Source organism: Streptomyces sp. NPDC059373, from assembly GCF_042751495.1.
Taxonomy (GTDB): domain Bacteria; phylum Actinomycetota; class Actinomycetes; order Streptomycetales; family Streptomycetaceae; genus Actinacidiphila.
The window spans coordinates 1-55,893 of record NZ_JBHYXC010000003.1; the positions used below are offsets into that span (position 1 = coordinate 1).

The following is a 55,893-nucleotide window of genomic DNA, read 5'->3' on the forward strand; positions in this document are numbered from 1 at the left end:
CGCTCAAACGGGCCGAGCACCGCAACTGGACGCCACCCGCACCAGACACCGTCACCATCACTCGGCAGGACAGAACCTAAGTCACCGGCATTGGGTCTAGGGCCTGTCGTACCGATCAGGGCCTAACGGAAGACCGACGCGATCACCACGACCGCCAGCATCAGCACCAGCGCGGCGGTCATCACTCGGGTACGGGTCTTCGGGTCCACGTACCGAGACTAGCCGCACGGCGTCGGCGTCCGGTCAGCGCCCCAGTGGGCAGGTCCGCAGCGCCTCGTAGCGCGGCTGCGCCCCGGGCACCCCGGGGGCCGGGGCGTGGCTGCGTACGAGGGTGATCGCGTCCGCCGTCCACGGGGTGCCGGCGAAGCCGCTGAGCCCGTCGGCGTACGGCCGCAGCGGGACCCTGCCGTGCGGGCGCTGCCGGGCCAGCGTGAGGTGGGCGTGGAAGCCGTGCTCCGCCGTGATCTCCACTCCCGCCTTCCGGGCCGCCGCCCCCGCCGAACCGGCCAGGCGGCGCAGATCACCGCCGGTCAGCCCGGCCCAGAGCGTACGGTCGCCGAACCTCCCGCCGCCGGCCAGTCCGAGGTCGTACGGTTCGTGCCGGCGGGCGGCGCGGTCCAGCCGCTCACCCAGTTCGGGGAGCAGCGCCTCCGGCACCTCACCGAGGAACGCGAGCGTGAGGTGCCAGCCGGCCCGCTCCGTCCAGCGCAGTTCGTCGGCGCCGGGCAGCCCGTGCAGCTCGCGAGCCACCTGCTCCAGCTCACGCAGGGCGTCCTTCGGCGGCACCACCGCCACGAACAGCCTCACCTCTGCGACCGCAGCGTGAGGCTGTGCCCGGGGTGGAGGGCCTGCCGCTGCACCCGCCGCCCGAAGCCGGACAGCAGCGGCGTCACCTCGGCCCGGGACAGCACCACTTCCTGGCGCCCGGCGGGTACCGGCGCCACCGCGCCCTGGTCGAAGGTCGCCACCAGTGAGCCGTTCTCCGCGAAGGCCAGGTTGTTCAGCGTGTGCACGCGCGCGGCCGGGTCATCGAGCGCCGCGTGTGCGGCACTGGGGTCGGCGCCCTTCCGGTGCATCAGCGCCTTCTCCACCAGCTCCGCGAACCGGTCCGCGGACCCTTCCCCGATCATCCCGAGGGCCGGCAGCACCTTGCCGCTCCTGCCGTCGTACCAGTAGGTGGCCAGCGTCATGCCGTCCGCCGCCGCCGTCTCGTCCAGCGCCGTGGTCTGCACCCCGACGACGTCCCCCGCGGCGACCAGAAAGTCGAAGCTGACGTTCAGCCCGGAGTCCCCCGCGCCACCCGAACCGCAGCCCGTGGCGAAGGCCCTGCGCCGCTCCTCCACGCCCCGCCGCACCGCCTCCGTGAGCGCTTTCGCCCCCGGGACGGACGGATAGCTGATCGTCCAGCGGCATGCCGTGCCGCCGCTGGTACGGACGACCCGCAGCCCGCTGATCCACGTCGGAAGGACCGTCCTGACGTCGCCGGATGCCCTGGTCGGCACGCTGCCGCTCACCGTCGCTTCTCCGCTCGCGTCGCAGGCGGCGGCGAGCAGCGCGATGGTGGCGGTGAGCCCGATGGCGATACGGCGCTTCATGAGAGGGACACTAAGCGGACCACAGGACGATCGTTCATTCCTGGGACGTACCCACCGCACATACGTTACGGAACGGCGACTCGGTCCGCCCGGCGTCGCCTCAGTCCCCCCGCACCTCGCTGGCCACCACGTCGAACTCCTCGAGTCCGGTCACGGTCACGTGCGCCTTCGCCGTGCCCTCGTGCCGCGCCGCCGCCTGTCCCGCTCGCGACGCCGCGAGGGCCTTGCGGTCGGTGAAGATCACGCCCACCAGACCCCGGCCCCGCGCCTTGTCGAGCATGAGGGTCGCCCTGGCGAGCCCGGACAGCGTTTCCAGCTTCGGCAGCACCGTGCTCCCGAACGTGTCGGCGAACAGCTCCGCGTCCGACGGGTCGAACTCCACCCGGGTCATCCGCATGGCCGCGCCGGTCCCCGGCTGCTGGGCCGCGTGGAAGACCACCGCCTCGTAGTTGTCCAGCGCCACCGTCGCCGCGAAGGGCTCGAGGATCTCCGCGCGCCGCTGCCGCAGCCGATCGTTGCTGCCCTCCCTGGCTTCCTCGGTCTCCCACCAGGTCGACACCAGCAGCTTCCCGAGATCCCGGTCCACGAACAGCCCGAACCCCCGGTACCCCGGCTGGTCGGCCAGCAGTCGCCGGCCCTCCGTGTTCAGCCCTTCGACGGCCTGGTCGATCTTTCCCGGATCACCGGTCGCGTAGACGATGCGTACGAACATGACGCCTCCCAGACAGCGGGCGCGTACAAAACCTGACACCGACCAGTCTTCTACCGGGCACAAACCGGTGCAATAGGGGCTCTCTCAACCGTCCTGTTCTAGGCCGCCGGAGCGAGCTCGCGTTCAACGTCCTCCTCCCGGGGGACGAAGGCGATCAGGCGTCGGTCTTTTCCCCGGTGCAGGTCGATCTTCAGCCGCAGGCCGCCCACGCGGGCCAGGACCAGGGCGACGCCGACCGAGGCCGCCGCGGCGATCAGGCCGCCACTGAGGAAGCCGACGCGGGCGCCGTAGGTGTCGGTGACCCAGCCCATGACCGGGCCGCCGATAGGGGTGCCGCCGACGAAGACCATCATGAACAGGCTCATGACGCGGCCGCGCATGACGGGGTCGGTGGCGAGCTGGACGCTTGCGTTGGCGGTCGTGTTGAAGGTCAGGCCGAAGATGCCGATCGGGGCCAGCAGCAGCACGAACATCCAGTACGAGGGCGCCAGCGCGGCCACGGCCTCCAGCATCCCGAAGGCGAACGCAGCGGCGACGAGCAGCCGCAGGCGGGTCTTGCCGCGCCGCGCGGCCAGCAGCGCGCCGACGACCGAGCCGACGGCCATGAGGGTGTTGAAGAGTCCGTACATGCCGGCGTCGCCGTGGAAGACGTTGGAGACGAAGGCGGAGAGCCAGATCGGGAAGTTGAAGGCGAAGGTGCCGACGAAGCCGACCAGGACGATCGGCCAGATGAGCTCAGGCCGTCCGGCGACGTAGCGCAGGCCTTCGCGCAGCTGGCCCTTGCCGCGCGGGGCGCGTTCGACGACGTGGAGTTCGGAGGTGCGCATGAGCAGCAGGCCGGCCAGCGGCGCCAGGAAGGACAGGCCGTTGAAGAGGAAGGCCCAGCCGCTGCCGACCGCGGTGATCAGCGCGCCGGCGACGGCGGGGCCGATGAGCCGGGCGGACTGGAAGTTGGCGGAGTTCAGCGAGACGGCGTTGCGGACGTCGGACGGGCCGACCATCTCGACCACGAAGGCCTGACGGGTGGGGTTGTCGACGACGGTGACCATGCCGAGGCCGAAGGCGATGGCGTAGACGTGCCACACCTGGACCTGGCCGCTCAGCGTCAGTACGGCGAGGGCGAGCCCGAGGGCGCCCATGACGGCCTGGGTGAAGAGCAGGAGCTTCCGCTTCGGGTAGCGGTCGGCGATGACGCCTCCGTACAGCCCGAAGAGCAGCATCGGCAGGAATTGGAGAGCGGTGGTGATGCCGACGGCGAACGACGAGTGCGTGAGACTCAGCACCAGCCAGTCCTGGGCGATACGGGACATCCAGGTGCCGGTGTTGGATATGAGGCCGCCCATGGCGAAGAGACGGTAGTTACGGTTCCTCAGCGAGCTGAAGGTCCCTCTACGACTGGGGGTGGCCGGCGCGGTGTTCGGTTCGGGTGCGGCGTCTGATGCGGCTGCCGAACTCAATCGGGGTTCGCCTCCTCATGAGGGACGCTCGTGGGGGAACGTCGGGGATGTTCCTTACAGTTGTGCGAGCTTCTCCAGGACGGGCGCGGCCTCGCGCAGCACCGCGCGCTCCTCATCGCTGAGGCGCTCGGTGAGCTGCGCCAGCCAGGCGTTCCGCTTGCGGCGGCTCTCGCTCAGCATGGCTTCGGCCTGCTCGGTCTGCCTCACGACGACCTGGCGGCGGTCGTCCGGATGGGGGTCACGGCGGACCAGGCCCTTGGCTTCGAGCATGGCCACGATGCGGGTCATCGACGGCGGCTGCACATGCTCCTTGCGGGCCAGCTCCCCAGGGGTGGCGGAGCCGCAGCGGGCGAGGGTGCCCAGCACCGACATCTCGGTCGGGCTGAGCGATTCGTCCACCCGCTGGTGGCGCAGTCGCCGCGACAGCCGCATCACGGCGGAGCGCAGTGAGTTCACCGCGGCGCGGTCGTCCTCGGTCAGTTCGGTCACGGTAGTTAGGATAGCTCATTACCTACCCTAAGTAAACTCCCGGCGCAGCCGCGCGGAGGTGCGGTGGTCCAAACGCATCTGTGCCCGAACTCACCCGTCCGAGTGAGTTCGCCCCGGAAAGAGCCGCACGGTGGGGTATGGGGGTCGGACTCTGGCTCCATGGCTACGAGAGTGCTCAGCATGCGCATCGACGGGGAGCTGCTGGACCGGCTCCGTACGCACGCCGCCAAACGCGGAATGAGCGTCCAGGACTACATAGTCCGGACGCTCATCCGCGATGACTTCGACGAGCGGCTCAAGGCCTCGGTCGACGAGACGGAACGTTTCTACGAGGAGGTCTACGAGGCCAGACCCAGCGCCGGCATCAGGTAGTAGAAGGCGAAGACGGCCGCCACCGCGTACAGCGCCACCGGCACCTCGCGGCCCCGTCCGGAGGCCAGTCGCAGCACGCAGAAGACGATGAAGCCGATGCCGATGCCATTGGTGATCGAGTACGTGAACGGCATCAGCAGCATGGTCAGGAACGCCGGGATGGCGATGGTGAAGTCGCTCCAGTCGATGTCCCGGATGCCGCCCGCCAGGATCAGGAAGCCGACCGCGACCAGCGCCGGCGTCGCCGCCTGGGCCGGGACCATGGTGGCCACCGGCGTGAGGAACAGCGCGACCACGAACGCCAGCCCGGTGACGATCGAGGCCAGGCCGGTGCGCGCGCCCTCGCCCGCCCCGGCCGTGGACTCGGCGAAGCAGGTGTTGGCGGAGCTGGAGGTGAAGCCGCCGGCGGCGGTCGCGATGCCGTCGACCATCAGCACCTTGTTCATGCCGGGCAGGTCACCGTTCTTGTCCAGCAGATGTGCCTCGTCGCTGACGCCGAGGATCGTGCCCATCGCGTCGAAGAAGCAGCTCAGCAGCACCGTGAAGACGAACAGCACCCCGGTCAGGAAGCCGACCTGGTGGAAGCCGCCGAAGAGGCTGACCTTGCCGATCAGCCCGAAGTCCGGCGACGAGACCGGGTTGCCCGGCCACTGCGGCACCGTGAGGCCCCACGCGGTGGGCTTGATGTCCACGAGCGTGTTGATGATCAGCGCCAGCCCGGTCATCGAGACGATGCTGATCAGGATCGCGCCCGACACCTTGCGGATGATCAGGATCAGGGTCAGCAGCGCGCCCAGGATGAAGATCAGCACCGGCCAGCCGTTGAGGTGCCCGTCCGACCCGAGCTGCACCGGGACGGTGGTGTGCGCGGCGTCCGGCATCCGGCTGACGAAGCCGCCGTCGATCAGGCCGATCAGCATGATGAACAGGCCGATCCCGATGGCGATCGCCTTGCGCAGGCCCAGCGGGACGGCGCTCATCACGCGCTCCCGCAGCCCTGTGGCCACCAGGATCATGATCGCGAAGCCGGCCAGTACGACCATGCCCATCGCGTCCGGCCAGCTCATCCTCGGCGCGAGCTGCAGCGCGACCACGCTGTTCACGCCAAGACCCGCGGCGAGCGCGATCGGGACGTTGCCGATCACACCCATCAGCAGCGTGGTGAACGCGGCGGTGATGACCGTGGCGGTCACCAGCTGACCGTTGTCGAGGTGGTGACCGAACTTGTCGGTGCCCGAGCTGAGGATGATCGGGTTCAGCACGATGATGTAGGCCATCGCGAAGAAGGTCGCCAGGCCGCCGCGGACCTCCCGGGCGACGGAGGAACCGCGCTCGGAGATCTTGAAGTAGCCGTCGAGGGCGTTCTTCGGCGGCTTCGAGGGCAGCTTGGCAGCGTCGACCGACGCGGTGGCCGAGGGGGACATACGGGTCCTTGCGGGTGCGGGTTCAGATGTTCGTACGAATGAATCCGGTCAGACCCGGACTGTTTCAGTATGAACATATGGACGGCGTGAACGCTATCTCCGCGCGTAGATGACTGGCTGAAGCGCATACGCTGTGCACATGCGACTGAGCCAGTGGACGACGCCGGAGCGCGAGGCGCCCGAGCCCTTGGAGGCGAACGACGTCGCGACCGTCACGATCGGCACGATCGTGTGGTTCGCCCTCTTCGTCGTCCAGGTGCCCTTCTACGGCTGGTACGCCGACCACGGCCACGCCTGGTGGATCTGGACCTGCCTGGCCGGCGCCGGCCTCGGCCTCATCGGCCTGCGCTACGTACGCGCCCGGCGCGCCGCACTACGCCGCGCGGCGGCCGAGGACGACACCTCGGATCAGCCTCAGGAATGACACCGACCCCGAGATCTCCCGCACAGCAGGGGGGCTCGGGGGGTGCCGGGGCGATTCCGCACGTACCGTCGAATTCATGACGGATCGCGTGGAGCTCGAGCTCACTTCGCAAGCCGGGCTGAACGCGGCGCAGGTCGCGGAACGGGTCGCACGCGGGGAGGTCAATGACGTACCGGTGCGTTCGTCGCGCTCGCTGGCGGAGATCGTACGGTCCAACGTCTTCACGCGGTTCAACGCGATCATCGGTGTGCTGTTCCTGATCATTCTGGCCGTGGGGCCGATCCAGGACGGTCTGTTCGGCTTCGTCATCGTCGCCAACACCGCGATCGGCATCATCCAGGAGTGGCGCGCCAAGCAGACCCTCGACAGCCTCGCCGTCATCGGCGAGGCGAAACCCACCGTCCGCCGGGACGGAGTCGCCGCACCCGTGGCGACCTCCGAGATCGTCCTCGACGACGTCATCGAGCTCGGCCCGGGCGACAAGGTCGTGGTCGACGGGGAGGTCGTGGAGGCCGAAAGCCTGGAGATCGACGAATCCCTGCTCACCGGCGAGGCGGACCCGGTCGTCAAACGCCCCGGGGACAGCGTCATGTCGGGCAGCTTCGTGGTCGCGGGCAGCGGCGCCTTCCGGGCCACCAGGGTCGGCCGGGAGGCGTACGCGGCACAACTCGCCGAGGAGGCGACCCGGTTCACGCTGGTCCACTCCGAACTGCGCAGCGGCATCAGCCAGATCCTGAAGTACGTGACCTGGATGATGGTGCCCACCGCCATCGGGCTCATCGTCAGCCAGCTCGTCGTCGAGCGGCACAACTGGCGCGAGGCCGTCCTGCGCATGGTCGGCGGCATCGTGCCGATGGTCCCGGAAGGGCTGGTCCTGCTCACCTCGGTCGCCTTCGCGATCGGCGTCATCCGGCTCGGCCGCAAGCAGGTGCTGGTGCAGGAGCTGCCCGCCATCGAGGGGCTCGCCCGGGTCGACGTGGTCTGCCTGGACAAGACCGGCACCCTCACCGAGGGCGGCATGGACGTCACCGGCCTGCGGCCGCTCGGCGGCGCCGACGAGGCGTACGTCAAGCGGGTCCTCGGCGCGCTCGGGGCCGCCGACCCGCGCCCCAACGCCAGCCTGCGGGCGATCACCACCGCCTACCCCGACCCCCAGTGGCGCTGCACCGAATCGCTGCCCTTTTCCTCCGCCCGCAAATACAGCGGCGCCACCTTCAACGAGCCCGACGGCGACACCGGTACGTGGCTGCTCGGCGCCCCCGACATCCTGCTGCCCGCCGGCGACCCGGCCCTGCACGAGGTCGACGAGCTCAACGACGAGGGCCTGCGCGTCCTGCTCCTCGCCCGCGTGCGGAACAGCGCCGCCCGCACCGAGCTGTTCGACCCTGCGGTCGCACACGGCGCCACCCCGACCGCGCTGGTCGTCCTGGAGCAGCGGCTGCGCCCCGACGCCGCCGACACGCTGCGCTACTTCGCCGAGCAGGACGTCCACGCCAAGGTCATCTCCGGCGACAACGCGGTCTCCGTCGGCGCCGTCGCCGCCAAGCTCGGCCTCCCCGGTGCCGAAGGGCCGGTGGACGCACGCCAGTTGTCCGCCGACCCGCACGCCATGGCGGCGGAACTGGACAAGGCCGCCGTCTTCGGCCGCGTAAGCCCGCAGCAGAAGCGGGAGATGGTGGGCGCGCTCAAGTCGCGCGGGCACACCGTCGCGATGACGGGCGACGGCGTCAACGACGTCCTCGCCCTGAAGGACGCCGACATCGGCGTCGCGATGGGCTCCGGAAGCGAGGCGACCCGAGCGGTGGCCCAGATCGTCCTGCTCGACAACAGCTTCGCCACCCTGCCGTCGGTCGTCGCCGAGGGCCGCCGCGTCATCGGGAACATCACGCGCGTCGCGACGCTCTTCCTGACCAAGACCGTCTACTCGGTGCTGCTGGCCATCCTCGTCGCTGTCTGGCAGGTGCCCTATCCCTTTTTGCCCCGCCATCTGACGCTGCTCTCCACGCTCACCATCGGCGTGCCCGCCTTCTTCCTGGCCCTGGCCCCCAACAAGGAGCGGGCCCAGCCGCACTTCGTACGACGGGTGATGCGCTACTCCCTGCCGGCCGGGCTGATCGCCGGCGCCGCGACCTTCGTGACGTACCTGCTGGCCCGCCACCACTACCAGGGCCCCGGCGCCCTCGACGCCGAGACGAGCGCGGCGACGCTGACCCTGTTCCTGGTCTCGATGTGGGTGCTGGCCATCGTGGCCCGGCCCTACACCTGGTGGCGGATCCTCCTGGTGCTGGGCATGGGCGCGGCCTTCCTCGTCGTCCTCGCCACGCCCGGGCTGCAGACCTTCTTCGCGCTCAAGCTGGTCGGTACGCAGGGGCCCTGGACGGCCGTCGCGGTGGCGGCGGTCGCGTCCGTCCTCCTGGAAGTCGCGTGGCGCCGGGCCGCCGTGACAGACGGCAACCCGGCGCAGGTGCGCTGACGCGCGGTGGTTACCTGACGTCGACGTAGTCGCCGGACGCGTTCGAGGCGGCGGTGCTGGTGTTGGTGCTGAAGGAGTAGCGGTAGTAGCCGTCGACCGTGGCCTTGGTGGTGGTCTTCAGCGCGCCACCGGTGCCGCTGGTGATCGTCTTGAGGGTGGTGTAGGTGCTGCTGTTCTTCTTACGGAACTGCAGCTTCACCTTCTGCCCCTTGTAGCCGGCGTAGGTGCCGTCGTTCCAGTTGGCACGGGTCAGCTTGCCGGTGACCGTGATGGTCTTGCCCTTCTTGACCGGCTCCGGGGTGGCGTTGACGGAGAGCTTGGAGGCCTTCTTGATCTTGGTGGTGGCGACGTCGTCGTCGTAGCTGGCGTTCGCGTAGAGGTCGTAGGCGCCCAGGAACAGCTTCCAGGTCCCGGCGACGCCGTTGTTCTTCAGGTCGACCGCGGCGTTGATGTTGAAGACGGCCGTGCAACTGTAGACGCCGGTCTCAGTCGTGGACTCCGTGCAGGCAGGGTCGTCATCCGTACCCAGGCCACCGGTGATGGTGTCCGGGTTGGAGCTGTCGGTGCCCTGCCACAGGAAGGCTTCCGTGAGCGCGACGCCGGTCGAGCTGGTGGCGGTGAACGTGACGGTGACGGACTTCTTGGTGGTGGTGCCGAGAACAATGTCCTTGCCGCCGTTGATGACCGCGTCCGAGAACTTGGTGCCGCCCAACGAGTCGTTCGGGCGAACGGTCTTCGGGGCGAAGGAGCTGAGCTTCGTCGACGCACCCGGACGCTCCGACGCCTGGGCGGCTGCCGGAAGCGCGAGCGCGGACAGAACGACGGCGCCGGAAAGAACGGCGGCCGCAACGCGTATGCGCATGTGAATCCCCCACGAGAACGCGAGAGGCCCGCCGAAGTCTCCCTCCGGCCGGGCCTGTTGATGTTCGCATCGTACAGACCCGGCGCGGAGTTCATGGAGATCCTGTGTGCGACAAGCGTGTGACAGACCGGTACTACTGAACGTCGACGTAGCCGCCGGTCGCGTTCGTGGTGGCGGTGGTGCTGGTGCCTGCGAAGGAGAAGCGGTAGAAGCCGTCGGCCGTGGCCGTGGTGGTGGTCTTCAGTGCGCCGGTGCTGCTGCTCTTGATCGTCTTGAGCGTGGTGTAGGTGCTGCTGTCCTTCTTGCGGTACTGCAGCTTGACGGGCTGGGTGCTGTAGCCCGTGTAGGAGTTCGTGGTCCAGTTGGCGCGGGACAGCTTGCCGGTGACCGTGATGGTCTTGCCCTTCTTGACCGGCTCGGGAGTGGCGTTGACCGTCAGCTTGGAGATCTTCTTCACCTGGACCGTGGTGGCGGTGTCGTTGTAGCTCCCGTTGCCGGCGCTGTCGTCCGCGTCGATGTAGAGCTTCCAGGTGCCGGCGGCGCCGTTCTTGTACAGATCGGTCGACGCGTCGATGCTGATGCTGATCTTGCAGGCGGAGACGGTGGCGTCGGTCGCCGAGACCGTGCACGTGGCCGTGTCCGCGGTCGGGACCAGGGCGCCGTCCATGTTGTCCATGTCGGTGCCGTGCCACAGGGCGGCCCAGGAGTCCGCGACGCCGTCCGTGTCGGTCGCGGTCCAGGAGACGGTGACGGTCTTCTTGGTGGTGAGGCCCAGGACGATGTCCTTGCCACCGTTGACGACCACGTTGGAGAAGGTGGTGTCGCCGGCAGCGGTGTCGGCGTGAACGGCCTTGGACGAGAACGTGTTCAGCGGTTCCGCACCCGGACGCTCCGACGCCTGAGCGGCGGCAGGAAGGGCGAGGGCAGAGAGAACCAGGGCGCCGGAAAGAGCGGCGACAGTGGCGCGTATGCGCATGTGCAATCCCCACAGAGAATGAAGGGGCCCCGCCGAATATCCCCCTGGCATGGGCCCATTGATGTTCGCATCGTACAGACCCCGTGATGGAGCCGTGGACGGGGCCTGTACGACGTGTGGAGTGATCACAGAGTGGCCACAGAGTGACCACCGGACCGGCGAAGGAGGATTCGCCCGTCAGTCGAACCAGCGGTCGCGCGCCAGCTCCTCGGTCCGGGTCGGATCCTCCAGCAGCGCGGCGACCTCGAAGCGCCGCTGCCACTGGCCGGCGGCCCAGGCCAGACCGGCCGCCACGCCCTCCAGCGTGGCCGCGTGGAGCACACCGTCGACCCAGCGCCAGTCGAGCTCGATATCGCCTTCGACCAGCAGTTCTTCGTGCTCGATGTACGTGAGGGGGGCGCCCGGCAGCAACTCCCTCACCGAGTCCGGGACATCGCGGGGCTCGCCCTGGGAGGTGACCGGCGCCGCGTAGGCCTCGCTGAGGCGGCTCACCTGGAAGAACTCGGCCAGCTCCGCCGCGCGAAAGGGCGGGACGGGGAGGAGGGGGCGGCCGGTGGCGAGGGGGATGAGGTCGGGGGCGTCGGCCACGAGGGCGTCGGGGGCGTCGACAACGGTCACGTTTCGGCCGTCGACGACGGCCCGCAGCTCGTCGGGGAGGGTGACCTGTTCGGGGTCGAGGGCGGCCAGCTCGGCGTAGAGCCGGTGCAACTGGGACGGAGTGACGGGGCGTTCGGGGTCGGCGAGGCGGGCCAGCAGCTCGGCCGCGCCGCCGGGCTCGTCGAGGAGGGCGGCGACGGAGGTGCGCACGCCCAGGGCGCGCAGCACCTGCTCGTCGGCGGCGCCGGCCTCCACCTCGTCGTACAGCCCGGCGAGCAGCGAGTCTCCGCCGGCCGCGCGGAGGCCGACGGGGTGGCGGCCGTCCAGGACGGGGTGGTCGCGCAGCCACCAGGCGGCGTAGGAGCGTACGGATTCGGTGGTGCCGTCGGGCAGCAGGACGCGCAGCGGCTGGGTGATCGCGTCGCGCAGCGGGGGCCGGGAGAGCATGGCCAGGGCTTCCGGCCAGGCGTCGTCGTCGACCAGGTCGAGGTCGCGGACGGCGATGATCTCGGTGGCGACGGGCGGGACGTCGGTCTCGGGGAGGTGGTCGAGGACGTCCTCGCACCACACGTCGACGGCGTCCAGCAGGCCCACGTCGTCGGGCTCCGCCCAGTCGCTCTCGCGCGGCTCCAGCTCGTCCGGGTCGAGGACGACGTCGGCGGCACGGACGAGGGCGAAGGTGGCCAGGACGCCGACGGCGGTCAGCGGCTGCTCGCCCCAGCGGTCGGCGAGGTCGGAGTCCACGGCGCCGAGTTCACCCTCCCGGATGACCCGTTCGAAGTCGCTGCCGGGCAGGACCAGCTCCCCGGCGGGGGCGAGTTCACCCTCGTCGTCGGGGAGGGCGAGGGCGCCCAGCCAGGGCTCGTCGCCGGGGGCGAGGTTGGCGGCCCGTACGAGACCGAGCACGACCTCGGCCAGTTCCTCGGCGTCCAGGGCGGCGCCCCCGCCGTCGCCGTCGTCCCAGGACTCGTCGGCGTCCAGCGAGCCGGCGACGGCCGCCCGCACCTGCGGGGTGGTCAGTACGGCCCGGGGGGTCGCCGGGGTGGCGCCCAGCTTTTCGAGCAGGGGGTGCGCGGCGTCGGGGTGCGCCACCTTCAGGCCGAGCCGGGCCAGTTCGGCGGCGGCGGGCAGCGCGTCGCGGGCGGCGGGGTCGGAGTCCCCGTACACCGTGTCCATCTCGGGCAGCGGAAGGAGGATCTGGCGGGGCCCGACCACCGTCCGGCCGTCGGCGAGCGGCACGGGGAGCCCGCTGAGCCGGTCGGGGTCGGTGCCGGCGAGGGAGTCGTAGAGCCGCCGCCACCAGGGCGCGGGGCGCTCGGCGCCGCCGAGGCGGTCGATGGCCTCGCCCAGCGGGAGCCGGGCCACGCCGAGGACGCGCAGCTCGGGGCGCCGTTCCAGCCCGGAGGGCAGCAGGGTCGTGAAGACCTCCGCCAGCACCTCCACGGTCGCCGCGCTCGCGCCCTCCAGCACCTCGGCCTCGACCGGCCGCAGCGCCTCCGGGTCGCCCTCGTCCGCCGCCACGGCCCGGGGCAGGAACGCGGTGCGGGGCAGCGCGGCGACCACGTGCCGGCGCAGTTCGGCGTCCAACTCGCCCTTGCCCAGCGGCCCGGGGACCAGGTCCACGATGCCGGGGCCGACCGGCCGCCATTCGCGCAGCAGCTTCACGTACGCCTCGGCGGCCCGCTCGATCAGGAAGTCGGTGAGCGGGCCCGGCGCGGCGCGGCGCCGGGTCGGGTCCAGCGGCAGCGAGGCGATCAGCAGGGCGGGCAGGCCCAGCGGCTCGTCGGTCGGCGTCGGCGCGTGCACGACGGGCGTGGTCCGGGGGCGCTCCGGCGCGCCCTCCGCCCCCACCGGTACCGCCCAGGTCAGCGACCACACCGGCCGCAGCCGTTCCTCCACCGGCCGGCCGGCCAGCAGCGCGGCGTCCAGCCGGCCGGCCTCGGTGACGGTGCGCCAGCGGGTCGTACCGGTCGCGCTGTCGTCGATGACGACCGCCTCGTCGTCCTGGCGGCGGGTCAGCGTCCGTACGCCCTCCGGCGTGTCGACGACCACCTCGTCCAGACCGGTGAGCGTCAGCAGCAGCGCGTCGTCGATCCCGGCGAGCAGATGCTGTACGAGATCCTCGGCCGCGCCGTCGCGCAGCGGCAGCACGACAACGGTGTCGTACCCCTCCGGCGCGGTGCCCTCCGCGGGCAGCGGCAGGCGCAGCAGCGGGACGTGGCCGTCGCGGCGCCGCAGCTCGTCCTCGAGGGCCGGGACATGCACGGCCAGATCGCGGGCCTCGGCCAGCGACCAGCGCACGCCGCCGGTACGGCTCACGACGGCGGGCTCGTCACTGACGGCCAGTACGGCGGAGAAGCCCACGCCGAAGCGGCCGACCGTCTCCTCGGTGTCCTCCCGCTTGGCGCTCGCGCGCAGGGTCGAGAGCGACTCCACGGCCGCCGCGTCGAGCGGTGCGCCGGTGTTGGCGGCGGCGAGCACGCCCTCACGGAACGTCAGCCGCAGCCGGCCCGGTGTCTTCGCCCGTACGGCGGCATCCGCCGCGTTCTGGGCCAGCTCGATGACCAGCCGGTCCCGGTAGCCGCCCAGCGCGAGGTCCTCCTCGGCGTTCGCGTCCTCCCGGAACCTCGCCGGCGACGCACCCCACGCGTCCAGCACGCCCCGACGCAGCCGCGCGGTCCCGAACGGATCAGCCCCGCCCTCCGGCTCCCGCCGCACCACTCCCGTGCCGCTCACGTCGTCTCTCCCTCTGCGAATGTTCTGCCGAACCCTTGTCCGCCGAAGGTACCCCGCGCACGCGGGCCGCCGCCCCGGGGCCTTTTCGCCCACCCACCCTCCCGTTACCGGCTTGTGGGAGAACGTTCCGCTGGGGGTGGGGGCACTCCCCCCAGCCTTCGAAGGAAGCTCTGGGGGAGGGCTGACACAACCCGGCCACCGGCGGAAAGCCGCCGACGCACACCAACCGTCCAACTGCCCAAGCACACCGGGCGAAGCCCGAAAGGCTCTCGGGGGCTGGGGCCGAACCGCGTGCGGACGGCGCCGCAGGCTAGGAGTGGCCGAGTTCCTCCGCCGGGCCGCCGTCCTCGACGGAGCCGTGGCGGTCGGGGTGGAGCGGAAGCGGCTCGACGGCGGTCTCGTCGAGAACCGGCGGCGCCGGCCGCGGAGGCTTCGGCATGATCGCCGCCTCCGAGTGCCCACCGCAGCCGTACGCGAGCGAGACGACGTGCCCGTCGGCCGGCGAGAACTCGTTCGCGCAGACACCGAAGGCCTGCCGCAGCGAGCCCGCCATGGGGACGAGGAAGCCGCAGCTGATGCAGGGGGCCGGCGCGGCCTGGGCCATGGCGGTCTTGGGGCCGAAGTTCTCCTCCCAGCGGTCGGCGGCGGCGTGCAGCCCGTACCGCGAGAGGACCCGGGGCCGGCCCATGCCGATGTCCAGGGCGACCGCGCCGATCGTGCCGACGGCCGGCGGCTCGGTGGGCTCGAGGGCGACGTCGTCCTCGCCGACCGTCTCCGCGAGCTCGGCGACGACGGAGTTCGGCGGCGGGGTGTCCTCGCCGGACCAGCCGGGTTCCAGCCGGAGATCCTCGGCCTCGGTCGGCAGCAGATCGCCGGGGCCCATGTCACCCGGACGGAGTCGTTCGCTCCAGGGAACCCACTCGGGCGCGAGGACCGCCTCGGGGCCGGGCAGCAGGACGGTCTCGTCCAGGGTGACCGCCTTGGCGCGGGACGCGCGGGTGAGCGTCACCGCCCAGCGCCAGCCCCGGTAGGCCGGTTCGCGGCAGTCGAACAGGTGCGTGACGACGCGTTCTCCCTCGGCCACCGCCCCGAGGTGGTTCCCGACCGCGTCGGCCCCGAAGGCCTCCTCGGCCGCCGAGAGAGCGACATCGACGGCCTCGGCGCACAGGCGGTCAGGGGTACGGCTTCGCATCGCAGCACTCACAAGAATCGATTCTCTCCTACGCCGTTTCACGCGTGCGCCGACCGGAGGGCGGGCGGTGGCGGAGCGGACCGGAGGACCGCGTCGACGCCACCTTCCGGACAACCTCGGGCGCACCTGTTGACACCATTCTGCGGGATCGCACGCTATCGGTGCGCACCGCATGCGCAAAGGATGGGGTGTGGATCGGGTAGAGATGCCGTCCCGTGGGGCAGTATGGCCAGCGTGGCACGCACGGTGACGTCCGGACCCGGACCGATTCGCAAAGCGGGGCTTGCCGTCGCGCGCGCCGCGCACCGCACCGGTAGCGCGACGCGCCACCGCATCCGCCGCCATACCCACGCGGGCGGCGCGGGCGAGTCCGGCCTGGCGAAACTCATCGAGCTGCACGCCGTGAACTCCGCGGGTGACATGTTGATCACGATCGCGCTCGCGAGCACGATCTTCTTTTCGGTCCCGACCGGTGAGGCACGCGGCCGGGTCGCCCTGTACCTGCTCGTGACGATGGCCCCCTTCGCGCTGCTCGCTCCCGTGGTCGGCCCGCTGCTCGACCGCATCCCGCACGGCCGGCGGGCCGCGATGGCGGTGTCCATGCTGGTCCGGGCGATCCTCGCCTGGACGATGGCGGGTGTCGTGTCGACGGCCGGCCTGGAGCTGTATCCGGCCGCGCTGGGCGTGCTGGTCGGGTCGAAGGCGTACGGAGTCGTACGGAGTGCGGTCGTACCGCGGCTGCTCCCGGCCCGTACGACCCTGGTGAAGGCCAATTCCCGGGTCACCCTGGCCGGGCTGCTGGCGACGGCGGTCGCGGCGCCGGTGGGCGGCCTGCTGCATCTGATCTCGCCGGGCGCGCCGCTCTACGGGGCGTTCGTGATCTTCGTGGGCGGCACGATGCTGTCCTTCTCGCTGCCGCACAAGGTCGACTCCGCGAAGGGCGAGTCCCGGGCCGAGCTCAGCTCCGGTGAGCATCCGGGCGCCGACGGCCCGGCGAAGGGGCTGCGGAGCGTCGGGCCGGCTGTTCTCAGCGCGCTGGGCGCGAATGCGGCGCTGCGGTTCCTGTCCGGGTTCCTGACGCTGTTCCTGGCGTTTCTGCTGCGCGAGCACCCGCTGGGCGGGCTGAGTGCGGCCTTCTCGCTGGGGGTCGTGGCGGTGGCGGCCGGGGTCGGCAACGCCTTCGGCACGGCGCTCGGCTCGTGGCTGCGGGCCCGCCCACCGGAGAAGATCATCGCCACGGCGCTGTTCTGCGCGCTGACCGCCGCCGCCGCGGCCGCCGCCTGGTACGGGACGCTGACCATCGCTCTGGTCGCCGCTGTGGCAGGCATCTCCCAGGCCCTCAGCAAACTCTCGCTGGACTCCACGATCCAGCGTGACGTTCCCGAGCAGTCCCGCACCTCCGCCTTCGCCCGCTCCGAGACCGCCCTCCAGCTCGCCTGGGTCATCGGCGGCGCCCTCGGCATCGTCCTGCCCCTCAACGGCACCGTCGGCATGTCGGTCGCCGCCACCGTCGTCGCCGTCGGCTTCGTCGTCGCGCTGCGCGGCCTCAGCGGCCCGACCCGTGCCCCCCGTACCCGCGCGGCGTAAGGCGTAGGGCTTCGACACCGGAACACGCGCACCCGGGCGCGGACGGGCGGTGGCCGCCCGGTAGCCTCACCACCATGAGCATTCGCCGCCGTGCCGCCGCCATCGGTGCCGTGTCCCTCGGGCTGGTCGCCCTCTCCGCCTGTGAGAAGCCGACCCCGCTGGCGACCGTCACCGTGGGCGACAAGACAGTGACCACCGAGGCCGCCACCAAGTGCTACGCCGATGGCAAGGACCTCACCACCACCGCCTTCGCCGCTTGCCTGAACGCGGTCAAGCCCACCAAGACGATCACCGTGGGAACGGGTGACCAGGTGCGTATCGGCGTCGACCCGGACGTCGCCAAAAGGGGCTGGCTGGTGGCCGCGGGGCTGTCACAGAAGACGGACGTGCTGACGAACAAGACGTACTGGTCGCTCGGTGAGAAGGACTCGCTGTTCACCGACTCGTCGACCGGCACCAGCACCGACAGCGTCACCCTGAACATCATCGAGACCGCCGGCGCGAACACCAAGACCTACCTCGGCGTCTGGAAGATCAAGCTCGTCAAGAAGGACTAGTGCCCATCCGCGTGCTCATCGTGACCGCCGTGGCGGCGGAGGCCGACGCCGTCGCCACCGGGCTGTTGCGCACGCTCGCGCCGGTCCACGCCCCGGACCTGCCGGGATACGTCCTGAAGCGCGCCGCGTACCTCGGCCCGCCACCGGGCAGCCGCCCCGGGTCGACCAGCCTGGGCGGTGTATCGGCCGCCGACATCCTCGCCGCCGGGGTCGGCCCGGCCGCCGCCGCGGCCGGTACCGCGACGGCACTGGCGATCGCGGCGGCCGAGGACCGGCCGTACGGACTGGTGATCTCGGCCGGGATCGGCGGCGGTTTCCCGTCGGCCGCACCCGTCGGGTCGGTCGTCGTCGCGGACGCGATCGTCGCCGCCGACCTGGGCGCGGAGACCTCGGACGGCTTTCTGCCCGTCGACGAACTCGGCTTCGGACGTACGACCCACCTCCCGCCCGAGAAGCTGTCGCGGACCATCGCCGAGGCCGCCGCGGCCGCGTACGCAGCCGTCCTCACCGTCTCCACCGTGACCGGCACCGCCGAGCGCGCCGCCGAACTGGCGGTACGTCACCCCCGGGCGGCCGCCGAGGCGATGGAGGGCTTCGGAGTCGCCGAGGCGGCCGCCGCCCACGGCATCCCCGTCCTCGAGATCCGCGCGATCTCGAACCCGGTCGGGCCCCGCGACCGCTCGGCGTGGCAGATCGGCCGCGCCCTGACCGAGCTGGCGCACGCGTTCCGTGCCGCCGCCCCCGTACTCGACGCCTGGGAGGCTCAACCGTGACCGAGGCACTGCGGATGGCACACTCCCCGTGCCCGAACGACACCTTCGCCTTTCACGCGTGGTCGCACGGCCTGGTGCCCGGTGCGCCGGAGATCGACGTGACGTTCGCGGACATCGACGTCACCAACGGCATGGCCGAGCGCGGCGAGTTCGACATCCTCAAGGTGTCGTACGCGGTCCTGCCGTACGTCCTCGACGAGTGGGCGCTGCTGCCCTGCGGCGGAGCCCTCGGCCGCGGCTGCGGCCCGCTCGTACTCACCCGCGAGCCCGGGACGGCGGACGACCTCGCCGGGAAGACGGTCGCCGTGCCGAGCGAGCGCTCGACCGCGTACCTGCTCTTCCGCCTCTGGGCGGCGGCCGAAGTCGCCGCCGGGATCGGCAAGATCGAGGTGCTGCCGTTCGACGAGATCATGCCGGCGGTCCGCGACGGCCAGGTCGACGCGGGACTGGTCATCCACGAAGCCCGCTTCACCTACCAGAACTACGGCCTGCACAAGCTCGCCGACATGGGCGAGCACTGGGAGGCCACGACCGGGCTGCCGATCCCGCTCGGCGCGATCATCGCCAAGCGCTCGCTCGGCGAGGCCCGGCTGCACGAACTCGCGGCGGCCGCCCGGCAGTCCGTCCTGATGGCCTGGGACGAGCCCGAGGCTTCGCGCTCCTACGTCCTCGATCACGCCCAGGAGATGGACCCGGCCGTCGCGGACCAGCACATCGGGCTGTACGTCAACGAGTTCACCGCCGCCCTCGGGGACGACGGCTACGCGGCGGTGCGCGGGCTGCTCACCCGTGCAGCGGCCGAGGGACTCGTACCGCCCCTGGGTCCGGGCGCCTTGGAGTTTTGAACAGGCCACTCTGAGCCGCCGGACGGAGTCCGGCGCAGCCGTCCGACGCCTGCGAAGCAGTGCGAGGGCGGCAAAAAAGAGGGGCCCCGTGCAGCGGCCGAGGGACTCGTACCGCCCCTCGGCCCGCACGCGCTCGAGTTCTGACGCCCGGTCAGACGTCCAGGGCTACACGTCCAACTGGTCGGCGACCACCCTCAGCACGGACGCGATCTTGTTGCCGTGGGCCTTGTCCGGGTAGCGGCCGCGCTGCAGCGAGCGCGCGACGTCCTCGAGGAGCGTCGTCAGATCCTGGACGATCGGGAGCAGCTCGTCCGGCTTGCGGCGCTGCGCGGCCGCCACCGAGGGTGCCGGGTCGAGGAGGGTCACCGAGAGCGCCTGGTCGCCGCGCTGGCCGGCGACGACGCCGAACTCCACGCGCTGGCCCGGCTTGAGTGTGGCCACCCCGTCAGGGAGCACGGAGGAGTGCACGAAGACGTCGCCGCCGTCGTCGCGGGAAAGGAAGCCGAAGCCCTTCTCGCTGTTGAACCACTTGACCTTGCCGGTAGGCACGTCCGACCTCGTCCTCAGATGTAGTGAAAGGGGGTGAAACCGAAGGCGGGTCCATCCGTAGACCCGCTGCCCATAGGCTAATGGCCCCGGGGCGTGTGTCCAGACGCTGTGATGCCTCTCATTCGGCCAATGCGCTGCGGTTTCCTGGACGCGACCTACCCTTGTCGGGTGACGCATGAAACCAACAACGCGGGCGATCTGCTGGTCCGCGCCGGCGCGGTCGTCTTCATCATCGGCGCGCTCGGCACACTGGCCACCATCGCCCCGCTCTTCCTCGGCACGGACCCGCTACCGACGGCCGCCTACCTGGTGTCGATGCTGATGGCGGTCGGTTTCGCGCTGGCCCTCGCCGGGCTGCTGCGCTCGGCTCAGGCCGCTTCCCGCAAGTAGCCCTCGAACCACTCCGGGAACTCCGTCAGGTCCGCCAGGACCACATCCGCGCCCGCCGCGCGCAGTTGGGCTGCGCCGACCGGCCCGGTGGCCACCGCGACGGACAGCGCACCCGCCGTACGGGCTCCGCGCACATCGCCGGTGTGATCGCCGACGTACACCGTGGCTCCCTGCTCGATCAGCGCGGCGCCCTTGCCCTCGGCCCACAGGTCGCCCACCACCGCGTCGGCGGCGATGTCCAGGTGCGCCAGGTGGCGTTCGGCGTTGCGCTGGTACTTGGCGGTCACGACCACGGCCCGGCCGCCCACGCCGTGTATCGCCGCGATCGACTCCCGGGCCCCGGGCAGCGCGGGGCTGCCGGCGATCCCGTGCACGGGGTAGATCTCGTTGCGGTACGTGTCCGCCACGGCCGGGATGTCCTCGGCGGGGAACCAGTGCGCCAGCTCGTCCGCCAGCGGCGGCCCGAGCCGGGTGATGGCCAGATCGGCGTCCACGTACACGCCGGTGGCGGCGGAGAGCGCCTCGAAGGCGGCCTTGATGCCGGGGCGTGAGTCGATGAGCGTCATGTCGAGGTCGAAACCGACGGTGAGCGCGGGGTGCGTGGCCATGGCAGCCATTCTCGCAGACCCGCGTTTCAGCGACGGCTCCGCCAGACCAGGAAGGCCGCCGACGCACCCGCCGCGACCCGCACCACCACCGGGAACGCGTCGCCGATCGCCGTATCCATATGACCCTGGGCGATCGGCGAACCCCAGCGGTGATCGAACCGCCCCCACAGCCACACCAGGGCGCCGCCCGCCACCAGCCCCGGCAGGGTCAGCGCGGCGAACTTCGCCTCCCGGCGCGAGAGCCTCGGCGAGTAGTACGCGATGAGCCATCCCGCGCCCAGGGCCGGCCACGAGCCGAGCACCGCCCCCGCCACGTCCTGCTGGGCGGCCTTTATCACCACCCCCGCCGCCCTTGGTCGCGGCCCCGCCGCGACGACGACCTCCTCCGCCTCCTCGACGACCGCGCGCCGCCGCTCCCGCAGCCTCCGCCACCGCGACGGCTGCTCCGGCGCCTCCGCCGGCTCCTCGGCCTCCCCGGCTTCTTCAGCCTCTTCGGCCTCCAGCTCCTCGGCCGACGGGATCTTCACGCCGCCCGTCATCCCGCGGAGCCCCGCCAGCTCCTCCCCCGGCCGCATCGGCCGCCGCAGGGACTCCGGCCCGTTGAGCCGCCACCACTCCTCGTCCTCCAGCGCCTTCGCCGGCCGCGGCACCTCCGCCCGCTCCTTCGCCGCCTTCTTCAGCTCTGGCGCCGGCGCCTCCTCCTGCGGCTCCGCCGCCCCCGCCGCCGCGCCCACCACCTCGTCCGGCGACCCCAGCCTCCCCAGGATCCGCCGCACCGCCGCCGGGCTGTCACTGCCGCTTCCCCGGCGCTGCCGGTCGATGTCACTGCGCAGCTACGCCACGAGCCGCATTCTCTGGGCCGCGGGCAATGTGGTCTGCGCCAGGTCGCCGACCCGGCTCAGATAGTCGTAAATCAGGTGATCACTCTCAACGCCCACCCCCCGAAGCTACCGCCCCCCGCCCCCCGTTGGGACCCCTTCACCCCCCACCCCGCCCCTTCCCGAAACCAGAGGGCCAGCCCCCTGGACCCCCGAACGCCCTCCGGGCGTGTCCTCAAACGCCGGACGGGCTGAATTCACGGCCGACCGGGTTGTGGGTAGGCCGTCCGCCAGAGGCGAGCGAAGCGAGGTGGGGGTCCCCCCGGCCGAAGGCTGGGGGGAGGGCTGGCACAACCCGGCCACGGACCCGCCCGACAACGCACCCGCCCGGGGTCCAGGGGCAGCGCCCCTGGTTTCGGGAAGGGGCGGGGTGGGGGAAACGAACCCGGCCACAGGCCCGCAGCCGCCAACCGACCGCAACCAACCACCCCGCAGGGGCCGCGCACTCCGGTGCGGGGCGCGGCGCGGCTAATGTTGATGGGATGAGCAGCACGCAACAGCCCCGCACACTCGCGGAGGCTCTCCGCGCCCGGGGTGACGACGCCCTGCGGGCGCTCCTGCAGGCACGCCCTGACCTGCTCAATCCGGTGCCGAACGACTTGACGCAGTTGGCGACCCGCGCAGGCACGCGCGCTTCCGTCGTCCGTGCGCTCGAGCGCCTCGACCGGTTCACGCTGCAGACGGCGGAGGCGCTGGCGATCGCGCCGGACGACTGTACGTACGAGACGTTGCGCGGCCTGATGAGGGGCGACGACGACGAGGCGACCGACGCCGCGCTGCCCCGCGCAGTGGACACGCTGCGGGGGCTGGCCCTGCTGTGGGGCGACGAGCGGCTGCGGCTGATCCGGACCGCCAGGGACCTGCTCGCGCCGGCCGCAGGGGCGCCGTCGCCGACCGGGCTCGGGCCGACGGTGTCGGAGGCGACGGCGGGGATGTCGCCGGGGCGGTTGCAGCAGTTGCTGGCGGATGCGGGGCTGCCGCCGACGCATGACCCGGTGAGCGCGGTGGCGTCGCTGACGGAGCTGTTCCAGGACCGCCGGCGCATGGGCGCCGTGCTCGCGGAGGCGCCGGAGCAGGCCTCGGCCGTGCTGGCGAGGCTGACGTGGGGCCCGCCGTACGGCGAGGTCACCGACGTCACGGCGACGCAGGCGCACATCCGGTGGCTGCTGGACCGGGCGCTGCTGCTGCCCTCCGGCCCGAAGAACGTCGTGCTGCCCAGGGAAGTGGCCCTGCACCTGCGCGGTGGCCGCGCGCACCGCGACGCCGAGCCGACGCCGCCCCCCGTGGCCCCCACGCCGCACGATCCACAGGCTGTGGACGGAACGGCGGCCGGCCAGGCCTTCGCCGCCGTACGGACCACCGAGGAGCTGCTGAAGCACCTGGAGCTCAACAGCCCGCCCGTCCTGCGCGCCGGCGGCCTGAGCGTGCGCGACCTCAAGCGGATCGCGACGACCCTCGACGTGCCGGAGAACCTGGCCGCGTTCTGGCTGGAACTGGCCTACGCGGCCGGGCTGCTGGCCACCGACGGGGAGCTGGACGAGACGTACGCGCCCACGCCCGCGTACGACGACTGGCTGAGGCTGCCCACCCAGGAGCGCTGGACCGCGCTGGCCACCGCCTGGCTCACCGCGACCCGGACGTCGGGGCTGGTCGGCGGGAGGGACGCGAAGGGCCGCGCCCTGGCCGCGCTCGGGCCGGAGCTGGACCGCTCGCTGGCCCCCGAGGTGCGGCGCCGGGTCCTGGAACTGCTCGAGGGGCTGCCGGGCGGCGCCTCCGCCACCCCGGACGCGCTGCTGGCGCGCCTGCGCTGGGAGCGGCCGCTGCGCGGCAACGCCGGGCCGGACAGCCTGCGCGCCGACCTCGTCCGGTGGACGGTCACCGAGGCCGAGCTCCTGGGCGTCACCGGCCGTGGCGCCCTGGCCGGGCATGCCCGCGCCCTGCTCGACGCCGGAGCCGGGGCCCGCACCCCCGTGGAAGCCGCCGCCGCGACGCTCGCGCCGCTCCTGCCCGCGCCGCTGGACCACGTACTTCTCCAGGCGGACCTCACCGCGATCGCCCCCGGCCCGCTGCAGCCCCACCTCGCCGAGACCCTCAACGTGCTGGCCGACATCGAGTCGAAGGGCGGCGCGACGGTCTACCGCTTCACGCCCGGGTCCGCACGCCGCGCCCTGGACGCGGGCCGAACCGCCGCCGAGCTGCACGAATTCCTCGCCGCGCACTCCCGGACCCCGGTCCCGCAGCCCCTCACCTACCTGATCGACGACGTGGCCCGGCGGCACGGCCGGCTCCGGGTGGGCGCGGCCTCGGCGTACGTACGCTGCGACGACGACGCGCTGCTCAGCGAGCTGCTGGCCGACCGCCGCGCCGCCGGCCTGGGCTTGCGGCGCCTCGCGCCGACCGTGCTGGCCGCGCAGAGCGACCCGTCGGCACTGCTGGAGCGGCTGCGGGCGATGGGCTTCGCCCCGGCCGCCGAATCGGCCGACGGGGACGTCCTGATCACCCGCGCCGATGCCCGCCGCACGCCGCCCCGGTCCGCGCCCACCCCCGTCAACGACGGGCCGCCGACGCCCGCCGGGACACTGCTCGGGGCGGCCGTGAGGGCGATCCGGGCCGGAGACCGGGCCTCGACGGCGGTCCACCGGCCGACCGTTCCGGCGCCGGCGACGAACGGGCTTCCCCGCAGTGCCGCCGCCGAGACGCTGGCCACGATGCAGGCGGCGGTCCTCACCGGCGAGTCCGTCTGGATCGGCTACGTCAACGCGGACGGCGCCGCCAGCCAGCGCGTCATCGGCCCGGTCCGGGTCGAGGGCGGCTTCGTGACCGCGTACGACCACACCGCCGAAGAGGTCCGCACCTTCGCCCTGCACCGCATCACGGGCGTTGCCGAGCTGGCTGACGATCCCGCCTGAAGCGGTTCGCCAGAGGCCGCCGCTTCACACGGGCCTTCGCCGGTGCCTTGGCGCGAGCCTCCGGCACCTGGTGCACCTTGTGCCCCAGCCACCTGCCCAGCACCACGTACCCCAGCAGCGCGCCGGTCGTGTTGAGGATGACGTCGTCGATGTCGAAGGCCCGGCCCGTCACGATCGCGCCCTGCACCAGCTCGACCATCAGCATCACCACAGCCGTGGTGAGCAGCACGCGCAACACGCCCCGCGCCTTCGGCGCCACCACGGGCAGCAGGACCCCGAAGGGCACCCCCAGCAGCAGATTCCCACCGACCTGGCGGAGCGCACTCATGACGGTGTAGCGCTCGAAGTACTGGCGCAGCGAGGCGCCGGGGTGCACGTTCGAGTGGGCGATGCCCTTGGAGGCGTACGAGGGCTCGAGCGTCGCTCTGGCGAGGAGGGCGGCGAAAACCACCATCAGCGCGAAACCCACTGCCATAGCCAGCCATCGTACGATCGCCGCAACCGGTGAGCGCCTGGCGGGCCCGGGCGTCCGGGGCTTCCGGGGCTTCCGGGATTTCCTCGGTGTCTTCCCGGCGCTGGACGCCGGCTTTTCTCTTCGGACTCGCAACGCTTGACGTGTCACGGGCAGACGACTACCCGCCCCCAACATCCATACGCACCGCACGGGCCTCCGCCGATGGTGGACACTGGAGGCTTGTCCCGAATCGCGCGCACCGAGCGCACACCGGAAACCGGAAGGGCGGCGGCGTGAACAACGGGCCCCTCATCGTCCAGAGCGACAAGACGCTGCTCCTGGAGGTCGACCACCCCCAGGCGGACGCCTGCCGCCGCGCCATCGCGCCCTTCGCCGAGCTGGAGCGTGCCCCCGAGCACATCCACACCTACCGGGTGACCCCGCTCGGCCTGTGGAACGCCCGCGCCGCCGGCCATGACGCCGAGCAGGTCGTCGACGCCCTCGTCGCGCACTCCCGCTACCCCGTCCCGCACGCCCTGCTGGTCGACGTCGCCGAGACGATGTCCCGCTACGGCCGCCTCACCATCGCCAAGCACCCCACCCACGGCCTGGTCCTGACCTCGACCGACCGCCCGGTGCTCGAGGAGATCCTCCGCTCGAAGAAGATCATCCCGCTCGTCGGCACCCGGATCGACGCCGACACCGTCGCCGTCCATCCCTCCGAGCGCGGCCAGATCAAGCAGACCCTCCTCAAGCTCGGCTGGCCCGCCGAGGACCTCGCCGGTTACGTCGACGGGGAGGCCCATCCCATCGAGCTGGCCGAGGACGGCTGGGCCCTGCGCCCCTACCAGCAGCAGGCCGTCGAGGGCTTCTGGCACGGCGGCTCGGGCGTCGTGGTGCTGCCCTGCGGCGCCGGGAAGACCCTGGTCGGGGCGGGCGCGATGGCCACCGCCAAGGCCACGACGCTGATCCTGGTCACCAACACCGTCTCCGCCCGCCAGTGGAAGCACGAGCTGGTCAAGCGCACGTCGCTGACCGAGGACGAGATCGGCGAGTACAGCGGTACGAAGAAGGAGATCCGCCCGGTCACCATCGCCACGTACCAGGTCCTCACCACCAAGCGGAAGGGCGTCTACGCGCACCTGGAGCTCTTCGACTCCCGCGACTGGGGCCTGATCGTCTACGACGAGGTGCATCTGCTGCCCGCCCCCGTCTTCAAGTTCACCGCCGATCTGCAGGCCCGGCGGCGGCTCGGCCTGACCGCGACCCTCGTACGCGAGGACGGCCGCGAGTCGGACGTCTTCTCGCTCATCGGGCCCAAGCGCTTCGACGCCCCCTGGAAGGAGATCGAGGCGCAGGGCTACATCGCGCCCGCCGACTGCGTCGAGGTCCGCGTCAATCTGACCGACGCCGAGCGGCTGGCGTACGCGACGGCCGAGACCGAGGACAAGTACCGCTACTGCGCCACGACGGCGACCAAGCGGAAGGTCACCGAGGCGCTGGTCGCCAAGCACATGGGCGAGCAGACGCTGGTCATCGGCCAGTACATCGACCAACTCGACGAGCTCGGCGAGCATCTGAACGCCCCGGTCATCAAGGGCGAGACCTCCAACGCGCAGCGCGAGAAGCTCTTCGAGGCCTTCCGGCAGGGCGAGATCTCGGTCCTGGTCGTCTCGAAGGTCGCCAACTTCTCCATCGACCTGCCCGAGGCGACCGTCGCCATCCAGGTCTCCGGCACCTTCGGGTCCCGGCAGGAGGAGGCCCAGCGCCTCGGCCGTGTCCTGCGTCCCAAGGCCGACGGTCACGAGGCCCGCTTCTACTCGGTGGTCGCCCGCGACACCATCGACCAGGACTTCGCCGCCCACCGGCAGCGCTTCCTGGCCGAGCAGGGCTACGCCTACCGGATCGTGGACGCCGACGAGCTGCTGGCCTGACGCCGCGGGTGGGTGCCGTCGGCGCCCAGCAGGACGACGCGGAAGACGGTGTCGGCGAAGATGCCTATCGCCCGGAGTGCGGTCCCGAGAAGGTGGGCGAGGTGGTGGCGGGCAGATTCCGGCCCGAGGGCCGAGCTGCCCCTGACGGGGGGAGTCATTGCGCTAGCCATGTCTCCAATGTAGGAATTCACCAGGTCCGAGCGCATCCGTCCATGGGTGTAAAGATCGGTGCCCGCCGCGTCAGCCCACAGTCGGACGCGCGGGGGACCGGCGTCAGCCTCAGGTCCACCCCGGAAAACCATTCGCGTATCCCGGGCCTGCCCGCGTAGGCTCCTCCGTCTTGCCGCCTCCCCTGCCCGGGAGTGCCACCGACCGGACGGAAACCGGCCGGCTTCCCCGCCAGACCGCCATCGCGTACCGCCGGAGGCAAAGCCGTGCCCTCGCACGCCCCCACGTCCACCAGCACCGACGACCCAGCCGGCCCCCTCGCCCGCGAGCGCGCCCATCTCTCGGAGTCGCGTGCCGCGCTGCGCGCGATGCGCGAGGACGCCGAAGCACTCGACATCCGGGACGTGACGGCGGGCTGGGTCGCCGCCGAGGTCCTGCAACACCAGATCGAGCTGCGGATCAAGGCGCTGGCCGACCTCTCCCACACGCCGCTCTTCTTCGGCCGGCTGGACTACGTCCTGCATGACGCCGGCAGCAGTTTCTACATCGGGCGGCGCCATGTCCACGACGCCGAGGGCGACCCGATGGTGGTCGACTGGCGCGCGCCGGTCTCGCAGCCCTTCTACCGCGCGTCCCGCACCGACCCGCAGGATGTCGCGCTGCGCCGCCGGTTCGGCTACACCGGCGGCGAGCTGACCGCGTACGAGGACGAGCACCTCACCGACCCCGCGGAGGCGGACACCACGAGTGCGCTGCTCCAGGCGGAGATCGAACGGCCGCGCGTCGGCCCGATGCGGGACATCGTGGCCACGATCCAGCCGGAGCAGGACGAGATCGTACGTGCCGGGATCGGCGGCACGGTCTGCGTCCAGGGCGCCCCCGGCACCGGGAAGACGGCGGTGGGCCTGCACCGGGTGGCGTATCTGCTCTTCGCGCACCGCGAGCGTCTGGCGCGCACCGGGACGCTGGTCATCGGTCCGAACGCGTCGTTCCTGAACTACATCGAGCAGGTGCTGCCCGCCCTCGGTGAGATCGGCATCAAGCAGGCCACCGTCGACGACCTGGTCGCGCACGTCCCGGTCAGGGGCACCGACACCGCGGCCGCCGGGCGCATCAAGGGCGACGCCCGCATGGCGGAGGTGCTGCGCAGGGCCGTACGGTCCGGGATCCGGATGCCCACCGAGCCGGTGGTCGTGGTGCGCGGCTCACGGCGCTGGCGCATCCCGGCGTACGAAATCGAGGAACTGGTCCGCGAGATGATGGACCGTGACATCCGCTACGGTGCCGCCCGCGAGGCGCTGCCGCAGCGGATCGCGCACGCCGTCCTCGTACGGATGGAGCAGTCCGGTGAGGCGCCGGACGACCGGGTGCAGGACGCGGTGGCCCGGAACGCGGCGGTGAAGGCCGCGGTGAAGGCGGTCTGGCCGCCGGCCGACCCGGCAAAGACGGTGCTCCGGCTGCTGTCCGACGCGGACTTCCTGGCGGAATGCGCCGAAGGGATCCTCACCGAGGACGAGCAGAAGGAGATCCTCTGGGTCAAGCCGGCCCGCGGCCTGGCCTCCGCGCGCTTCTCCGCCGCCGACGCGGTGCTGGTCGACGAGGCGACCGACCTGGTCCAGCGCACGCACTCCCTCGGCCATGTCGTGCTCGACGAGGCCCAGGACCTCTCGCCCATGCAGTACCGCGCCGTCGGCCGCCGCTGCTCCACGGGCTCCGCGACCGTCCTCGGCGACATCGCGCAGGGCACCACCCCCTGGGCCACCGCCACCTGGGAGGAGGCCCTCGCCCACCTCGGCAAGCCCGGCGCCCCGGTCGAGGAGCTGACCCGGGGCTTCCGCGTCCCGCGCTCCGTCATCGCGTACGCCTCCCGGCTGCTGCCCGCCATCGCCCCCGGCCTGACCGAGGCGACCTCCGTACGTGACAGCCCCGGCGACTTCTCCGTACGGGCCGTCCCGGTCGACGGCCTCGACGCGGCCGTCCTCGACGCCTGCCGCGACGCCCTCCGCCACGAGGGCTCCGTCGGCCTCATCGCCGCCGACGCCCGCATCCCCGCGCTGGCCGAAGCCCTCGCCACCGAAGGGCTCGCCTGCCTCGCCCCCGGCGAGGAGACCTCGGCCGAGGCCCGCCTCACCCTGGTCCCCGCCACGCTCGCCAAGGGCCTCGAGTACGACTACGTCGTCCTGGACGAACCCGCCGCCGTCGTCGACGGCGAGCCCGACGAACGCACCGGCCTGCGGCGCCTCTACGTCGCCCTCACCAGGGCCGTCTCCGGCCTCGCGGTCGTCCACGCCGCACGGCTGCCGGAGCAGCTCGCAGGCGACGCGTCCTTGCGGCGCCGCGTCTAGCGGTCGCTGTGGCCGGTTGCCCTCCCCCCACCCCGCCCCTTCCCGAAACCAGAGGGCCAGCCCCCTGGACCCCCGAACGCCCTCCGGGCGTGTCCTCAAACGCCGGACGGGCTGAATTCACGGCCGACCGGGTTGTGGGTAGGCCGTCCGCCAGAGGCGGAACGGGCTGGCACAACCCGGCCACGGACCCCCACCCGACAACACACCCACCCGGGGTCCAGGGGCAGCGCCCCTGGTTTCGGGAAGGGGCGGGGTGGGGGAAAGACCCCAGCCCCCCGGGCGGCAGCCCCGGCACGGCGGACGGAGTCCGGCGCAGCCGTCCCGAAGCCTGTGAGGCCCCCCGGGGCCGAGCAGTGCGAGGGCGGCGTCCAAGAATCGGGCAGGGGCGGGGTGGGGGAGGTCAACCCCCTGCGGACGCCAGCGCTGCCCGCAGATGGCCACCCGCCTCCGCCAGGAGCCGCTCGGCCGTAGGCCCGTCAACTCCGCCCAGGACCACGAGGATCGCCGGCTTGACCTCACCGCCGGTCACAGCGAGCGCCGCCTCGACGGCATCGACAGGGGCGCCCGTCGCGAGAGCGACGATCCGCCGCGACCGAGCCCGAAGCTTCTCGTTGGAGGCCCGGACGTCGACCATCAGGTTCCCGTACGTCTTCCCCAGCCGGATCATCGTGATGGTCGACAGCATGTTGAGGACCAGCTTCTGCGCCGTCCCGGACTTCAACCGGGTCGACCCCGTGAGGAATTCGGGCCCGACGACGACCTCGATGCCGTGCTCGGCGGCAGCCGCCAGCGCGGACCCCGCGTTGCAGGAAACCCCAACCGTCAGAGCGCCAAGGGCGCGGGCGTGCTCGACGGCGCCGACGGCGTAGGGCGTACGGCCGGACGCGGCGATGCCGACGACCGTGTCGTCGGGGGTCAGTTTGAGTTCGTCGAGGTCGGCGGCGGCGAGCGCCTTGCTGTCCTCGGCTCCTTCGACGGAGGCGACCAGGGCGGAGGGGCCGCCGGCGATGAGCCCGAGGACCTGCTCGGGCGGGGTGTTGAAGGTGGGCGGGCATTCGCTGGCGTCGAGGACGCCGAGGCGGCCGGCGGTGCCGGCGCCGGCGTAGACGAGGCGGCCGCCACGGGCCATACGGGCGGCGATGGCGTCGATCGCGGCGGCGATGGCGGGGAGTTGCGCGGCGACCGCGGTCGGGACGCCGGCGTCCTCGGCGTTCATGAGGCGGGCGATCTCCAGCGTGGGCTGCCGGTCGATCTCGGCGAGCTCGGGGCGGAAGGCCTCGGTGGTCAGGGCGGCGAAGGCGTCGTCCGTCATCGTGCGTGGTTCCTCCGGGGGGTGTGGCGGTGCGCCAGCGCTTCGTACGAGGCGGACAGGGCCGGGGCCGCGGTGTCGTACGTGCGCTGCGCGACACCGATGAACAGGCAGTCCACGACCAGGAGTTGGCTGGTCCGGCTGGACATGGCGGCCGGCCGCAGCTCGCTCTCGCGGGAGGTGGAGGTGGTGAGGACGTGGTCGGCGTACTGGGTGACCGCGCCGTCGGGGCGGCCGGTGATGGCGATGGTGGTGGCGCCGCGGTCGAAGGCGGCGCGCAGCGGCTCGATGACGTCGTGGGTGTTGCCGGAGTGGGTGATCGCGACGGCCACGTCCCCCGGCCGGAGCTGCACGGCGTTGGTGACGGCGAGGTGCGGGTCATTGTGCGCGTGGGCTATCCGGCCGATCCGCAGCAGCTTCTGGACCAGGTCCTGGGCGACGAGGCTGGACGCGGCGATGCCGTAGACGTCGGTGCGGCGGGCGGTGGCGAGCGCGCCGACGGCCGCTTCGAGCTGGGCGAGGTCGAGCTGGGCGGCGGTGTCGGCGAGGCACTGCTGCTCGTCGTGGGCCAGCTTGGCCACGACGCTGGGCAGCGGGTCGTCCACGGCTATGTTCGCCGTGACGGCGGCCGGCGCGCCTGCCGCCTGCTGGGCGGCGAGCGCGGCGAGGGCGAGCCGCAGATCGCGGTAGCCGGGGTAGCCCAGCAGCCGGGCGGTGCGCACGACGGTCGCCTCGCTGGTGCCGGTGCGGGTGGCGAGGGCGGTGACGGTCAGCTTCGCGCAGCCGGCCGGGTCACCGGCCACGGCCTCGGCGACGCGGTGCATCGAACGGGTCATGGACGGCGCGAGGGTCCTGAACTTGGCGGCCAGGGCCCCACTGCCACTGAAGGTTTCCTTCATGAGTTCAGTCACAGACTGAAAGCTATTTTCGGAGGCCCGCGGGCGTCAAGGGGACAATGGAGGCATGAACCTGGACGGCGCCCTGGAACGCGCCCTGCACACCGCCCGCGCACTGATCCTGGCCGACCTCGCCGCGGCGGACGTCGCCGACGCCGAGGTCGTCTCCCTCGTCGAGGACGCCGTCGCGCAGCGACGCTGGTGGGTCGAGCAGTGGCCGGACGGCGCGGAATTCGTCGCCACGCTGATCGCACAGGACGTACAGGACGCCCTCCTGGAGCGGTACGGCCGGTGGCCGGTCTGCCCGCTCTGCGAGAGCCCGCACGCGCTGGCCGTCGAACCCGAGCTGGGCCCGGACCCGCACTGGGTGTGCGAGGCGGCCGGGGCGGTCGTCGCACCCGTGGGCGCCCTGAAGGAGGCCCTGTAAAGCCGATGGCCCTGTACATCGATCCGCCGACCTGGCCCGGCCACGGCCGGATGTGGTCGCATCTCGTCAGCGACGTCTCGTACGACGAGTTGCATGCCTTCGCCGCCCGCATCGGCGCGCCCCGCAGGGCCTTCGAGCGCGACCACTACGACGTGCCGAGCGACCGCTACGCCTCCGCCGTCAGCGAGGGCGCGATCGAGGTCGGCAGCAAGGAGCTGCTGCGCAGGCTCACCGAGGCGGGACTGCGCCGGCCCAAGCGGGACTTCCCCCCGGCCTGAACCCGGCCTGGAACCCCGCCTGAGCCCGGCCCGAACGGCCTGAACCCGGCCCGAGCTGCATACCGCGGACAGCGGCCAGGGGTCCCGCGCTGCACCTGCGCCCCAGCTCCGCGGCGCCAATGGCCTTTCATGTGCCGCAAATCCGAAACATGGCGCTTACGGGCGATGTAACACCTCGCAACACTCCCTTCCTAATGTCCTCGCACGCGCCGGGCCCCATCCGGCCTTCGGAAGGAGCCTGTTTCCATGACCAGCGAGGACAGAGAAGCCAGAGCCCTGCTTGCGCTCTCCGAGCGACTCACCGACCGCAGGCGTTTTCTGCTGCGCGGGCTGCAGATCGGTGGCGCCGTCGCGCTCGGGGGTCCGCTGCTGGCCGCCTGTGGCTCGAGCTCGGACTCCACGGCGTCGTCCGGGTCGAGTTCCAAGGACTTCGGCGAGCTGACCCTCCGCCTGTCGTGGATCAAGAACGTTGAGTTCGCGGGCAGTTACATCGCGGACAGCAAGGGCTACTACACGGACGAGGGCTTCTCGAAGGCCACGCTGATCGGCGGCGGTCCGTCCGCCACGCCGATGGAGACCGACGTCGTCACCAAGAAGGCGCTCGTCGCCATCAGCGCGCCGGACATCACCGGCGCGGCGATAGCCAAGGGCGCCACGCTCAAGACGATCGGCGCGCAGTACCAGAAGAATCCGTTCTGCATCATGTCGATGGCGAAGACCCCGATCACCGAGCCGAAGGACATGTACGGCAAGAAGATCGGCGTCCAGGCCAGCAACGAGTCGGTCTGGGCGGCGTTCGTGAAGGCCGCGAAGGTCGACGAATCGAAGATCACGAAGGTGCCGGTCCAGTTCGACCCGCTGCCGCTGACCCAGGGCACGGTGGACGGCTGGTTCTCCTTCGTCACCAACGAGCCGAACGTCCTGCGCCTGAAGGGGTTCAAGGTCGAGACCATGCTGCTCGCCGATGTCGGCTACCCGCTGGTGTCCGAGACGTACATCGTGCGTCAGGACACCATCGACAAGCAGCGCGACCTGCTCAAGGCCTTCCTGCGCGCGGAGATCAAGGGCTGGAAGGCAAGCATCGCCGACCCGGCGCTCGGCGCGAAGCTCGCCGCCGAGACCTACGGCAAGGGGCTCGGGCTCACCACCAAGGAGCAGACCCTGGAGTCGAAGGACCAGAACTCGCTGCTGCAGAGCGCCGACACCAAGAAGAACGGCCTGTTCACGGTCACGGACAAGCTGATCGAGGAGAACATCGCGACGCTGAAGGTCGGCGGCCTCGACATCACGGCGGACAAGCTCTTCGATCTCTCGCTCCTCGAAGAGATCTACAAGGAGGACCCCAGCCTCATCTGAGGCCGGCCCAGCACCCTCCACGCATCCCGCAGCCGAGACAGAGACACAACCAGAGGTCGAAGTGATGAGTACCGCAGCCGAGGACATATCCGAAGCACCCGACGGCCCGGCCCCGGCGGAGGCCGGCAGCGGGCTGTCCCTGCGCGGGCTGAGCAAGGAGTTCAGGCTCGGGCGGCGCAGAGTGCCGGCGCTCGACGGAGTCGACCTCGACACCAAGGAAGGGCAGTTCCTGGCGCTGCTCGGCCCGTCCGGCTGCGGGAAGTCCACCGTCCTGCGGATCCTCGCCGGCCTCGACACGCCGACGTCGGGCACGGCACTCGTACACGGCGAGGATCCGGAGGCCGCGCGCAAGCGGCACCATCTCGGCATCGCCTTCCAGGACAGCGCGTTGCTGCCGTGGCGGTCGGTGGCCGCCAACATCCGGCTGCCGCTGGAGATCAGCGGCATCAAACCGGACCCGGAGGCGATCTCCGACCTCATCAAGCTGGTCGGCCTGGAGGGCTTCGAGAAGGCCCGGCCGGCCCAGTTGTCCGGCGGTATGCGGCAGCGCGTCGCCATCGCCCGCTCGCTGGTCGTCGACCCGAAGGTGCTGCTGCTCGACGAACCCTTCGGCGCCCTGGACGACATGACACGCCAGCGGCTCAACCTGGAACTGCAGCGCATCTGGCAGGCCCGGGCGGTGACGACCCTGCTGGTCACGCACTCCATCAACGAGGCGGTGCTGCTCAGCGACACCGTGGCCGTCATGTCGCCCCGGCCCGGCAGGATCGTGGAGACCGTGCCCATCGACCTGCCCCGGCCGCGCACCCCGGAGATGATGCGCTCGCCCGAATTCCACGCGTACGCCGACCAGTTGTCCGAACTGCTGTTCGGCCGCTCGGAGTCGGAAGGGGACGCCTCGTGAACTCGCGGTCCGCGTGGGCCGGGGGCGCGGCCGGCCTGGCCGTCGTGCTCGCGGCCTGGGCCCTCCTCGCGACCACCGTGCTCGGCCTGGCCGACGGCGTGCCGACGCCGTGGGCGGTGGTGAGCCAGATCTTCAAGGACGGCTGGACCTTCTACGGCCCGCACATCGCCCAGACCTCCGGCGAGGCCCTCACCGGCTATCTGGTCGGCAACGCGCTGGCGCTGGGCCTGGCGGTGCTGGTGCTGCTCGTGCCCGTACTGGAGCGGGTGGTCACGCAGATCGCGGTGGCCTCGTACTGCCTGCCCATCGTGGCGGTCGGCCCGATCCTGTCCCTCGTCCTGGACGGGGACAAGCCGATGGCGGCGATGGCCGGACTCTCGGTCTTCTTCACCACCCTCGTCGGCACCCTGCTGGGCCTGCGGTCGGCGGACCCCGCCTCCCTGGACCTGGTGCGTGCGTACGGGGGCGGGCGCTGGCAGCAGATGCGCCGGGTACGGGTCGTGGCGGCGCTGCCCAGCACCCTGGCCGCGCTCAAGATCGCCGGTCCGGCCGCCCTGCTGGGCGCCATCATCGGCGAGTACCTAGGCCGGGTCGACGCCGGGCTCGGCATCGCCATGACCATCGCCCAGCAGCAGCTCGACGTGCCCCGCACCTGGGGCATCGCCCTGGTGTCCGGCGCGGTGGCAGGCGTCGCCTACGGCGCGGTCGGGCTCGTGGCCCGCTTCGCCCTGCCGTGGTCGCGTACGACGACAGTGGAAGGCGGGGGCTCGTGAGTGCCGTGACCGTGGACGCGAAGGCGACCGTGAAGCCCGATTCCGTGGATCTGCTGCGGCGGGCGGCGGGGCTGCTGCGCCCGCTGGTGAACGTCGCGGTGACCATGGCGGCCGTCGTCGTGCTGTGGATCATCTTCCTGCAGATCTTCGACCTCGACCCGATGGTCGCCAAGTCGCCCGCCGATGTGTGGCGTTACCTCTTCGAGGGCGCGCAGGCCGGCGCGCACCGCTCGCTGCTGGCCTCCGGCCTGGGCCGCACCCTGGCCGACGCCGGGCTCGGCTTCGCGGCGGGACTTGCGGCGGCTGTGGCGGTCGCACTGGTCTTCGTCCTGTCGCGGAGCGTCGAGCAGGCCGTCCTGCCCATGGCGGTCGTCGTACGGTCGGTGCCGCTGGTCGCGATGACCCCGCTGATCACGCTGGTCTTCGGCCGCAGCCTGCTGGGCACCACCGTCATCAGCGGCCTGATCGTCTTCTTCCCGGCCCTGGTCACCATGTCCTTCGGGCTGCGCTCGGCCTCCCGGCAGGCGGCCGAGCTGTGCCGCGCCTACGGCGGCGGGGACTGGGTCGTGGCCCGCAAGGTGATGCTGCCCAGCGCGGTGCCCGCGTTCTTCGCCAGCGCCCGGGTCGGGGTGCCCGGGGCGCTGATCGGGGCGATGCTCGCCGAGTGGCTCTCCACCGGGCAGGGTCTCGGCTACGCGATGCTCCGGGACTCCTCGACCTTCGACTACGACCATCTGTGGGCCTCGGTCGCCGTGCTCACCCTCGCCTCGGCGCTCTGCTACAACCTCATCGCCGCCGTCGAGACCGTGGCCCTGGCCCGCTTCGCCCCCAACTCCCGCCCGGGCACCTGATGCCGGTCGACCTCCGAATCGGTCCCGCGCTCGTCGTGCCGGTCACCGCGGCCCCCTTCGCAGGCTGGGTCGAGGTGACCGGCGGCGAGCTGGTCCACGTCGGACCCGAGCCGTCCGCCGCGCCCGCGACGGAGACGTACGACGCCTCCGGACGCATGGTCATCCCCGCCTTCGTCAACACCCACTGCCACACCAGCCAGCAGCTCGGCCGTGGACTCGCCGACGACGTGGGCCTGTTGACCTGGCTGCACGAGCGGATCTGGCCGTACGAGACCGCGCTCGACGAGGCCGACAGCGAGATCTCGGCGCTGGCCTGCGCGATCGAGCAGATCCGCAACGGCTGCACCCTCATCGCCGATCCCGGCGGCCGCCACGTCGACGGAATGGCGCGCGGGATCGCCACGTCCGGCATCCGGGCCCTGCTCGGCCGCAGCACCATGGACGACGGCGAGGGGCGCCCGGTCGTCGACCAGGAGACCACCGCCCAGGCCCTGGACCGCCAGGACGAGCTGGCGGCCCGCTGGCACGGCGCGGCCGACGGGCGGCTCAGCTTCTCGTACACGCTGCGCACCCTCTTCAACTGTTCCGACGACCTGATCACGGCGACCGTCGAGCGGGCCCGCGCCCTCGGCACGGTCGCGCAGATGCACGTTACCGAGATCCCCGAGGAGAACGCGTACGCCCGTGCCACGCGCGGCACTTCGACCGTGCGCCACCTCGACCGGCTCGGCGCCCTCGGCCCCGGCCTGCTCGCGGTGCACGCCACCTGGGTCGACGACGAGGAGATCGAACTGCTCGCGGCCCGCCGCTGCCCCGTCTCGCACAACGCCGCCTCGAACCTCAAGATCCTCGGCACCCCCCGGATCGCCGATATGGTCGACGCGGGCGTCGTCGTCGGCCTCGGCACGGACGGCGCTCCGTCCAACAACCGCATGAGCGTCATCGACGAGATGTGGCTCGCCTCCATCGTCCAGAAGGGCCTGCGCCGCGACCCCACCGCCCTGCCCGCCGAGCAGGTCCTCCGGATGGCCACCGTCGACGGCGCCCGCGCGCTCGGCATGGACTCCGTCGTCGGTTCGATCGAACCCGGCAAGCGCGCCGACCTGGTCGTGATCGACCCCCGCACCCCGAATTTCGCGACGGCCGCCGACCCGGTCTCCGGTCTGGTCACCGCCCTCAAGAGCGAGAACGTCGAGTCGGTGCTCTGCGACGGCGAATGGCTGCTGCGCGACCGCCGGCTCACCCGGGTGGACGAGCTCGCGGTCCTCGCCGAGGCCACCGCCCGCGCGGCGTCGGTACGCGAGCGGGCCGGCCTCAGGTCGTGAGCAGTTCCAGCTCCGTGCCGAGGTTGTGGCGGGCGGTGCGCTCCCAGCGGTCGTGGCCCACGGGCGTACGGAAGAGCCGGGGCAGGGCCAGCAGCTGGCGCAGGACGTCGGCGCGGCCCGCGCGGAACAGGTCGTCGGGCACGAAGCCGTACTCCTGGCGGACGGCGGCCGCATAGGCGGCGTACGCGGCCGGGGCGCCGGCCAGCACCGCCAGGTCGGCGTCGCACAGCACCTCCCCGTTGTGGTCGCCCTCGGCCGGGTCGTGGCTGACCGTGAGCCGCACCAGGCGGGAGACCTCGGCGGTCGTGGCAGCCGGGACCCCCGCCTCCGCGAGGGCGCGCTCGGCCAGCCGCGCGCTGCGCTCCTCGTTGGTGGAGCGGTCCGGCAGATAGACCGCGTCATGGAACCAGGCCGCCAGCCGGACCGCGTCCGCGTCGTCGGCATACCCGGCCAGCTCGTCGACCCGGTCCAGGACCGCGCCCAGGTGATCGGTGGTGTGGTAGCGGCGCTGCGGCTCCGCCCAGCGGGCGAGCAGGTCCCGGCCGTACGGGGCCGGGTCCACGTCTTCGGTCTGCACGCGGCGCAGAAGCTCGGACCAGCGCTCCGGGAGGGTGGCAGTCATACGTCCATTGTGGCAGGCTGGCCACATGTCTAGACCAATTTTCGAGGTGATCGCTCTCGGCGCGGACGACGCCGTCGCGGCGGAGGCCGGCGGCGCGGACCGCCTTGAGCTGGTCACCGACATAGCCGCAGACGGTCTCACCCCGGCCCGCGAGACCTTCGCGGCCGTGCGGGCGGCTGTCGCCATCCCCATCCGGGTCATGCTCCGAGCCACCGACGGCTTCGCCGCCGGTTCCGCCGCCGACCTGGACGCCCTCTGCATCGCCGCCGCCGGCCTGCGCTCCGAGGGCGCCGACCAATTCGTCCTCGGCTTCCTCAATCCCTCCGGCGGCCCCGACCTCCCGGCCGTCCACACCCTCGTCGACGCCCTCGGCCCCGGCGCCCGCTGGACCTTCCACCGCGCCATCGACCACTCCGCCGACCGCGCGTCTCTGCGGGCCGCGCTCCTTGGCCTCCCCGGCCTCGACACCTACCTCACCGCCGGCTCTGCGGCCGGCGTCGACTCCGGCCTCCCCGTCCTTCAGGCCGAAGCCGCCCTCCCCTCCTCCCAACCCCAACTCATGGTCGGCGGCGGCCTCCGCCAAGACCACCTCCCCGCCCTCCTCGCCTCCGGCCTCACCGCCTTCCACGTCGGCGGCGCCGTCCGCTCCGCGGGCTGGTCCGGCCCCGTCGACGCGGACTCCGTCCGCGCCTGGCGCGACACGCTGGACGCCCCGGTGAGCGTGGCGTAGGCGTGTCCTCCCTCCAACCGGGTTGGGGGTAGGCCGCTCGCCTGAGGCGAGCGAAGCGAGGTGGGGGTCCCCCCGGCCGAAGGCTGGGGGAGGGCTGGCACAACCCGGCCACGGAGCCGCACCCGGCGACGCACCCTCGGTCTACGGGCCAGCACCGTCGGGGTGCGCGCCGTCGCCGGGTGCGGGCGGGTTGGGCCAGCCCGTCCCGCCTCAGGCGGACGGCCTACCCCCAACCCGGTTGGGTTTGGGGGTGAGGGGCGGACGGCCTACCCCCAACCCGGTGGGACGGGGTCCAGGGAGGAGCCGGATACCGCTGGTCGGTCAAGATGCTGTGCGTGCCGCCATCACGCCGAAGCCGGCGATGTACTCCCGGATCGGCCTGTAGAACGAGTACGGCACGTCGTACGGGCCTGCGGCGCCGAGCGCCGCGAAGGCGGTGACCCAGGTGCGGACCTCGTGGGAGGAATTGCCCGCGTCTTGAGCCATCCGCTCGGGCGTCATCGTGTCTGTCGCGGAGAGGTCACCGGATGCGAGCGCCCTCATCAGGGCCTGGTCCCACTCGGGGTTGAGATCCCGGATGGTCGCCGTGCCCGCTGTGAAGGCCTTCGCCGTGTCGATGACCCTTTGTTGCCGGGCCTCGCGGGCAGCGGCCGTGGGGTGCCTGCCGCTGAGCAGCATGGCGCGAGCGGCCTCGTCGGCGGTGGCTCATTGCGGAACCGGTGGATCGTGGGAGAGCCCGCCGGAGCCGATGAGGAGCACGCGCTCGTCTTGGAGTGTCGCGAGGAAACCGCCCATCGCCTCACCGAGTTGCCGCACACGGCGCATCTTCACGAAGGGCTTCGCGACGCCGTTGACGAATACCGGGATGGTCGGGACGGTGTCGATGCCGCCGAAGAGGATCTCCAGCGGCTGGATGGCGCCGTGGTCGACTTCCATCCGACGGGAGATGGCCACGTCGATGTCCCGTTCGGCCACCCACTGGGCCAGTTCCTCGGCGCGCTCGCTCGGCACGTTCAGCGGGCCTTCGGCGGTGCCGTAGTCACCGACGCCCACTGCCTCGTAGCCGATGCAGAACGGCGGCATCAGGTCATAGAAGAAGCCGTTGTAGTGATCGGGCGCGAAGGAGACGACCAGCGTGGGGTCGTAGTCCTTCACGAAGGCCCGCGCGGTGCCGAAGGCGCCCTGGACCGCGTCGACCACCTCGGAGGGTGGGTCGGCGTACTCCAGCAGCGGGCTGTGCGACATGGTGACAAGGGCGAGGCTCATTCCTGGACTCCTTCCGTGACGAGCGACCCCGCGGCGATGACGGCGGTGAGGGCCTGGGAGGACTGCACGGCGAGGGAGGCCGCGGCCACGAAGCGGTCGGGACGCAGGATGACCAGGCCGCAGGCGCGCACGTCGAACCAATCCTTGAGGGCCCCGGTGCTGTCGCCGACCACCGTGACCGGCGCCGGTGAGCCGGCGTACTGCTTCTCGGCCCAGGTGCGCTGGGCCTCGGGCATGAAAGAGACCAGCTTGACCCGAAGGCGGCGGACGAGCCCGAGGTCGGCGGGGGAGAGAAAGGCTGTCGGGTTGGTGCCCCAGGTGGCGAGTGTCCACCAGTCGCCGGTGACCTCGTCGAGCAGGACGTTCGCGGCATCCGAGGTGTTGACCCGCGGCTGGATGAACTGCAGCCCGACCGGTGACAGTACGCCGGCGGAGTCGATGAACGGCGCCAACCGGCCGCGCTCGAAACCGGCCTCTGCCTTGCCGGGGGTGAGCGTTGCCTGGTCGACCACGACGCCGGCGGCGTAGCGCGGCATGGGTTTGAACCGCAGCTCGGTGAAGTACGACTTCCACTTCGGTACGAGGTTGAGTGCCGAGGCGGTCACGTCGCGCAGCTTGCCTCCGACGCGTCCCATCTTCATGACCGTGCCGGCCGTCATGTTCACGTCGATCATGTCGGAGGCGTGTTTGCGGCGCTCCTCGGTGTAGGTGTCGAGGAGGGAGTCGTCGGCATCGCCGCTCAGGACGGCGGTGAGCTTCCAGGCCAGGTTGGTCGCGTCGCGTATGCCGGAGTTCCAGCCCTGACCGAGCCAGACCGGCATCAGGTGAGCGGCGTCGCCGGCGATGAACACACGGCCCTTGCGGAAGTCGGCGGCCAGGCGGCCGTGGTGAGTGAAGGTGCGCTGGTTGATGACTGTCAGCGCCGCGGGGTCGGGGACGTGGCGTTCGAGTAGGGAGCGCATGAAGGCTGGGTCGTCGACCAGTTCGGTGGGCTCGTCGTCGTGAAGCATGAACTCCCAGCGGCGGACGCCCTGGGGGAGCCCGATGGACACGTAGGGTCGGCGCGGGTCGGCGCCGAGATAGACCGACGGGGTGCCGATCGGATCGTTCTCGACGTCGACGACCACCCAGCGGGTCGAGGGCGACTTGCCTTCGAACTGGGCGCCCATCCACTTGCGGGTGAAGGAGCTGCCGCCTTCGCAGCCGACGGCGTACCGGCCGGTGATGGTGACCGTCTCGGTGGCGTTGCCGTCGGCGTCGAGCCGCTCGGCGGTGACCGCGACGTGCTCGCCGAGGTCCTCGATGCCCACGACGCGGTGGCCGAACCTCAACGCGGTGCCCGGGAACCGGTCGAGCCCGGCGGCGAGTTCCTTGTCGACCAGCGGCTGGATGAACCCGTGCTTGCGCGGGTAGCCGAACTCCTGCGTCTTCGGATCGTTGGTGGCGAGCACCTGGCCCTGCCCGTTGACCAGCCGCACCACGTGGTGGGGAACCGTGTAGGGCTGGATCTTCTGCCACAGGCCCGTCGTGCTCAGCGTGCGGATCGACTCGTCGTCGAGTCCGACGCCACGGGGGTAGTCGATCAGTTCGTCGCGGGCTTCCAGCACAGTGGCCCGGTGGCCACGCACGCCGATCAGGTTGGCGAGGGTGAGGCCGACCGGCCCGGCTCCGATGACGACGACGTCAGTGTCGAGAGTGGTCATTGGCTGCGTCCGATCGAGTCAGTTGTGCGACAGGAAGTCGACGACCAGACGGTTGAACTCAGCGGCGTGTTCGATCATCGCCCAGTGGCCGCAGCGATTGAGCAGCACGAGCCGTGAGTTCGGGATGTTGGCCAGGAGCGTCAGGCTGGTCTCGTAGTGCAGGACCCTGTCGTCCTTGCCGTGGATCAGCAGGGTCGGAACCTGGATGTCGGGGATCCTGTCGCGGTCGACCCTGATCGGGATGGGGGCCCCGTGCGCGAGACCGTCGACGTAGTTCTTGAGATGGTCGGGGCGGGCGAGCGCTGCCTCTGAGCGAGCCTGTGTCAGCTCCGGTGTGGCGAAGCGCTTCTTGTCGTACGTCATGATCTCGACGAGCGCCTTCATGTTCTCCGGGCTCGCGTCCTTGTAGGCCTTGACGATCACCTTCAGCCCTTCGCTCGGCCCGTCGCCCGCGCCGAAGAGGGTGGCCGGACCGCGACCGAGCGAGGCGCCCATCGTTGCCAGGTGGCTGATGCGCTCGGGGTGCAGCGTGGCGAAGCGGATCGCGGTGTGGGCGCCCATCGAGTTGCCGACCAGGGCCGCCTTCGTGAGGCCCAGTGTGTCGAGGAACTCCACGAGCGTCTTGTCGTGGTCCATGTCCTGTGTCACCTGCGCGTCGGAGTCGCCCCATCCCGGCATGTCGGGGGCGATGACGTGGAATCCGGCGTCGGCGATCTCGCCAAGGTTGCCGGAGAAGTTCGACCACCCTGTCGCTCCGGGGCCGGAGCCGTGCAGCAGGACGACGGGCGAGGTACCGCTCGTTCCAGCCTCGTAGTAGCGCATGTGTATCCCTGACGGAAGGGTGACGTCGCGCGACGCGGATTCTCTTGTGATGGCCATGACCTGCCCTTCCGTGTGCAATATATGCACGCTGCTGCCTGATAGTTGCACGACACTTCATGCAACGCTCGTACCAGCGGTATGTCAAGCGCGTCGCGAAGCTTCAGACGAGGACGCTGCGCAGCCGTGCGGCGGCCGCCGTGAGCGTCGGCGCGGCGCGGTCGGCGATCTCGGGGCGGTAGGTGATCAAGTTGAGGCAGGTTGCCGGCAGCCCGGGGACGGTGATCGGTACCGCGACACCGTAGGCTCCGGGCTCGACTTCGCCGAACGTCGCGGCGAAGCCGCGCTTGCGTGCCTCGGTGATGTTCGCCGCCTCGCCGGGAGAGGGTGACTGCGCCGAGAGCAGGGCGATGCCCGCCGAGCCGCGCCCCAGTGGGTGCCGACTGCCTGCTCTGAAACTCAGCACGTACGAGGCGGTCGGCGGCTCGACCACCGAGAGGGCGACCGCCTGGCCGCCCTCGCTCACCAGCAGCGAGACGGTGGCGCCGAGGTCGGCCGCGAGTTCCTCCATCACCGGAGCCGCCGCTGCGCGCAGGGTCGCGTGAATGCCCACGGCAAGCGCGGCGAGTCCGGCGCCTGTGCGGTAACGGCCGTCGCTGCCGCGCGCCACGAAGTGGAAGTCCGCGAGGGTCGACAGCAGCCGCGAGGCGATCGACCGGTGTACGTCCAGTTCCACGGCGACTTCCTGGATGCTCAGGCCGTCGCTCGCCGTGCTGACGAGTTGCAGGGCGTGCAGGCCGCGGGCGAGCGTCTGGGTTCCGGCGGCGCGAGGGGAATCCGTCATGCGCCGAAGCCTAAGACCGGTGTCCGTCCCGGCCGGTCCCGGTCATGCGCCGAGAGCCTCCCTGCCGAGGCTTGACAGCGCGATGGCGAGCTGTTCCATCAGGTGTTCGTGCGCTGTGGCAGGGGTCGCCTGGAGTGCGAGGAAGGCGCCGTCGAAGCTCGCGATGGCGAAGTCGACGGTGTCGTCGGCTACCTGCCCGGCCCGGCCAGGGGCGATGGTGGTGAAGGCGTGGGTGATCAAATCGTGGATGTTGGAGCGCGCGTGTGCTCGTACGCGTTCGACGATCTCGGTCGTCTCGGGGGCGTCGCTGCTCAGCAGGAGCAGGATGAACAGCCGAAGGAACTCCGGGTGCCCGACGACCGTGGCACCGGTGGCGGTGAGGGCGCGGCGCAAGTACACCTCGGGTGTGTCCCCCGGCTCCGGTTCGGGGGTGGCGACACTCGCGAAGAAACGGTCGGCTCCGCGCTCCATGACGGCAGCGACGATGCCCAGCTTGGACTTGAAGTGCCAGTAGATCGAGCTGTTGGGCAGCCCCGACTCGCGGGCGATGTCCGCGATGCTCGTGCCGTCGTATCCGTGGATCGACATCATTCGTGAGGCGGCGTCGAGGATCTCGTCACGTGAACGGTCTCCTTGGAGCAGGCGCTTGTTGCGGTGTCCAGCGGCTGTTGTGGGCATGCCCCCACCCTATCTGGATCGCTTGCTCCAGAACCCTTGACACCTGCACACCGCCCACTTCTAATGGCATCCACGTTCTGTCTGGAATGTTCACTCCGGAAGTGGGATTCATGCGCCACCCCTACGACACCGACGTCGTGATCATCGGCTACGGCCCTGCGGGCGTCTCCGCGGCCAACGCGCTCGGCGCGCTCGGCCTCAGCGCGATCGCGTTCGAGCGTCAACGCGACCTCTACGAGCGCGCCCGCGCCGTCACGGTCAACGACTGGACGATGCGCCTATTCCAGCAGGTAGGCCTCGACGAACGGGTCAAGGCCGACATGGACCCCACGATCGCCCTTCGCTGGGTCACCTACGACGGCACCGAGCTACTGCGCCTGCCTTTCCCGCCGGGGCAACTCGGCCACGCGATGTCGTACGCGATCTACCAGCCTGCTATGGAGCAGACCCTCCGCGACGGCGCCGCACGGTTCGGCGACAGGATCCGGACCGAGTACGGAGTTGAGGTGACCGACCTGGCTCAGGACTCCGACGGCGTCACAGTCACCACCCGTGACCTCGCCACGGGTGAGTCCTCGACGGTGCGAGCCCGTTACGCCCTCGCCTGCTACGGCGGAGAGACCGCGACCCGGGAGCGCCTCGGCGTAAACCTGGTCGGCGACACCCTGGATGTCCGCTGGGTCGTCATCGACGGCAAGGTGAAACGCTGGTGGCCCGACCGCCACATCCTCACCATGTGGTCCGACAAGGAGCGCCCTGTCGTCGACATCGCGCTCGGCCGCGACAACCACCGCTGGGAGATCCCGCTCAAGCCCGGGGAATCCGACGCGGACTTCGCCACCCACGAGGATCTCTGGCCGCTGTTGGAGTCGCTGGGGGTCTCGCGCGACGACATCGACATCCACGGCCATGCCTTCTACAGCCACCATGTCCGGTCCGCAGAGTCGTGGCGCGTCGGCGAGCGCGTCTTCCTGCTCGGCGACGCCGCCCACCTGATGCCGCCGTGGGCCGGATCAGGCATGCAGTCAGGCATCCGCGACGCGTTCAACATCGCGTGGAAGCTCGCCGGCGTGCTCAGTGGCTCGCTCCCGGTCTCGATCCTCGACTCCTACGAGGCGGAGCGCCGCCCCAACGTCGACTTCTACACCGAGGTCTCGATCCAGCTGGGCCGCATCATCAAGCAGGAACTCACCGAGGATGAACAGGCCGCTCTGGCCGCGCAGTCGAACGAGCTGCCCCCGCTGCTGTGGCCGCCGTCCTACGTCGCCGGCTGGTTCACGGGCGCCACGGCACCCGACAGCGCGGTCGGGAAGATGATCCCGCAACCGCGGGCCGCCACCGTCAACGGCCTCATCGGCCGACTGGACGATCTGCTCGGCGACGGCTTCGTCGTGTTCGGCGACAACGTCGACCCGACGACCGCGTTGTCCGCCGAGGAAAAGGCCGACTGGGACGCCATCGGCGCGCGTTACCTCACCATCCGCGCCGCCGACCAGGGCACCGAGGGCCCCGACGAGATCGTCGACATCGACGGCACCCTCATCAGCTGGCTGCGCGAGCGCGGCGCCCGCGTGGTCGTCGTACGCCCGGACCGCTTCGTGGCCGCGGCCGATCCGACCGGCCTTTCCGTTCCCGCCTGACCACCCCCTTTGGCTGAAAGACACCGACATGACGGCAACGATCAAAGAACTCTCCTACGTCGGCATCGAGGCCGACGACCTCAATGCCTGGAGCGGCTTCGCCGGGAAGCTTCTCGGCCTGATGCCGGCCCGTCACGAGGACGACGTCCGCACCTTCCGACTCGACGACCGCATCCACCGCACGATCATCGTGCGAGGCCCGCGCAACGACCTGGCCTTCGCCGGCTACGACTGTGGCTCCGATGCGGATCTCGACGAAGTCGTCGCACTGCTGCGCGGTGAGGGGCAGGACGTCACCGAAGGTGCCTCCGAGCTCGCGGCCGAGCGTGGAGTGGCCCGCATCTACGTCACCCGTGACCCCGAGGGCAACCGCGTCGAGCTGATCAACGGCCTGAAGAAGGCCGACACGCCCTATGCCAACGAGGCCAACAAGTACGGCTTCCAGACCCGCCAGGGCGGCGCCGGCCACATGTTCCTGCTGTGCACCCCCGGCGGCGGCCGCGAACGGATGCTCGCGTTCTACAGCCACCTCGGCTTCAAGCTGTCGGACTACATCAAGGACGAGGTCGCGCCCGGCGTCTTCGTCGATGCCGCCTTCACACACTGCAACGGTCGCCACCACACGCTGGCCTTCGCAGAGATACCGGCGCCGTTCAAACTCCACCACTTCCTGATCGAGAACAACAACATGTCGGACGTCGGCTGGGCCTACGACCGCATCGTCGAGGCACGGGTTCCGCTGCTGCACACCATGGGCATGCACCCCAACGACAAGATGTTCTCCTTCTACGCCCACTCCCCCTCGGGCATCGCGGTCGAATACGGCTGGGGCGGGTTGATCATCGAGGACGACGACACCTGGGAGGTCGGCGAGTACGACTCCATCAGCGCGTGGGGCCACAAGAACCCGATGGAGCTCGGCACGGCCCTGGTCGAACTGGCCAAGCACGGCCAGGACTTGCAGGAAGCCGCCACGAAGACGACGGCCGAGGGAGGCGCACGGTGACCGTGATCGCTACCGACGGCCGTGAGGTCCGCAGCCAGGACGTCCAGGCGGGTGAACACCGGCTGCGGGTCTACACCTGCGGTGACCCGTCCAAGCCCGCAGTCCTGTTCATCCACGGCTCGGGACCGGGGGTCAGCGCACCCTCCAACTGGGCGCATCTGATGCCGTCGTTCGCCGAGGACTACTACTGCATCGCGCCCGACGTCCTGGGATTCGGCGACTCCGACCATCCCGACCCCGCCCCGACCGGCGGCATGCCGGAGTACACGACGCTGCGTGCCCGGTCCCTCCTCGCGCTGCTCGACGCACTCGGCGTCGCGAAGGCGCACTTCATCGGCAACTCGATGGGCGGCATGATCACGCTTCGCGTCGCCCAGATCGCCCCTGCCCGGATCGACAAGATGATCCTCATGGGCAGCGGTGGGGCACCGATCCCACCGAGCGAGGACCTGCTGAAGCTGATCACCTTCTACCAGGACCCCTCGCCCGAGGCGATGGCCGACCTCCTCGTACGGTTCGTCGACGACACCGACCTCTTCTCCGGCCGACTGGAGGAGATCGCGCGAGCGCGGGCCGAGCTGGCCACCCGCGACGACGTACGCCGCTCACACCTGGCAACCTTCAGCCCCGCGTCCGAACCGGTCAAGTACACCGAGAACGAGTTGGCGGCCATCCAGCACCAAACCCTCGTTCTGCACGGCCGCGAAGACCGGATGCTGCCGGTGGCTGCCGGATACTACCTCGCCGAGAATCTGCCCAACGCCCGGCTCCATGTGCTGCCTCACGCCGGTCACTGGATCCAGATCGAGCGGGCGGCCGATTTCACCGCACAGGCGAAGCTCTTCCTCACCGAGTAGGACTCAGCGGCCCTTCGGGGCCCCGGCATCACCATCGGACACCCGACCGTCGCTGTCGGGCGTGGTTCGGGGCCGGCCGATGGTGAGCGTGGCGCAGGCGTGCCCTCCCTCCAACCGGGTTGGGGGTAGGCCGTCCGCCTTGGGGGGTCCCCCCGGCCGAAGGTTGGGGGAGGGACTGGGGCTGGCCCAACCCGGCCGCACCCGGCAGCGGCGCGTACCCCGACGGTGCCGGCCCGTGGGCCCGAGGCACCGTCGCCGGGTGCGGATCCGTGCCGGGTTGTGCCAGCCTCCCCCAAAGCTTCCTTTGGGAGGTGCCCCCACCCCCAGCCTTCGGCCGGGAGGTGCCCCCACCTCGCTTCGCTCGCCTTGCGGAACGTTCTCCCACAACCCGGTTGGGGCGCCGGGGTCCAGGGGCGGAGCCCCGGTTTCGGGAAGGGGCGGGGGAGGAGCCCGCTACCGGAGGACCCGAAGGGCGTCCGGGGTGAAGGGGGTGAGCTCGGCGGTCCGCCCGGTGAGGGTCTTGGCGGCCCAGTCGGGGTCACCGAGGAGCGCGCGCCCGACCGCGACGAGGTCGAACTCGTCCCGCTCGAGCCGCTCGACGAGCCGGTCGATCGCCTCGACGCCGGACGACGCCCCGCCGAAGGTCGCGATGAACTCACCGTCAAGCCCGACCGACCCGACCGTGATCGACGGCTTGCCGGAAAGCTTCTTCGCCCACCCCGCCAAGTTGAGCTCCGACCCCTCGAACTCCGGCAGCCAGTAGCGCCGCGTGGAAGCGTGGAACGCGTCGACCCCCGCCGCCACCAGCGGAGCGAGCAGTGTCTCGAACTCCTCCGGCGTGTCGGCGAGCCGGGCGTCGTAGTTCTCGGACTTCCACTGCGAGAGCCGGAAGATGACGGGGAAGTCCGGCGAGACAGCCGCCCGCACCGCCGCCGCGATCTCCGCCGCGAAGCGCGTACGCGAGGCGACGTCACCCCCATAGGCATCGGTACGCCGGTTCGTGCCGGCCCACAGGAACTGGTCGATCAGGTAGCCGTGCGCGCCGTGCAGCTCGACGCCGTCGAAGCCGAGCCGTTCGGCCGACGCGGCGGCCTCGGCGAAGCCCCGCACGACATCGTCGAGGTCGTCGAGGGTCATCGCGTGGCCCGCGCCCGCCGTGCCGTCGAGGGCGACGCCGGACGGCCCGACCGGCGGGGCGTCGACGACCGGCGGGGAACCGGCCTTACGGGCCATGCCCACGTGCCAGAGCTGCGGCACGATCTTGCCGCCGACCGCGTGCACGGCCTCGGCGACGCGGGCCCACCCGGCGAGGGAGTCGTCACCGTGGAAGCGGGGGACGCGGTCGCTCTGACCGGCCGACGGGTGGTCGATGTAGGTGCCCTCGGTGATGATCAGGCCGACCCCGGCGGCCGCCCGCCGTGCGTAGTACTCGGCGACGTCCGCACCGGGCACGCCACCGGGCGAGAAGTTCCGGGTCATCGGCGCCATCGCAATGCGGTTCCGGACAGTGAGGCCGTTCAGCGCGAACGGGCGGGACAGCGTCTCCGCAATACGGGTTCCCACAGCGGGCGTCTCCTTGACGGGTGTTGGGGTTGCTCCAGGGCAAAGATCCGTCGACGTCAACCACCCCACCCCGGAAGAATATTCCGGCGCACATAATGCACGTACACATACACAACGCCCGAGGGCGGCACCCCCGTGATGGGGGTGCCGCCCTCGGTCCGTACAGCTGAACCCTGAACCCTGACGGGATCAGAAGTCCATGTCACCGCCCGGCATGCCGCCACCGGCGCCCGCGCCGGCACCGGCCTTCTCGGGCTTGTCGGCGATGACGGCCTCGGTGGTGAGGAAGAGCGCGGCGATGGAGGCCGCGTTCTGCAGCGCGGAGCGCGTGACCTTGGCCGGGTCGATGATGCCGGCCGCGATCAGGTCGACGTACTCACCGGTCGCGGCGTTGAGGCCGTGACCCGGGGTGAGGTTGCGCACCTTCTCCACGACGACGCCACCCTCAAGGCCGGCGTTGACCGCGATCTGCTTCAGCGGGGCCTCGAGCGCGATACGCACGGCGTTGGCGCCGGTCGCCTCGTCACCCTCCAGCTCCAGCTTCTCGAAGACCGAGGACGCCTGGATGAGAGCCACGCCACCACCGGCGACGATGCCCTCCTCGACGGCGGCCTTGGCGTTGCGCACCGCGTCCTCGATGCGGTGCTTGCGCTCCTTGAGCTCGACCTCGGTCGCCGCACCCGCCTTGATGACGGCCACGCCGCCGGCCAGCTTGGCGAGGCGCTCCTGGAGCTTCTCGCGGTCGTAGTCCGAGTCGCTGTTCTCGATCTCGGCACGGATCTGGTTGACGCGGCCCGCGACCTGGTCGCTGTCGCCGGCGCCGTCCACGATCGTGGTCTCGTCCTTGGTGACGACGATCTTGCGGGCGCGGCCGAGCAGATCCAGACCGGCGTTCTCCAGCTTGAGGCCGACCTCCTCGGAGACGACGGTGCCACCGGTGAGGATGGCGATGTCGCCGAGCATGGCCTTGCGGCGGTCACCGAAGCCCGGGGCCTTGACGGCGACGGACTTGAAGGTGCCACGGATCTTGTTGACGACCAGGGTCGACAGGGCCTCACCGTCGACGTCCTCGGCGATGATCAGCAGCGGCTTGCCGGACTGCATGACCTTCTCCAGCAGCGGGAGCAGGTCCTTCACCGAGGAGATCTTGGAGTTGACGATCAGGATGTACGGGTCGTCGAGCGACGTCTCCATACGCTCCAGGTCGGTCGCGAAGTACGCGGAGATGTAGCCCTTGTCGAAGCGCATGCCCTCGGTGAGCTCAAGCTCCAGACCGAAGGTCTGCGACTCCTCGACGGTGATGACGCCTTCCTTGCCGACCTTGTCCATGGCCTCGGCGATGAGCTCGCCGATCTGGGGGTCAGCGGCGGAGATGGAGGCGGTCGAAGCGATCTGCTCCTTGGTCTCCACGTCCTTGGCCTGGTCGAGCAGAGCGGCGGAGACGGCCTCGACGGCCTTCTCGATGCCGCGCTTGAGGGCCATCGGGTTGGCACCCGCGGCCACGTTGCGCAGGCCTTCGCGGACCAGCGCCTGGGCGAGGACAGTCGCGGTCGTCGTGCCGTCGCCGGCTACGTCGTCCGTCTTCTTCGCGACTTCCTTGACCAGCTCGGCGCCGATCTTCTCGTACGGGTCCTCGAGCTCGATCTCCTTGGCGATGGAAACACCATCGTTGGTGATCGTGGGGGCGCCCCACTTCTTCTCGAGGACGACGTTCCGGCCCTTGGGGCCGAGGGTGACCTTGACGGCGTCGGCGAGCTGGTTCATCCCGCGCTCGAGACCGCGCCGTGCCTCCTCGTCGAACGCGATGATCTTGGCCATGTGAAGTGGTCCTCCCGGACGGGGTGGATTGCTCCGGACCGCGCTGGCGCCCGCGACGGACGGCCTGCCGAACGCCGGTCTCTTACCGACGCTCGGACGGGCCTCACCGACCCGGTCCTTCGGTTCATTCCTTCATGCTGATCAGCACTCTCAACCTCAGAGTGCTAACGCCAATGATTAGCACTCGACCCCAGAGAGTGCAAGCGGCCCGCAGGGCCTCAATGAGGGGTGATGGTCGCGCGACGGGCGGGAGCAAGCGTCAGGGCCCGCATCCCGGGACGGGATGCGGGCCCTGACGTGTGGGGCGATGAGCGTTGAGCGTGTTTGAGTGTCGAGCGTGTCTGTTGGCCGATGCCGCGCCGGTCAGACTGCGAGACGGACCATGTCCGCCTGCGGCCCCTTCTGACCCTGCGAGATTTCGAACTCGACCCGCTGGCCTTCTTCGAGGGTGCGGTAGCCGTCCATCTGAATCGCGCTGTAGTGCACGAAGACGTCCGCACCACCGTCGACCGCGATGAAGCCGTAACCCTTCTCCGCGTTGAACCACTTGACGGTGCCCTGAGCCATTCCTAACTCCCCTATTACTGGCCCTTCGCAGACCCGCACCTCGCGGACCCGGGTCAGACCTCACCCCCTACAGCCCAGGGGGCGTGCGCCGGAACGCGTCGACCGCCGCCGAATGTATCTGCCCGGATGCCCTCTGCAACAGGTCAATCGGACGAGAATTCTGGGCATGTACGAACGGGAAAAAGAAGGGAATTGATCATAATCCGGGGCAACTCGGACCGGACATAACTGACCAACGCGACAATCATCGCGTGAATTTGGCGATAAATCGCCGTCAGTGGATATCGGTTGCGCGGGACTCTGCGGCCACTGTACCGCCATTCAACTACCGCTCAGCACACAGGTGCCCCGCCCTCCCCACGGAGGACGGGGCACCTGTGGTCCGGCTGTGAGGCGGCTCAGCAGCCGCCGGCCACCGCCGGGATGATCGAGACGCTGGAGCCCTCCGTGACGGCCGTCTGGAGGCCCTCGGAGAAGCGGACGTCGTCGTCGTTCACGTACACGTTCACGAAGCGGCGCAGCTTGCCCGTGTCGTCGAGCACGCGGGCGGAGATGCCCGGGTGGTTCTTCTCCAGCGACTCGATCACCTCGGCCAGCGTCGCGCCCTCGGCGGGAACCTCGGCCTGTCCGCCGGTGTACGTACGAAGGATGGTCGGGATGCGGACGGATGCACTCATACGAGGCCAGCCTCTCGGAACGCGGCAAGGGTCGGACGGATGATGGCGGACGGGCCGGTGGTCGGTGCGACGGCGTCGAGGGTCTTGAGGCCGTCGCCGGTGTTGAGGACGACGGTCTCGGCGGCGGGGTCGAGCTGACCGTTCTCGATGAGCTTCTTGAGCACGCCGACCGTCACACCGCCCGCCGTCTCGGCGAAGATGCCCTCGGTGCGGGCGAGCAGCTTGATCGCGTCCACGCACTGCTCGTCGGTGACGTCCTCCACCGCGCCGCCGGTGCGGCGGGCGATGTCGAGGACGTACGGCCCGTCGGCCGGGTTGCCGATGGCCAGCGACTTGGCAATGGTGTCGGGCTTCTGGGGGCGTACGACGTCGTGGCCGGCCTTGAAGGCGGTGGAGACCGGGGAGCAGCCCTCGGCCTGGGCGCCGTAGATCTTGTAGGCCTTGTCGGGCACGAGGCCGAGCTTGATCAGCTCCTGCAGGCCCTTGTCGATCTTGGTGAGCTGCGAGCCGGAGGCGATCGGGATCACGATGTTGTCCGGGAGCCGCCAGCCGAGCTGCTCGGCGATCTCGTACGCGAGCGTCTTGGACCCTTCGCCGTAGTAGGGGCGCAGGTTGACGTTGACGAAGCCCCAGCCCTCGCCGATCGGGTCGCCGATCAGCTCGCTGCAGAAGCGGTTGACGTCGTCGTAGTTGCCCTCGATGCCGACCAGCTCGCCGCCGTAGACCGCGGCCATGACGACCTTGCCGGCCTCCAGGTCGTGCGGGATGAACACGCAGGAGCGGAAGCCGGCCCGGGCGGCGGCGGCGCCCACCGCACCGGCGAGGTTGCCGGTGGAGGAGCAGGACAGGGTGGTGAGGCCGAAGGTGCGGGCGGCCTCAAGGGCGATGGCGACGACCCGGTCCTTGAAGGAGTGGGTCGGGTTGCCGGAGTCGTCCTTGATGTGCAGGCCGCCGGTGATGCCCAGCTCGCGGGCGAGGTTGTCGGCCTTGACGAGCTTGGTGAAGCCGGGGTTCAGGTTCGGCTTCTGGGCCACGTCCGCCGGGACCGGCAGCAGCGGCGCGTACCGCCAGATGTTGTTCGGGCCGGCCTCGATCTGCTTGCGCAGTGCCTCGGGATCGCCGGTCGGGAGGTCGTACGCCACTTCGAGCGGCCCGAAACACTCCTGGCAGGCGAAGATCGGCGTCAGCGGGAAGCGCTCACCGCACTCGCGGCAGGACAGCGCGGCGGCGGGGCCGAAGGCGCTGTCGGTGGCGGCGGTGGCAATGGTCTGCAAAGACATGGAGGCGAGGCCCTTTCCTCATCTTCCCCGCGGCGCATTTCGCCGCGAGACGGAATTGGCACCTTCCCCACCTGGACCTCGCGGTCGGCGGGAGGGTTGCCGGGGCTTCAACGGGCCGTTCCCTCTGCCCCTCTGGATGAGCGGTATGGCGGTGGCATATCGTCACCGCATTTGTCGTTCGTCTTGTCACCGACAAACGTAACAAGGCGTGATCATCGTGGACATACGATGGTCATGTCTCGTGTTCAAGACTGTAACCGACGACCCCGAACCTGGTCATAGGTAGTCCGTCCATCGAGACAGACCGCCCTGCCGGAGGGGGGACACTTCCGACAGATCGGAGCCGCACGTGCTCGACGAGGTAGCCCGCTGGCTGCAGCGCCGGTCATGGTCAGCCGACCGCCGCCCGCTATCGACTCTGCTCACCGCCAAGCGTTCGGCGGGGCCGAACGGCACGGTGAGCGTGGTCCTGCCCGCGCTCAACGAGGAAGCCACGGTCGGAAGCATCGTGGAAACGATTCGCCGCGAGCTGATGAGCGATGCGGTGCCCCTGATCGACGAGCTGGTGGTCATGGACTCCGGCTCCACGGACCGCACCGCCGCCATCGCCGAGGCCGCCGGAGCGACCGTCGTCCACCGCGACGACGTCCTCCCCCGCCTGCCGGCCCTGCCCGGCAAGGGCGAGGTGCTCTGGCGTTCCCTGCTCGCGACCAGCGGTGAGATCGTCGCCTTCGTCGACGCCGACCTGCGCGATTTCGACTCCCGCTTCGTGTCCGGCATCATCGGCCCGCTCCTCACCGACCCCGGCGTCCAGCTGGTCAAGGCCATGTACGACCGCCCCCTGGAAACCGGCGGCACGGTCGTTCCCGCGGGCGGCGGTCGCGTCACGGAGCTCGTCGCCAGGCCCCTGCTCAACTTGCACTGGCCCCAGCTCGCCGGCTTCGTCCAGCCCCTCGGCGGCGAGTACGCCGCCCGGCGCTCCCTGCTCGAGCAGCTGCCCTTCCCCGTCGGCTACGGCGTCGAAATAGGCATGCTCATCGACTCCCTCAACACCGTCGGCCTCGACGCCCTGGCCCAGGTCGACGTCGGCGTCCGCCACCACCGCCACCAGGACAGCCAGGCCCTCGGCCGCATGGCCGCCACGATCTATCGCACCGCCCAGCTCCGTCTGTCCCGGGGCCACCTCGTCCGTCCCGTCCTCACCCAGTTCGACCGCACCGACGACGGCTTCACCCCCCGCATGCACGACGTCGCCACAGAAGAGCGCCCCCCCATGCTCACCGTCCCCGAATACGCCGCCCGCCGCGCCGCCTAAGGCTCCGCCCCTGCGCCGCCCCACCCGCCCTTCCCGCCCCCCGCCCCGGGGGCTCCGCCCCCCTGCCCCCAAACCCACCGGGTTGGGGGTAGGCCGTCCGCCTGAGGCGGGACGGGCTGGCCCAACCCGCCCGCACCCGGCGACGGCGCGTACCCCGACGGTGCTGGCCCGTGGCCCGAGGGTGCGTCGCCGGGTGCGGCTCCGTGGCCGGGTTGTGCCAGCCCGCTCCGCCTCAGTCGAGCGGCCTACCCCCAACCCGGTTGGAGTGCAGTGGGGGCCTGGGGGCGCAGCCCCCGAGAGACGCGGGGCAGGCGAGGGCCGGGGTCCAGGGGCAGCGCCCCTGGGGACCCGGGGGCGGGGGGCGCAGCCCCGGACGGCCTGCGCCAACGTTTGGTGCCGCGCCTGCGCGGCTAGGCTGGCGACATGGTCGCCTCACACGCCGCACGAGTGCTGGTCGCTTCGAACCGGGGACCGGTGACGTACGCCCTCCACAAAGAGGACGGCTCGCTCACCGCCAAGCGCGGCGGCGGAGGCCTGGTCTCAGGCCTGAGCGCCATCGGCCCGGACGCAGACGCCGTCTGGGTGTGCGCAGCACTCAGCGAGGGCGACCGAGCCGCAGTCGAGCGCGCCGCAGGCGGACGGCTGGACCCCGCAGACAGCGGCGGCCAGCACGTCCGGATGCTCGACATCCCGGAGGAGACCTTCACCGGCGCCTACAACGGCATCGCGAACTCCGTCCTGTGGTTCATCCACCACCTGCTCTTCCAGACCCCGCTGGAACCCGTCTTCGACGAGGACTTCCGCAGCGACTGGGCCGCCTACGAGGCCTACAACGCCGCCTTCGCCGACGCGCTCGCCGAGGAGGCCGCGGAGGGCGCCGCCGTCCTCATCCAGGACTACCACCTCACCCTGGTCCCGAAGCTGCTTCGCGCGCGGCGGCCGGACCTCAGGATCGGCCACTTCTCGCACACCCCTTGGGCGCCGCCGGACTACTTCCGGATCCTGCCGGACGACGTCGCCGCCGACGTCCTCACCGGCATCCTCGGTTCCGACCGTGCCGCCTTCCTGACCAGGCGCTGGGCC

The 55,893-nt window shown here is 71.0% G+C and carries 51 protein-coding genes, 1 pseudogene and 1 riboswitch (1 of these 53 only partly in view); of the genes and pseudogenes, 24 read left to right on the top strand and 28 right to left on the bottom strand.

The genetic code is table 11. The annotated features are described in order from the left end of the window. Positions 1-243: 243 nt before the first annotated feature. From thpR to ACFXJ5_RS07835, 5 genes are all read right to left on the bottom strand, one after another. Positions 244-807, bottom strand: coding sequence for an RNA 2',3'-cyclic phosphodiesterase (gene thpR, locus ACFXJ5_RS07815; protein ID WP_384628374.1), 564 nt, complete (start codon positions 805-807; stop codon positions 244-246). Continuing rightward, positions 804-1,595 (bottom strand): hypothetical protein, encoded by a 792-nt coding sequence (locus ACFXJ5_RS07820; protein ID WP_384628376.1) that lies wholly within the window; start codon positions 1,593-1,595, stop codon positions 804-806. The genes thpR and ACFXJ5_RS07820 overlap by 4 nt, the downstream gene beginning before the upstream one ends. A gap of 100 nt (positions 1,596-1,695) precedes the next feature. Beyond that, on the bottom strand, positions 1,696-2,307 hold the full coding sequence (locus ACFXJ5_RS07825; protein ID WP_384628379.1) for an antibiotic biosynthesis monooxygenase family protein: 612 nt from the start codon (positions 2,305-2,307) through the stop codon (positions 1,696-1,698). Positions 2,308-2,405: 98 nt separating this feature from the next. Next, on the bottom strand, positions 2,406-3,764 hold the full coding sequence (locus ACFXJ5_RS07830; RefSeq protein WP_384628382.1) for an MFS transporter: 1,359 nt from the start codon (positions 3,762-3,764) through the stop codon (positions 2,406-2,408). Positions 3,765-3,818: 54 nt separating this feature from the next. Continuing rightward, a complete protein-coding gene (locus tag ACFXJ5_RS07835; RefSeq protein WP_240677667.1) occupies positions 3,819-4,196 on the bottom strand; it encodes a MarR family winged helix-turn-helix transcriptional regulator in 378 nt (125 codons plus the stop codon). A gap of 216 nt (positions 4,197-4,412) precedes the next feature. Here ACFXJ5_RS07835 and ACFXJ5_RS07840 point away from each other — a divergent pair, with 216 nt between their 5' ends. After that, positions 4,413-4,625 (top strand): ribbon-helix-helix protein, CopG family, encoded by a 213-nt coding sequence (locus ACFXJ5_RS07840; RefSeq protein ID WP_384628384.1) that lies wholly within the window; start codon positions 4,413-4,415, stop codon positions 4,623-4,625. Here the strand turns inward: ACFXJ5_RS07840 and ACFXJ5_RS07845 are convergent. Further along, positions 4,592-6,049, bottom strand: a complete 1,458-nt coding sequence (locus tag ACFXJ5_RS07845) for an NCS2 family permease (RefSeq protein ID WP_384628387.1) — start codon at positions 6,047-6,049, stop codon at positions 4,592-4,594. The genes ACFXJ5_RS07840 and ACFXJ5_RS07845 overlap by 34 nt on opposite strands. A gap of 145 nt (positions 6,050-6,194) precedes the next feature. Here ACFXJ5_RS07845 and ACFXJ5_RS07850 point away from each other — a divergent pair, with 145 nt between their 5' ends. Next, positions 6,195-6,473, top strand: a complete 279-nt coding sequence (locus tag ACFXJ5_RS07850; RefSeq protein ID WP_384629530.1) for a DUF2530 domain-containing protein — start codon at positions 6,195-6,197, stop codon at positions 6,471-6,473. Positions 6,474-6,549: 76 nt separating this feature from the next. Next, positions 6,550-8,946 (top strand): HAD-IC family P-type ATPase, encoded by a 2,397-nt coding sequence (locus tag ACFXJ5_RS07855; RefSeq protein ID WP_384628390.1) that lies wholly within the window; start codon positions 6,550-6,552, stop codon positions 8,944-8,946. A 10-nt stretch (positions 8,947-8,956) separates the two neighbouring features. Here ACFXJ5_RS07855 and ACFXJ5_RS07860 read toward each other — a convergent pair whose 3' ends face one another. The 4 genes from ACFXJ5_RS07860 to ACFXJ5_RS07875 form a co-directional block, all read right to left on the bottom strand. Further along, the gene (locus ACFXJ5_RS07860; RefSeq protein WP_384628393.1) at positions 8,957-9,808 is read right to left on the bottom strand and encodes a hypothetical protein; all 852 of its coding nucleotides are present in this window, start codon (positions 9,806-9,808) and stop codon (positions 8,957-8,959) included. A 133-nt stretch (positions 9,809-9,941) separates the two neighbouring features. Continuing rightward, positions 9,942-10,784: a hypothetical protein gene (locus ACFXJ5_RS07865; RefSeq protein WP_384628396.1), complete on the bottom strand. Its 843-nt coding sequence runs from the start codon at positions 10,782-10,784 to the stop codon at positions 9,942-9,944. A 177-nt stretch (positions 10,785-10,961) separates the two neighbouring features. Beyond that, positions 10,962-14,117: a sacsin N-terminal ATP-binding-like domain-containing protein gene (locus tag ACFXJ5_RS07870; RefSeq protein WP_384628398.1), complete on the bottom strand. Its 3,156-nt coding sequence runs from the start codon at positions 14,115-14,117 to the stop codon at positions 10,962-10,964. 310 nt (positions 14,118-14,427) lie between these two features. Further along, positions 14,428-15,309, bottom strand: coding sequence for a DUF3027 domain-containing protein (locus ACFXJ5_RS07875; RefSeq protein WP_384628401.1), 882 nt, complete (start codon positions 15,307-15,309; stop codon positions 14,428-14,430). 225 nt (positions 15,310-15,534) lie between these two features. On the opposite strand from ACFXJ5_RS07875, the gene ACFXJ5_RS07880 reads away from it, so the two are divergent. The 4 genes from ACFXJ5_RS07880 (at position 15,535) to ACFXJ5_RS07895 (ending at position 19,071) form a co-directional block, all read left to right on the top strand. Beyond that, entirely contained in the window at positions 15,535-16,896 is a 1,362-nt protein-coding gene (locus ACFXJ5_RS07880) for an MFS transporter (protein ID WP_384628403.1), read from the top strand. A gap of 74 nt (positions 16,897-16,970) precedes the next feature. Next, entirely contained in the window at positions 16,971-17,453 is a 483-nt protein-coding gene (locus ACFXJ5_RS07885) for a hypothetical protein (RefSeq protein WP_384628405.1), read from the top strand. A gap of 5 nt (positions 17,454-17,458) precedes the next feature. Next, a complete protein-coding gene (locus ACFXJ5_RS07890) occupies positions 17,459-18,226 on the top strand; it encodes a futalosine hydrolase (RefSeq protein ID WP_384629533.1) in 768 nt (255 codons plus the stop codon). A gap of 14 nt (positions 18,227-18,240) precedes the next feature. Next, complete coding sequence (locus tag ACFXJ5_RS07895) at positions 18,241-19,071, top strand: 1,4-dihydroxy-6-naphthoate synthase (protein ID WP_384629536.1); 831 nt, start codon at positions 18,241-18,243, stop codon at positions 19,069-19,071. A gap of 165 nt (positions 19,072-19,236) precedes the next feature. On the opposite strand, the gene ACFXJ5_RS07900 is transcribed toward ACFXJ5_RS07895, so the two are convergent. After that, the gene (locus tag ACFXJ5_RS07900) at positions 19,237-19,620 is read right to left on the bottom strand and encodes a cold-shock protein (RefSeq protein ID WP_127359690.1); all 384 of its coding nucleotides are present in this window, start codon (positions 19,618-19,620) and stop codon (positions 19,237-19,239) included. Between the two features lie 168 nt (positions 19,621-19,788). On the opposite strand from ACFXJ5_RS07900, the gene ACFXJ5_RS07905 reads away from it, so the two are divergent. Continuing rightward, complete coding sequence (locus ACFXJ5_RS07905; RefSeq protein ID WP_384628407.1) at positions 19,789-20,010, top strand: hypothetical protein; 222 nt, start codon at positions 19,789-19,791, stop codon at positions 20,008-20,010. Here the strand turns inward: ACFXJ5_RS07905 and ACFXJ5_RS07910 are convergent. Both ACFXJ5_RS07910 and ACFXJ5_RS07915 read right to left on the bottom strand, forming a co-directional pair. Further along, the gene (locus tag ACFXJ5_RS07910) at positions 19,989-20,618 is read right to left on the bottom strand and encodes an HAD family hydrolase (protein ID WP_384628410.1); all 630 of its coding nucleotides are present in this window, start codon (positions 20,616-20,618) and stop codon (positions 19,989-19,991) included. The genes ACFXJ5_RS07905 and ACFXJ5_RS07910 overlap by 22 nt on opposite strands. A 26-nt stretch (positions 20,619-20,644) precedes the next feature. Further along, positions 20,645-21,394: a hypothetical protein gene (locus ACFXJ5_RS07915; RefSeq protein WP_384628413.1), complete on the bottom strand. Its 750-nt coding sequence runs from the start codon at positions 21,392-21,394 to the stop codon at positions 20,645-20,647. A gap of 584 nt (positions 21,395-21,978) precedes the next feature. Here ACFXJ5_RS07915 and ACFXJ5_RS07920 point away from each other — a divergent pair. After that, on the top strand, positions 21,979-24,405 hold the full coding sequence (locus ACFXJ5_RS07920) for a helicase-associated domain-containing protein (protein ID WP_384628416.1): 2,427 nt from the start codon (positions 21,979-21,981) through the stop codon (positions 24,403-24,405). Here the strand turns inward: ACFXJ5_RS07920 and ACFXJ5_RS07925 are convergent. Beyond that, positions 24,368-24,880 (bottom strand): VanZ family protein, encoded by a 513-nt coding sequence (locus tag ACFXJ5_RS07925; RefSeq protein ID WP_384628418.1) that lies wholly within the window; start codon positions 24,878-24,880, stop codon positions 24,368-24,370. The two genes, ACFXJ5_RS07920 and ACFXJ5_RS07925, sit on opposite strands and share 38 nt — an antisense overlap. A gap of 272 nt (positions 24,881-25,152) precedes the next feature. Between ACFXJ5_RS07925 and ACFXJ5_RS07930 the strand changes: the two genes are divergently transcribed. Next, complete coding sequence (locus ACFXJ5_RS07930) at positions 25,153-26,793, top strand: DNA repair helicase XPB (RefSeq protein ID WP_384628420.1); 1,641 nt, start codon at positions 25,153-25,155, stop codon at positions 26,791-26,793. Here the strand turns inward: ACFXJ5_RS07930 and ACFXJ5_RS07935 are convergent. After that, positions 26,757-26,963, bottom strand: coding sequence for a hypothetical protein (locus tag ACFXJ5_RS07935; RefSeq protein ID WP_384628423.1), 207 nt, complete (start codon positions 26,961-26,963; stop codon positions 26,757-26,759). The genes ACFXJ5_RS07930 and ACFXJ5_RS07935 overlap by 37 nt on opposite strands. A gap of 264 nt (positions 26,964-27,227) precedes the next feature. On the opposite strand from ACFXJ5_RS07935, the gene ACFXJ5_RS07940 reads away from it, so the two are divergent. After that, positions 27,228-29,306, top strand: a complete 2,079-nt coding sequence (locus ACFXJ5_RS07940) for a HelD family protein (protein ID WP_384628424.1) — start codon at positions 27,228-27,230, stop codon at positions 29,304-29,306. 400 nt (positions 29,307-29,706) lie between these two features. Here ACFXJ5_RS07940 and murQ read toward each other — a convergent pair whose 3' ends face one another. Together murQ and ACFXJ5_RS07950 are read right to left on the bottom strand one after the other, a co-directional pair. Beyond that, positions 29,707-30,618 (bottom strand): N-acetylmuramic acid 6-phosphate etherase, encoded by a 912-nt coding sequence (gene murQ, locus ACFXJ5_RS07945; protein ID WP_384628426.1) that lies wholly within the window; start codon positions 30,616-30,618, stop codon positions 29,707-29,709. Beyond that, positions 30,615-31,514 (bottom strand): MurR/RpiR family transcriptional regulator, encoded by a 900-nt coding sequence (locus ACFXJ5_RS07950; protein WP_384629539.1) that lies wholly within the window; start codon positions 31,512-31,514, stop codon positions 30,615-30,617. The genes murQ and ACFXJ5_RS07950 overlap by 4 nt, the downstream gene beginning before the upstream one ends. Before the next feature lie 64 nt (positions 31,515-31,578). Here ACFXJ5_RS07950 and ACFXJ5_RS07955 point away from each other — a divergent pair, with 64 nt between their 5' ends. The 7 genes from ACFXJ5_RS07955 to ACFXJ5_RS07985 all read left to right on the top strand — a co-directional run bounded on the left by ACFXJ5_RS07955 (position 31,579) and on the right by ACFXJ5_RS07985 (position 37,425). After that, positions 31,579-31,938 carry a hypothetical protein gene (locus ACFXJ5_RS07955; protein ID WP_384628428.1) on the top strand — a complete coding sequence of 120 codons (360 nt, stop codon included), beginning with the start codon at positions 31,579-31,581 and terminating at the stop codon, positions 31,936-31,938. Positions 31,939-31,943: 5 nt separating this feature from the next. Then, positions 31,944-32,216 (top strand): DUF4031 domain-containing protein, encoded by a 273-nt coding sequence (locus ACFXJ5_RS07960; RefSeq protein WP_384628430.1) that lies wholly within the window; start codon positions 31,944-31,946, stop codon positions 32,214-32,216. A gap of 246 nt (positions 32,217-32,462) precedes the next feature. Next, entirely contained in the window at positions 32,463-33,572 is a 1,110-nt protein-coding gene (locus ACFXJ5_RS07965) for an ABC transporter substrate-binding protein (protein ID WP_384628432.1), read from the top strand. A gap of 64 nt (positions 33,573-33,636) precedes the next feature. After that, complete coding sequence (locus tag ACFXJ5_RS07970) at positions 33,637-34,476, top strand: ABC transporter ATP-binding protein (protein WP_384628434.1); 840 nt, start codon at positions 33,637-33,639, stop codon at positions 34,474-34,476. Then, positions 34,473-35,249 carry an ABC transporter permease gene (locus ACFXJ5_RS07975; RefSeq protein ID WP_384628436.1) on the top strand — a complete coding sequence of 259 codons (777 nt, stop codon included), beginning with the start codon at positions 34,473-34,475 and terminating at the stop codon, positions 35,247-35,249. Before ACFXJ5_RS07970 ends, ACFXJ5_RS07975 begins: the two co-directional genes overlap by 4 nt. Next, positions 35,246-36,100 carry an ABC transporter permease gene (locus tag ACFXJ5_RS07980; RefSeq protein ID WP_384628438.1) on the top strand — a complete coding sequence of 285 codons (855 nt, stop codon included), beginning with the start codon at positions 35,246-35,248 and terminating at the stop codon, positions 36,098-36,100. Before ACFXJ5_RS07975 ends, ACFXJ5_RS07980 begins: the two co-directional genes overlap by 4 nt. Beyond that, the gene (locus ACFXJ5_RS07985) at positions 36,100-37,425 is read left to right on the top strand and encodes an amidohydrolase family protein (protein ID WP_384628441.1); all 1,326 of its coding nucleotides are present in this window, start codon (positions 36,100-36,102) and stop codon (positions 37,423-37,425) included. Before ACFXJ5_RS07980 ends, ACFXJ5_RS07985 begins: the two co-directional genes overlap by 1 nt. On the opposite strand, the gene ACFXJ5_RS07990 is transcribed toward ACFXJ5_RS07985, so the two are convergent. After that, positions 37,415-38,047, bottom strand: a complete 633-nt coding sequence (locus ACFXJ5_RS07990; protein WP_384628443.1) for a hypothetical protein — start codon at positions 38,045-38,047, stop codon at positions 37,415-37,417. The genes ACFXJ5_RS07985 and ACFXJ5_RS07990 overlap by 11 nt on opposite strands. Positions 38,048-38,072: 25 nt before the next feature. Here ACFXJ5_RS07990 and ACFXJ5_RS07995 point away from each other — a divergent pair, with 25 nt between their 5' ends. Continuing rightward, positions 38,073-38,777, top strand: coding sequence for a copper homeostasis protein CutC (locus ACFXJ5_RS07995; protein ID WP_384628445.1), 705 nt, complete (start codon positions 38,073-38,075; stop codon positions 38,775-38,777). Between the two features lie 321 nt (positions 38,778-39,098). Here ACFXJ5_RS07995 and ACFXJ5_RS08000 read toward each other — a convergent pair. The 5 genes and pseudogenes from ACFXJ5_RS08000 to ACFXJ5_RS08020 form a co-directional block, all read right to left on the bottom strand. Next, a pseudogene (locus ACFXJ5_RS08000) lies at positions 39,099-40,043 on the bottom strand (3-carboxyethylcatechol 2,3-dioxygenase). Further along, positions 40,040-41,746, bottom strand: coding sequence for a bifunctional 3-(3-hydroxy-phenyl)propionate/3-hydroxycinnamic acid hydroxylase (locus ACFXJ5_RS08005; RefSeq protein ID WP_384628447.1), 1,707 nt, complete (start codon positions 41,744-41,746; stop codon positions 40,040-40,042). Before ACFXJ5_RS08005 ends, ACFXJ5_RS08000 begins: the two are co-directional and overlap by 4 nt. A gap of 18 nt (positions 41,747-41,764) precedes the next feature. Next, the gene (locus tag ACFXJ5_RS08010) at positions 41,765-42,625 is read right to left on the bottom strand and encodes an alpha/beta fold hydrolase (RefSeq protein ID WP_384628450.1); all 861 of its coding nucleotides are present in this window, start codon (positions 42,623-42,625) and stop codon (positions 41,765-41,767) included. Between the two features lie 103 nt (positions 42,626-42,728). Beyond that, the gene (locus tag ACFXJ5_RS08015; protein WP_384628452.1) at positions 42,729-43,409 is read right to left on the bottom strand and encodes an IclR family transcriptional regulator; all 681 of its coding nucleotides are present in this window, start codon (positions 43,407-43,409) and stop codon (positions 42,729-42,731) included. A gap of 42 nt (positions 43,410-43,451) precedes the next feature. Further along, positions 43,452-44,087 carry a TetR/AcrR family transcriptional regulator gene (locus ACFXJ5_RS08020; protein WP_384628454.1) on the bottom strand — a complete coding sequence of 212 codons (636 nt, stop codon included), beginning with the start codon at positions 44,085-44,087 and terminating at the stop codon, positions 43,452-43,454. 110 nt (positions 44,088-44,197) lie between these two features. Between ACFXJ5_RS08020 and ACFXJ5_RS08025 the strand changes: the two genes are divergently transcribed. From ACFXJ5_RS08025 to ACFXJ5_RS08035, 3 genes are read left to right on the top strand one after another with little or no spacing between them, the layout of a single operon-like run. Further along, a complete protein-coding gene (locus ACFXJ5_RS08025; protein ID WP_384628457.1) occupies positions 44,198-45,727 on the top strand; it encodes an FAD-dependent monooxygenase in 1,530 nt (509 codons plus the stop codon). Between the two features lie 28 nt (positions 45,728-45,755). Continuing rightward, positions 45,756-46,733, top strand: coding sequence for a VOC family protein (locus ACFXJ5_RS08030; protein ID WP_384628460.1), 978 nt, complete (start codon positions 45,756-45,758; stop codon positions 46,731-46,733). After that, a complete protein-coding gene (locus tag ACFXJ5_RS08035) occupies positions 46,730-47,590 on the top strand; it encodes an alpha/beta fold hydrolase (RefSeq protein ID WP_384628463.1) in 861 nt (286 codons plus the stop codon). The genes ACFXJ5_RS08030 and ACFXJ5_RS08035 overlap by 4 nt, the downstream gene beginning before the upstream one ends. A 453-nt stretch (positions 47,591-48,043) precedes the next feature. Here the strand turns inward: ACFXJ5_RS08035 and ACFXJ5_RS08040 are convergent, their stop codons facing one another. The 5 genes from ACFXJ5_RS08040 to thrC all read right to left on the bottom strand — a co-directional run bounded on the left by ACFXJ5_RS08040 (position 48,044) and on the right by thrC (position 53,495). Then, positions 48,044-49,153, bottom strand: coding sequence for an NADH:flavin oxidoreductase (locus tag ACFXJ5_RS08040; RefSeq protein ID WP_384628466.1), 1,110 nt, complete (start codon positions 49,151-49,153; stop codon positions 48,044-48,046). A 189-nt stretch (positions 49,154-49,342) separates the two neighbouring features. Next, a complete protein-coding gene (groL, locus tag ACFXJ5_RS08045; protein WP_384628468.1) occupies positions 49,343-50,971 on the bottom strand; it encodes a chaperonin GroEL in 1,629 nt (542 codons plus the stop codon). Positions 50,972-51,334: 363 nt separating this feature from the next. Continuing rightward, positions 51,335-51,538, bottom strand: coding sequence for a cold-shock protein (locus tag ACFXJ5_RS08050; protein ID WP_037910665.1), 204 nt, complete (start codon positions 51,536-51,538; stop codon positions 51,335-51,337). A 398-nt stretch (positions 51,539-51,936) separates the two neighbouring features. After that, on the bottom strand, positions 51,937-52,215 hold the full coding sequence (locus ACFXJ5_RS08055) for a ubiquitin-like small modifier protein 1 (protein ID WP_384628472.1): 279 nt from the start codon (positions 52,213-52,215) through the stop codon (positions 51,937-51,939). Further along, entirely contained in the window at positions 52,212-53,495 is a 1,284-nt protein-coding gene (thrC, locus tag ACFXJ5_RS08060) for a threonine synthase (protein WP_384628475.1), read from the bottom strand. The genes ACFXJ5_RS08055 and thrC overlap by 4 nt, the downstream gene beginning before the upstream one ends. Before the next feature lie 15 nt (positions 53,496-53,510). Beyond that, positions 53,511-53,638: riboswitch (SAM riboswitch) on the bottom strand. A gap of 206 nt (positions 53,639-53,844) precedes the next feature. Between thrC and ACFXJ5_RS08065 the strand changes: the two genes are divergently transcribed. Both ACFXJ5_RS08065 and ACFXJ5_RS08070 read left to right on the top strand, forming a co-directional pair. Then, the gene (locus ACFXJ5_RS08065; protein WP_384628478.1) at positions 53,845-54,810 is read left to right on the top strand and encodes a glucosyl-3-phosphoglycerate synthase; all 966 of its coding nucleotides are present in this window, start codon (positions 53,845-53,847) and stop codon (positions 54,808-54,810) included. A 423-nt stretch (positions 54,811-55,233) separates the two neighbouring features. Further along, a protein-coding gene (locus ACFXJ5_RS08070; RefSeq protein ID WP_384628481.1) for a trehalose-6-phosphate synthase crosses the window boundary here: on the top strand, positions 55,234-55,893 show its 5' end (the start). The gene runs 798 nt beyond the window's last position; only the first 660 of its 1,458 coding nucleotides appear in the window; its start codon is at positions 55,234-55,236; its stop codon lies beyond the right edge, outside the window.

Coding starts and splice junctions, on each gene's coding strand:
- ACFXJ5_RS07865 (WP_384628396.1), bottom strand. CDS start 10,784: ATGCGCATACGCGCCACTGTCGCCGCTCTTTCCGGCGCCCTGGTTCTC.
- ACFXJ5_RS08050 (WP_037910665.1), bottom strand. CDS start 51,538: ATGGCTCAGGGCACCGTCAAGTGGTTCAACGCGGAGAAGGGTTACGGC.
- ACFXJ5_RS08020 (WP_384628454.1), bottom strand. CDS start 44,087: ATGCCCACAACAGCCGCTGGACACCGCAACAAGCGCCTGCTCCAAGGA.
- ACFXJ5_RS08055 (WP_384628472.1), bottom strand. CDS start 52,215: ATGAGTGCATCCGTCCGCATCCCGACCATCCTTCGTACGTACACCGGC.
- ACFXJ5_RS07990 (WP_384628443.1), bottom strand. CDS start 38,047: ATGACTGCCACCCTCCCGGAGCGCTGGTCCGAGCTTCTGCGCCGCGTG.
- ACFXJ5_RS08005 (WP_384628447.1), bottom strand. CDS start 41,746: ATGACCACTCTCGACACTGACGTCGTCGTCATCGGAGCCGGGCCGGTC.
- ACFXJ5_RS08030 (WP_384628460.1), top strand. CDS start 45,756: ATGACGGCAACGATCAAAGAACTCTCCTACGTCGGCATCGAGGCCGAC.
- ACFXJ5_RS07840 (WP_384628384.1), top strand. CDS start 4,413: ATGGCTACGAGAGTGCTCAGCATGCGCATCGACGGGGAGCTGCTGGAC.
- groL (WP_384628468.1), bottom strand. CDS start 50,971: ATGGCCAAGATCATCGCGTTCGACGAGGAGGCACGGCGCGGTCTCGAG.
- ACFXJ5_RS07985 (WP_384628441.1), top strand. CDS start 36,100: ATGCCGGTCGACCTCCGAATCGGTCCCGCGCTCGTCGTGCCGGTCACC.
- ACFXJ5_RS07910 (WP_384628410.1), bottom strand. CDS start 20,618: ATGGCCACGCACCCCGCGCTCACCGTCGGTTTCGACCTCGACATGACG.
- ACFXJ5_RS07920 (WP_384628416.1), top strand. CDS start 21,979: ATGAGCAGCACGCAACAGCCCCGCACACTCGCGGAGGCTCTCCGCGCC.
- ACFXJ5_RS07855 (WP_384628390.1), top strand. CDS start 6,550: ATGACGGATCGCGTGGAGCTCGAGCTCACTTCGCAAGCCGGGCTGAAC.
- ACFXJ5_RS07835 (WP_240677667.1), bottom strand. CDS start 4,196: ATGCGGCTGTCGCGGCGACTGCGCCACCAGCGGGTGGACGAATCGCTC.
- ACFXJ5_RS07970 (WP_384628434.1), top strand. CDS start 33,637: ATGAGTACCGCAGCCGAGGACATATCCGAAGCACCCGACGGCCCGGCC.
- ACFXJ5_RS07995 (WP_384628445.1), top strand. CDS start 38,073: ATGTCTAGACCAATTTTCGAGGTGATCGCTCTCGGCGCGGACGACGCC.
- ACFXJ5_RS08025 (WP_384628457.1), top strand. CDS start 44,198: ATGCGCCACCCCTACGACACCGACGTCGTGATCATCGGCTACGGCCCT.
- ACFXJ5_RS07950 (WP_384629539.1), bottom strand. CDS start 31,514: ATGAAGGAAACCTTCAGTGGCAGTGGGGCCCTGGCCGCCAAGTTCAGG.
- ACFXJ5_RS07935 (WP_384628423.1), bottom strand. CDS start 26,963: ATGGCTAGCGCAATGACTCCCCCCGTCAGGGGCAGCTCGGCCCTCGGG.
- ACFXJ5_RS07895 (WP_384629536.1), top strand. CDS start 18,241: ATGGCACACTCCCCGTGCCCGAACGACACCTTCGCCTTTCACGCGTGG.
- thrC (WP_384628475.1), bottom strand. CDS start 53,495: ATGTCTTTGCAGACCATTGCCACCGCCGCCACCGACAGCGCCTTCGGC.
- ACFXJ5_RS07955 (WP_384628428.1), top strand. CDS start 31,579: ATGAACCTGGACGGCGCCCTGGAACGCGCCCTGCACACCGCCCGCGCA.
- ACFXJ5_RS07820 (WP_384628376.1), bottom strand. CDS start 1,595: ATGAAGCGCCGTATCGCCATCGGGCTCACCGCCACCATCGCGCTGCTC.
- ACFXJ5_RS08010 (WP_384628450.1), bottom strand. CDS start 42,625: ATGGCCATCACAAGAGAATCCGCGTCGCGCGACGTCACCCTTCCGTCA.
- ACFXJ5_RS07875 (WP_384628401.1), bottom strand. CDS start 15,309: ATGCGAAGCCGTACCCCTGACCGCCTGTGCGCCGAGGCCGTCGATGTC.
- ACFXJ5_RS07965 (WP_384628432.1), top strand. CDS start 32,463: ATGACCAGCGAGGACAGAGAAGCCAGAGCCCTGCTTGCGCTCTCCGAG.
- ACFXJ5_RS07825 (WP_384628379.1), bottom strand. CDS start 2,307: ATGTTCGTACGCATCGTCTACGCGACCGGTGATCCGGGAAAGATCGAC.
- murQ (WP_384628426.1), bottom strand. CDS start 30,618: ATGACGGACGACGCCTTCGCCGCCCTGACCACCGAGGCCTTCCGCCCC.
- ACFXJ5_RS07880 (WP_384628403.1), top strand. CDS start 15,535: ATGGCCAGCGTGGCACGCACGGTGACGTCCGGACCCGGACCGATTCGC.
- ACFXJ5_RS07925 (WP_384628418.1), bottom strand. CDS start 24,880: ATGGCAGTGGGTTTCGCGCTGATGGTGGTTTTCGCCGCCCTCCTCGCC.
- ACFXJ5_RS08015 (WP_384628452.1), bottom strand. CDS start 43,409: ATGACGGATTCCCCTCGCGCCGCCGGAACCCAGACGCTCGCCCGCGGC.
- ACFXJ5_RS07860 (WP_384628393.1), bottom strand. CDS start 9,808: ATGCGCATACGCGTTGCGGCCGCCGTTCTTTCCGGCGCCGTCGTTCTG.
- ACFXJ5_RS07885 (WP_384628405.1), top strand. CDS start 16,971: ATGAGCATTCGCCGCCGTGCCGCCGCCATCGGTGCCGTGTCCCTCGGG.
- ACFXJ5_RS07960 (WP_384628430.1), top strand. CDS start 31,944: ATGGCCCTGTACATCGATCCGCCGACCTGGCCCGGCCACGGCCGGATG.
- ACFXJ5_RS07845 (WP_384628387.1), bottom strand. CDS start 6,049: ATGTCCCCCTCGGCCACCGCGTCGGTCGACGCTGCCAAGCTGCCCTCG.